The sequence below is a fragment of the Kitasatospora albolonga genome, assembly GCF_039535905.1.
GTDB classification, from domain to species: Bacteria; Actinomycetota; Actinomycetes; order Streptomycetales; family Streptomycetaceae; genus Kitasatospora; species Kitasatospora albolonga.
In genome coordinates this window covers 1-56,989 of record NZ_BAAAYB010000158.1, presented here as the reverse complement: position 1 = coordinate 56,989, position 56,989 = coordinate 1, and the positions used below count along the sequence as shown (strand labels likewise).

Genomic DNA, 56,989 nt, shown 5'->3' with positions numbered 1-56,989 from the left:
GAGCATCACGCCCTTGGGCAGGCCGGTGGTGCCGCTGGAGTACGGCAGCACGGCGATGTCGGTGGCCGGGTCGATCTCCGGGCGCGGTGCCGGGGCGGTGGAGGCGATCAGGTCGGCGAGCGAGCGGTGGCCCTCGGCCCGGTCGCAGACGAATATCTCGGTGACCGGCACGCCCTCGGCGGCGACGGCCTTGGCGGCCTCGACGGCGACCGGGAGGAAGGCCGAGATGGTGATGATCCAGCGGGCACCGCTGTCCTTCAGCTGGCCGGCCAGCTCGGTCGCGGTGGTCAGCGAGCTGACCGTGGTGACGGTGGCCCCGGCCCGGGTGGCTCCGTAGAAGGCGATCGGATAGGCGATGGTGTTGGGGCTGTAGAGGGCGATCACGTCGCCCTTGCGCACCCCGGCCTCGGCCAGCCCGGCCGCGAACCGGAGGCTGGCGCCGTCCAGTTGGGCGTAGCTGACGGACTCCCCGGTGATGCCGTCCACCAGGGCCGGCTGGTCCGGGTGCTCGGCCACGTTGCCGAGCACCGCGTCGTGGATCGGCAGGTCGAGTGCGTCGATCGCGGGGTAGTCACTGCGGAACACCATGCGGTCCTCCAAGCCGGGGGTGGGTGGTGCGGGCCCTCCAAGAGTGCCGCCACCGCGCCGTTCCCGACAGGGGACCGACCGGGCGGGTGCCCCGGCCGACGCCCCGTCAGGCCGGGTCGAAGGCCTGTGGGTAGACGAAGTCCCCGCGCAGGGAGGGCTGGTAGGAGGCCAGCGGGCGGACCTGGAAGAACCGGCCCCAGCTCGGGTCCGGCGCGTTGACGCCCAGGTCGGTACTGCGGCGGAAGCCGTAGCGCCCGTAGTACTCCGGGCTCCCGAGCAGGGCCACCAGCGGCTCCCCGAGCGCGTCCGCGCCCCCGATCACCGCGTGCACCAACGCCAGCCCCACGCCCTTCCGTTGGTGCCCCGGCAGCACGCTGATCGGGCCCAGCCCGACCACCGGCACCCCGTCCACGTGGGCCCGGCTGCACACCACGTGCCCGACCACCTCGCCGTCCGGCCCCTCGGCCACCATCGACAGCTCGGGAATCCAGGCCGGCCCGGCGCGCAGCTGGTCCAGCAGCTCGACCTCGAAGGGCTCGACGGTCTCCAGCTTGGCGAAGGCGGCGGCGGTCAGGGCCCGGACGGCGGCCACGTCGGCGGGGGTCTCTCGTCTGATCAGCACCGGCACAGTGTGGAGTCGACTCCGGTGCCCCGCAAGGGATTTACCCCTCCCCCGGCCCGCCGTCCCCGCAGCTCAGATACCCATGGGGGTATACTGGCCTCGAAACCCCCACCCCCGAGGAGTCCCCCGTGTGCCGACGCACCACCTGCCGCACCTGCGGCAAGGCCACCCACGCGGGCTGCGGCCTGCACGTCGAGCAGGTCCTGGCCGGCATCCCGAAGAGCGCCCGCTGCGACTGCGACCCGTCCACCCGCAAGGGCCTGTTGGCCCGCCTGCTCGGCCGCTGACCCGACGCGGAGCGACGCCCGTGCCGGCCGGGCCGTCCGCCCTCCGACCCCGCCGTCAGGCGGCGGGCTCCCGGGGCGGGAGCGGGGTTGTCCCAGTCCAGCAGGCGGAGCAGGGCCTCGTCGGGACGGGTCGCGGGGCGAGCGGAGTCCTGTGGCGGGGGGCCGTCCTGCGGACCGGAGCCGGCCGGCGGGCGGCTCGCGGTGAGGCGGGCACTGGTGGCGGTGTTGAGGTCGGTGCGCGGGCGGCGGTGGTACTCGTAGGCCGCCAGGGCGGCCTCGGCCGACGGGGCGTCACGCAGGGCCTTGGCCAGCACCACCGCGTCCTCCAGGGCCATCGACGCCCCCTGCCCGGTGGCCGGGGAGGCGGCGTGGGCGGCGTCGCCGATCAGCACCACCCGGCGGCTGCGCCAGCGGTTCCCCGCCGGCAGGTGCAGGGCGTTGGTGACCATCAGCTCCTCGCCCGTCCCCGCCACGATGTCCGCGCAGGGCGTCCGGTCCGGCCGCAGCAGCGGCTCCAGCCAGGCCCGCCACTGCGCCGGGGTGGTCCGCGCCCGCTCCTCCGCGCCCACCGGCGCGCCCGCCACCCGCGCGAACCAGAAGGTCCGCCCGGCCGGCGAGACCAGGTAGCCGAAGGCCGCCTCGCTGCCCCGCACCATGGTGATCAGGTCGGGTGCGGCCACCGGCGGCGGCGCGGCCGTGCTGTACCCGTAGAACACCCGCTGCCCGGCGTACTCGGGCCCGGCCCCCGTCCGGCTCCAGCCACCCGCGCACCGCCGAGTGCAGCCCGTCCGCGCCCACCAGCAGGTCACCGGCCTCCGAGGATCCGTCGGCGAAATGCGCCGTCACCCCCTCCTCCGTCTCGGTCACCGAGGCGAGCCGGGCTCCGTGCCGCAGCGGGATCCCCCGCCGCCGGACCTCCCGCTGGAGCACCGCCCCGAGCTCGGCCCGCCGCAGACAGCGGTACCGGGCCAGCGGCCGCTCCACCTCCCCGAGCGGGACGGAGGCCAGCTCCGCGCCCTGCGCGTCGAGCACGGTCATCGCGGTGACGTCGAAGCCGACCCCGGCCACCGCCCGCTCGGCGTCGAAGCCGGCCAGCGCCCGCATGCCGTTGCTGGCCAAGGTCATGAAGGCGCCGATGTCCTCACCCGTGTCCGGGTGCGCCTCGTGGACCACCGGCTCGTGCCCCGCCTTGTGCAGCGCCAGGGCCGCCGCCGTCCCGGCGATCCCGCCTCCGGCCACCACGATCCGCGCCATCCGCCGCCCCCTCTTGCCGTGTCCCGGTCACCCGCCCTCCCATCCTGGCAGAACGGCCGTGCAAGCGTGGTCGGTTGACGAACCGACACCACGCCGACGGCCCGGGCCCGTTGCCCGGGCCGTCGGCCCCACCCCCTCAGCCGTGCGAGAAGGTCACCTTCGGCAGCACCCTGTCCAGCCACCTCGGGGTGTGCCAGGCGGCCCGCCCGGTCAGGCGCAGCATCACCGGCAGCAGCACCAGCCGCACCAGCGCCGCGTCCAGCAGCACCGCCACGCCGAGCACGATGCCCATCTCCTTGGGCGGCAGCGGCCCGGAGATCGCGAAGGTGAAGAACACCGCGACCATCACCCCGGCCGCCGCGAAGACCACCCGCCCGGAGTGGGCCAGCGCGCCGACCATCGCCCGGCGCGGGTCACCGGTGCGCTCGTACTGCTCCTTCGCGGAGGCGAGCAGGAAGACGGTGTAGTCCATCGCGATGGCGAAGATCATGGCGAAGAAGAACACCGGCGCCCCACCCGTCCAGGAAGCCCTGCGAGGTGAAGCTCAACAGCCCTGCCCCGTGGCCGTCCTGGAACACCAGCCGGGCGACGCCGAACGCCGCGCCGGTGGAGAGCAGGCTGGCCAGCGTGCCGAGCGCCGCGATCAGCGGGGCCCGCAGGGCGACCAGCAGGAGCAGGAAGCCGAGCGCCATCACCACCCCGATCACCAGCGGCGTCTTCGCGGTGAGCAGCGCCTGGAGGTCGAGGTTCTCCACCGCCGCGCCACCGACCAGCGCCCCCTCCGGCAGCTGCGCGCGCAGCGCGTCCACGGTGCGCTCCAGCTCCGGGCTGGACGGGTCCACGGACGGGACGGCCTGGATCAGCGTCAGCCCCGAGCCGTCGGCCGCCGGCTGACCGGGCATCACCCCGGCGATGCCCGGGGCGGCGGCGAGCTGCCCGGCGACGGCCTCGGCCTGCCCGGCCGGGGCCACGATCTGCAGGGCACCTGGCGCGCCGGGGCCGAAGGCCTGCTGGACGGCGGTGTACCCGGCCCGGGCGTCGGCGTCCGCGGGCAGCACGGCGATCGAGGGCATCGCGGTGCGCAGGCCGAGCACCGGCGCGGCAAGGGCGAGCAGCGCCACCAGGGCCAGCGCGCCGTAGCGGACGGGGTGGCGCCACAGGCGCTCGCCCCAAGCCGCGAAGCGCGGGGAGCTGTGCCCGGCCCGCTTGGCCCACGGCAGGGCGACGGCGTCCACCCGGTGGCCCAGGCGGCCCAGCACGGCCGGCAGCAGGGTGAGGGTGGCGGCCAGCACGAACAGCACCGCCAGCATGATGCCGCCCGCCATCGACCTGAAGGCCGGGGAGGGCACCAGCATCACGGCGGAGAGGCTGACCAGCACGGTGGCTCCGGAGAGCAGCACCGCCTTGCCCGCCGTGTCCATCGTCTCGGCCACCGCCCGGCCGTCTCCCTGGCCGGCGGCGCGGGCCGCCCGGAACCGCACCACCAGGAAGAGCGCGTAGTCGATGCCGAGGGCGAGGGCGAACATCATCGCGAAGTTCATCGCCCAGATGGAGACCGGGAACAGATGACTGATCAGCACCAGCGAACCGGCCGAGGCGGCCAGCCCCGCCATGGTCAGCAGCAGCGGCAGCCCGGCCGCGACCAGCGATCCGAAGGCCAGCACCAGAATGGCCAGCGTGACCGGCCAGGACATCACCTCGGACTTCATCATCGCGTCGTGATTGGCCTTGTTGAAGTCGCTCCAGAGCACCGAGGCTCCGGTCGCGTGCACCTCCACCCCGCCGCCCGACAGGGCCGCGAGCGGACCCTTGAGATCGTCGGCGGCGCGCACCATGTCGTCCGGCGAGGCCGCCGCTCCGGCCAGCAGTACGGCCGTGCGGCCGTCCTGGCTCACCGTCGCCCCCTCCTGCGGGGGCACCACGACGGAGACCCGCGGATCGGCGGCCGCCAGCTCCCCGGCCCGGTCGATCACCTGCCGGACGGCCGGGTCGCCCACCGGGCGGTCGGCGGCGACCACGATCTGCAGTGCGGTGGAGGCGTTCCCGGCGAAGTGCCGCTCGGCGAGCTGACGGACCTTCACCGACTCGGACCCGTCCGCCTGCCAGCCCGCCCCGGACAGCGCCGTGGTCACCTGCGGGGCGAAGGCCCCCAGCGCGGCGACCACCACCAGCCAGCCGACCAGCACGGACTTGAAGTGCGCCACCGACCAGAGGCCGAGACGGCCCAGCAGGCCGGGGCTTGAGGGTGGTTCGGAGAGCGTGGGGGCGACCTTCGCGAGGATGCTCATGGGACTTCCTATACGGGTGGGGGTATACACGGAGGCGAAGAAAAAGCCCGCCGTCAAGCGGGACTGTCCGACAGACGAGCACCACGACCGAGGAACACCGGCCGGCCGCGCGAGCGCCGCGGACCCAGCCACGCGGCCCGGCACGCCCGCCGAGCGGGCGCGTCCGGCAGGCGAGCACCACGGCCGGGAAGCACCCGCCGGCCGCGCGAGCTACACGGGCCCAGCCACGCGGCACAGCACGCCGCCGAGCGGGCCCGCGCTTCCGTCGGCCGGGGTGGCTGGACCGATCGCCGCCGCCTGGTGCGGCCAGGCGAGTCGGCTCAGCCGGTCAGGGTGGCCAGGGTGGCCAGGGCTGCGCGGAGGCGCTCCGCCGCCTCGTCGGCGACGGGGGTCAGCTCCGGGTGGCCGGTGAAGGTGACGAGCAGCTGCGGGTCGGCGGCCTCGACCACCGTCCGGCCGGCCTCCGTCCGGACCAGCACGTTGCACGGCAGCAGCAGGCCGATCCGGCGGTCCACCGCCAGTGCGCGGTGCGCGAGCGGCGGGTTGCAGGCGCCGAGGATGAGGTAGTCCTCCATCTCCTCGCCGAGCTTGGCCCGCAGCGTGGCCTGCACGTCGATCTCGGTCAGCACGCCGAACCCCTGCCCCGCCAGCGCGTCGCGCACCCGCGCGACGGCCTCGGCGAACGGGACGTCCAGCGCGACGGTCAGCTCCTGCTCCATGTCTCCACTCCATCTCTCCGAATACCCCTGGGGGCATTGATCCATCTTCTCTCACCATACTCCAGGGGGTATCCCATCAGCCGTTCCCCCGCTTCCGCCGCGCCCACGGCCCGGTCAGCGCGGGCCTCTCCGGGCCGGCCCGGGTCCGTACGGGTGGAATCGCCGGGCCTCCCCCGGGGCCGGTCCGCCCGCATCCGGCTCCGGTGTGACCGTGGGCACGCAAGGTCCCCCATCCGGAAGAGAGGCCGTCCCGCCCATGCGACGCACCCCCGCCCGCAGGCTCGCCGCCGCCCTGCTCACCCTCTCCACCCTGCTCCCGGTCGCCCTCGCCGCTCCCCCGGCCGAGGCCCGGCACCGCCCCACCACGCTTCTCCCCGCGCCGCCCGCCGCCGCCACGGCCGCCCACCCGGCCGCGACCGTCTCCACCGAGGGGCTCGACCCGGCCCTGGTCGCCCGCCTGGACGAGGCCATCGAACGCGTCCGGCAGGAGACCGGCACCCCCGGGGTCATCGCGGGCCTCTGGCTGCCCGGCCGCGGGGAGTACCTCAAGACCTTCGGCGTGGCCGACAAGCAGACCGGCGAGCCGATGGATCCCGCGATGCACTTCCGGATCGGCAGCGAGACCAAGACCTTCACCATCACCGCCCTGCTCAAGCTGGTCGACTGGGGCCTGGTCGACCTGGACGCACCGATCTCCACCTACCTGGACGGCGTGCCCTGCGGGGACGAGATCACCATCCGTCAGATGGCCGAGATGCGCAGCGGCCTGTACTCGTACACCTTCGACCCGGACTTCCAGCACGACCTGCTGAGCAACCCCCAACGCTCCTTCACTCCGCAGGAGTTGCTCGGCTACGCGTTCAAGCACGACAACGTCTTCGCGCCCGGGACGCAGTTCCAGTACTCCAACACCAACACCGTCCTGCTCGGCCTGGTGGTGGAGAAGCTCGGCAACCTACCGCTGCAGGACTTCCTCCTGCGCAACGTCACCGGCCCGGCCGGCCTGGACGAGACCTTCCTCGCGCACGACACCGCCCTCCCCTCCCCCTATCCGCACGGCTACACCAACCAGACCCTCAGCGGCGAGGTCGAGGACTCCACGCACTGGAACCCGAGTTGGGCCTGGGCGGCGGGGGCGATGGTCTCCGACCTGTGCGACCTGCGGGACTGGGCCAAGGTGCTGGCCACCGGCGAGCTGCTCACCCCCGCCACCCAGCACGAGCGCGAGAAGTTCGTCCCCGTCCCCGGCCTGAGCGACGGCGGCTACGGCCTCGGCCTGTTCGCCACCCACGGGTGGATCGGCCACGACGGCTCCCTCCCCGGCTACGAGAGCGTCACCATGTACCTCCCCGAGGCCGACGCCACCATGGTCATCCTCCTCAACACCGACGTCCTCCACGACGGCCACGAGCCCAGCGGCCTCTTCGCCAAGGCCGTCACCGAGATCGCCACCCCCGACCACGTCTACACCCTCCCCAGCAGGCCCTGACCTCCTCACCACCCCCGCCCCTGCCCCCCGCTCAGTTCCGGTCCGGCCCCCCGGCCGCCCGGAAGGCGCGGCGGTAGGCGGCGGGGGTGGTGCGCAGGGCCTCGTGGAAGCGGCGGCGCAGGTTGACCGCCGAGGAGAGGCCCACGCGGTGGGCGATGGTCTCCACCGGGAGGTCGGTCTCCTCCAACAGCGCGCGGGTGGCGGCGAGTCGGCGGTCCAGCAGCCAGCGGCCGGGGCTGAGGCCGAGCTGTTCGGTGAATCGCCGGGTCAGCGTCCGGGGCGAGAGCTGCGCCCGCAGCGCCATCTCCGCCACGCTCACCGGCTGGTCCAGCCGCCCGGACAGCCACTCCAGCAGCGGTGCCAGCGAGTCCGCCACCGGCCGCTCGCCCTCGCCCGGCAGCTCGGCGTACTGCAGCTGGCACCCCTCCCGGTGCGGCGGCATCACCAACTTCCGTGCCACCCGCAGCGCGTGGGCCGCACCGTGGTCCGTCCGCACCAGGTGCAGGCACAGGTCCACCGCCGCCGCCGAGCCGGCGCTGGTGGCCACGTCCCCGTGGTCCACGTACAGCACCGCCGGATCGACCCGCACCCGCGGATGACGGACCGCCAACTCCCCGGCCCGCGCCCAGTGCGTGGCCGACCGGCGCCCGTCCAGCAGCCCGGCGGCGGCGAGCACGAAGGCCCCCGAGCAGAGCCCGACGATCCGCGCCCCGCGCCCGTGCGCCCGCCGCACCGCCGCGCACACCGCCTCCGGCACCTCTCCGGCGCCCCACCCCGGGACCAGCACCGTGTCGGCTCCCTCCAGCGCCTCCAACCCGGCGGTGACCAGCAGCTCGTACCCGGCCTCGCTCCGCACCGCCCCCGGCCGCTCCGCAGCGACCCCGAACGCGTACCGCTCCGCCCCGCCCTCCCGGAACACCTCGGCGGCGCACCCGAGCAGGAACGCCGACTGCGGCGCCGCCAGCAGTGCGACCACCCGGTGCGGCGCGGTGGACTTCCCCGGCCTGCTCGACCTACCTGACCTGCTCGACCTGCTCGGCGGCGTCATGGCGCGAAAGTACCCCATCATGTCGTTCCGGACACTGGGGCCGCCTCCCGGCCACCCCGATGATCGACACCGTGACCACTGCCCAGCTCTCCCGTCCCACCGCCCAACACCCCCTCTGGGACCGGCGGTTCACCCTCTACTTCACCGCCCGGGCCGTCTCCCTCCTCGGCGACGCGATGATGCCGGTTGCCACGGCGCTGGCGGTCGGGGCCCTGTACGGGGTGTCCGGCGTGGGAGCCGTCCTCGGGGCCTGGACGGGGACCTTCGTGCTCCTGGTCCTCTTCGGCGGGGTGCTCTCCGACCGCCTCGGGGCGCGGCGGTTGATGGTCGGCGCGGACCTCGTCCGGGTCGGCACCCAAGGCGCCCTGGCCGCAGCCTTCTTCGCCGGGCCGCCGCCCTTCTGGCTGCTGGTCGCCCTGGCCTCGGTCGCCGGCGCGGCGGTGGCGATGTTCCTCCCGGGCGTCAACGGCATGGTCCCGCTGGTCGCCCGCGACACCCAGCGCGCCAACGCCACCCTCAAGGTGGCCGACGCCCTCGCCCACCTCCTCGGCCCGGCCCTGGCCGGCCTGCTGATCGCCCTCACCGACGCCGGTGCGGTCTACGCCGTCGACGCCGCCACCTTCCTCCTCAGCGCCCTCTGCCTCGGCCTCCTCCGCCTCCCCGACTCGCCGTCCCTTCCCCGCACCTCCCTCCGCGTCGAACTGCACCAGGGCTGGCGGGAGTTCCGCGACCGCCCCTGGATGTGGTCGGTGATCCTGATCTGGCTCCTCTACGGCATCCTGCTCTTCGGCCCCCTGGTCCCGCTGAGCTCGGCCCTGATCGGCGCCCGGCTCGGCCCGGGCAGCTACGGACTGGCCGTCTCCTTCCTCGGCGTCGGCACCGTCCTCGGCGGCCTGCTCGCCCTGCGCCTGCGCCCCACCCGCCCCCTCGCCGCCGGCGCCGCCGTCCTCGCCCTCTACACCGCCCTCCCCCTCGGCACCGCCCTCACCACCTCCCTCCCGCTCCTGCTCACCGCCCACGTCCTCGGCGGCGCAGCCCTCGCCTTCTGGTCCGTCATGTGGGCCACCAGCGTCCAGACCCACACCCCGCCCGCCGTCCTCAACCGCGTCTCCGCCTACGAACTCGCCGGCTCCATCACCGGCATCACCCTGGGCCAACTCCTCGCCGGCCCCGCCACCCACCTCGCCTCCCCCTCCCACCTCCTGCTCCTCTCCGCCGCCACCTGCCTCACCGGCTGCGCCGCCCTCCTCGCCGTCCCGGCCGTCCGCGGCCTACGGCGCGCGCCGTAACCCGGATGCCCCCGGGGCCCGTCGCTGCTACCGTGCGCCGACACCGTCATGATCATCTAGATGAGGGAGACACGATGCGTCTCAGACGACTGGGCACACTGCTCACCGCCGCCGTGGTGGCGGCAGCGCCCCTGACGCTCACTCAGGCGGCCCGGGCGGCCCAGCCCGGGGCGGGAATCGTCCAGATCGTCGCCCACGAGGACGACGACCTGCTGTTCATGAACCCGGACCTGTCCAACAGCATCAAGGCCGGCATACCGATCACCACGGTCTACCTCAGCGCCGGCGAGGCCACCGCCGGCGTCGAGTACGCCAGGCAGCGTCAGAACGGCGCGCTGGCGGCGTACTCCCAGATGCTCGGCGTGACCTGCCCGGACGCCTGCTGGAACTTCGGCGAGGTGACGTTCGGCACGCACACTGTGGAGCGCTACGCGCTCGGCAACGTCAACCTGTACTTCCTCGGCCTCCACGACGGCGGGGCGGACGCCTACCAGGGGCTGGGGGCGCTGAACCGGATCTGGAACGGCGGCACCGAACCCACGCTCGCCATGGCCGACAACGGCAGGTGGCCCCAGTCCTACAGCAGTGCCGGGCTGGACGACGTCCTGACGCGGATCCTGGCCTCCGCCAACCCCACCCTGGTCCGGATCCAGGACCCCGCACCGGACCCGCTGCTGGCCGGAGAGCTCGGCTTCAAGCCCGAGTTCCACGGCGACAACCCCGACCACACCGCCGCGGCCCGGTTCGCCGACAAGGCCGTCGGCCGGTACGGCGGGACCGCCCCGCAGCGCGTGGTGGTGGAGCACTACCGCGACTACAACATCCAGGACACGCCCGCGAACCTCTCCAGTGCCGCGGCCCTGGAGAAGGTCACGACCTTCGAGGGCGCCTACGCGCCCAACGACCCACTGCTGCCCAGGGACCCGTCCACCGGTGAGTTCCCGTCGGCCTGCAACCCGGCCGGGGCGAGCAACGCGTACTACCAGTGTTGGGAGTCCCGCCAGCAGTACCGGACGCCCCGCTCCACCCAGTCGGTGATCTCCGACCGGAACGGCTGGCTGCACGCCTTCGCGGTGGAGAGCGGCAAGCTCTTCGAATGGCAGGAGAACTCCTCCGGTGCCTGGACCGGGCCGACGGTCCACGCCCAGGCACCCGGGCCGCTCGCCGCGGGCGTGTCGGTGGGCCGCGACCAGGACGGTCGGATCGAGGTCCTCGGCCAGCGGTCCGACACCGGCGCGATCGTCTCCAACTACCAGACGGCGGCCGGCGGCTGGGCGTGGGGATCGCTCGGCAGCCCCAACCTGCCCACCGACGCCCTGCAGGTCAGCGCTCCGGTCGCGGCGTCCAACGAGGACGGCCGGCTCCAGGTGTTCGTCCGCAACGCGGGCGGCGGGATCAGCTCGACCTGGCAGACCACCCCCAATGGTGGGTGGAGCGGCTGGGCCGACATGGGCGGCAGCGGCATCCAGGAGGCCCCCGCCGTCTTCACCACCAAGGACCGCCGGATCGAACTCTTCGGCTGGGCGCCCCGTAACGCCAGCGCCTCGGTGCTGCACTGGTACCAGCCCGCGACCAACCAGCCCTTCGTCCGGGGCGGCGACCTCCCGGTCGCACCCACCAGCGCCCCGACGGTCGCGATGGACCAGGACGGCAGGCTGGAACTCCTCTACCGCCAGCTCGACGCCGTTGACCCGCTGGTCGACCTCTCGGCCAAGTCCTACACCATGACCCTCTGGCAGACCTCCCCCGGCGGCGGCTGGGCCGCCGCGGCGGGCGCGCTCGGCGGCGGCCCCGACGACGGTGGCGTCGGCGCACCCGCCGCGGTCACCCGCGGCGACGGGCGGATCGTGGCGTTCGTCCGCAACCTCGGCGGAGGGATCAGCGTGAGCGTCCAGAACGCCCCGAACGGAGCGTTCGGCAGCTGGGCCGACCTGCGCGGCCCCGGCGCCGCCGGCCAGATCGTCGGCGTCCCCGCCGCGGGCGTCGACCGCAACGGCCTGGCCGACCTCGTCGCCCTCGGCCTCGACGGCCGGATGTACCACAACCGCCAGAACACCAACGGCTCCTTCTCCCACACCAACTGGCAGCCCATCGGCTGACTCAGCCCCGACCACCGGGCGGACGGCGGCCCGGCTCCCGTCACGGGCGCCGAGCCGTCCCGCCCGCGCCGACCACCACCGCGATCGCGCCACGATCTTTCCCACTGCTTTCCGGGGAAATTGACGATCCATCAGGCCCGGGTATTGTCATACTTCGCGGATGACCGAACAGCTGGCCGAGCGCGCCCGCCACTGGCTCGCCGAGTGCGGCATCACCGAGACCCCCGCCGGCTGGACCGAGGCCGAGGCCCCGGGCCGCCTGCTCACCGCCAACGAAGTCGCGCACGGCTGGACCGCCGAGGTCTTCGCCGACGACTCCCTCGACGCGGACGGGCAACTGGAGCTCGCCTTCGGCCTGTTGGACCTCCTCGACGACTACTGGGTGACCTGCGAGATCCGCTTCGCGGACCGCGGCCCCGACGGACCGCTGCCCCCCACCACCCTGTGGGCCGGCTACCGCCGCCGACTGGAGGCCGAGCGGGACGCCGAGGCCGTCACCTACTCGCTCTGGGTCGACTGGTTCGAGGACCGCACGACCGCCGGGACGGCCTTCGCCGAGGTGCTCGGCCTCGATCTCGACCGGATCGTGGCGACGGGCGGCCCGGCACCCCTCCTCCGCCGGGCCGGCCGCGTCCTGGCCTGCTCGGGCCCCGTCCCCTGGCCGGTGAAGCGGCGGGCCTATGCCACCGCCCTCCGCCTCCCGGCCCTCCACGAGCCGCTCTTCCAAGGCCTGCTGACCAGCTACCACGATCTCTACGGCGACCTGGAACCGACCGCCGCCCTCGCCCTCCTCACCCGCCTCGACCTCCCGCCGGACACCCCTCACCTCCACGAACTCCGCACCGTCCTCACCGCCGGCCACCGCCACCACTCCACCGACCCACAGGCCTGGGACGCCGCGACCCGCGCCCCGGCGCCCCGGTCGGCGGCCCGATGACCGGGAACCCCGGTAACCTGCCCGCCATGGACGACACCTCCGTGGCGCGGTTCTACGACCGGCTCGCAGCGGACTACCACCTGATCTACCGCGACTGGGAGAGCTCGGTGGCGGCCCAGGGCGCGGCGCTGGACGCGGTGATCCGCTCGACCCTCGGCCCCTCGCCCGCCACGGTGCTGGACTGCGCGTGCGGCATCGGCACCCAGGCCCTCGGCCTCGCCCTGCGCGGCCACCGGGTCACCGGCACCGACCTGAGCCCGGCGGCCGCCGACCGCGCCGGGCACGAGGCCGACCGGCGGGGGCTGGCCGTCCCGACCTCCGCCGCCGACATGCGCTCGCTCCCGTTCGAGGACGCCGCCTTCGACGTCGTCGTCTGCGCCGACAACGCCCTGCCGCACCTGCTGACGGCGGAGGACGTCCGCGCGGCCCTCGCCGAGATGCGCCGGGTGCTGCGCGACGGCGGGCTGCTCCTGATCAGCACCCGGGACTACGACCGGATCCGGCAGTCCCGCCCCACCTCGACCGCCCCCCAGGTCAACGGCGAGGGGAACGAACGGACCGTCACCTTCCAGCTCTGGCACTGGCACGAGGACGGCGAGCGCTACGACCTGGAGCACTTCCAACTCCTCCCCAAGGGCGAGGACTTCGACGTCCAGGTGCGACGCACCACGTACTGGGCACTCCCCCAGGACCACCTGTCCGACCTGGCTGTCGAATCGGGCTTCACCTCGCCCACCTGGCTCCCGCCCGAGGAGAGCTCCTTCTTCCAACCCCTCCTCACCGCCCGGGTCCCGCCCGCCTGAACCGATCGGCCGCCCGCCGCGCATCCGGCGCAGCACCGTGGCGTGGTGGACGAGACGTCAGCCCCGGTGGCAGGTATGACAGTCAGCGTGCCGACGCGCCAGGACGTGGAGGAATCGGCAATGATGCGTCGGCAGGCACGGTCTTCCAGGCAGGTCACGGTCGTAGAGAACTCCATGATCTTGGAAGCCGTGCCTGCCTGACCCGGGCGAGCATCAGCGACGGGGGCCGACGGCACGTAGCATCAGCCTGTGACGAGGACACCGAGGCCAGGAGCCCATTGCTCTGTGTGCGGGCTCGATCAGGGCTTCGGTGCCTGGGGTTCCGACGGACTGACGCCGTCATTCGCAATCTGCAACTGCTGCTTCATCGAATTCGGCTACGAGGACGCCTCGAATGCGGGGGTCATGACCGCGCGAGCTGCATGGATCGAAGCTGGCTGCCCTTGGCGCGGATCGGTGAGCGAACGCCCGGCGGCGTGGGATCCCCAGGTGCAACTGGTCGACAGCTTGAAGCTGCCGTAAGGCTGGGTCTCGGGCTGGACATCCGCATCCGTGAATACCTCTCACCCGCCTGAGGCCATATGCTCACGAATCGGATATCCCGCGACTTCGCCGAAGCCCTGGGTCGCGGGCGTCCATTGGATATGGACGCCCGCGATGCGGACTTCAAGATGAGAGATTTCCCTTGAACCTCAGGGAGAGGAGCACGTCATAGAATCTGCGGTCGGCCCAGGTCGAGCAGGTCGGGATCCTGCATTGTGAGCCGGGCCTCGAACTCCTCCCAGCCGTACGTCCGAACGAATTCCACCTCGGCCGCACCGATCGGAATCATCCATACGATCGCAACTCCTCGTCCGTCTTCCAAGTGAACGGAGGAGAAATCTGGGTCGAAGTAAACTGGCATTGCGGCGTAGAGTGCGACCATCTCACTTCCGGGAGCCATTGGCCCGGGAAGGTCGACAATATCGCCGCGGCGAAGTAGATCCCCGCTCGAAATCAGCTGGGAAGCGACGCCTTCCAGTGATCCGGGGAATGGTCCATAGTCACCCTGGGGGGCGTACTGGCAGCCGATGATCTCGATGTGGTAGTCGCGATCATCTTCCGGATCCTTCAGGTCCCTCAGCGGGAAGTTGCTGAGTCCCACAGTGGAGAACGAGGTGACTCCGGAAATATTTCCGCCATAGAATGAGCAGACTGTCAACTTGCCGCTTGCATCGCCCAGGTTGACCGACCATCCGCCCCCCATCGGGCCGAGGCGACTTTCCAGATGGTTGACAATTCCACTCATTCCACTTCTCCGTCTCCCCCGTTGCCCGCGCCTCGATTGCAAGTGATGCATTCGATTTGCAGGCCGGATTGATTATTTTCAATGACGTATTTGCGGCCGGGCATTCCGTTCGAACTCCCGCCTTGACCAGGAGGTCGGAAAACGTCCTACGCCGGCACCCGATTGATTCTCGTTCGGATTTCTGAAGACCTCCCCCCTTACAACCTCGTGCATGATTACTCAGGTTGAACTCACCTTGTCGGTCGATGCGAATCGGAACAGTTGGGGAGAGTGCGGGTGCCGAGGGCCATGGTTGGTGGATCCTTCCCCGACTTGGGCCATACCGTCTCTCACGACGCCCGGAAGAGTTCGTCCAGGTGATGGGTGAGGATCGCGAGTGCGGCGTCGCCCGTGCGCTGGCCGCCCAGCACGCTTGAGCCCAGTCCGTTGACCATGGCCAGTAGTCCGGCGGCGGCGATCTCGGCATCCTTGCCGGGGTCGATTTGCCCTGCCTGCTGGGCCGCGCGGAGCTGCTTGGCGAGAAAGCCCTCCAGCTGTTCCGGTTGCCGAGCGCCGTGCGCTTCCAGGACCTCGGGGTCGTTGAGCACCAGGGTGTAGTAGGCGGCGTAGGTCCTGGTGATCCGCCGGCTTTCCGGGTCGGTCGGCAGGATGCACGACAGGAGCGCGGTCACGATGCCGCGCGGTGTGGGCGGGGTTCCGGCCGCGACGATCCACTTCTCCATGCGGGCCTGAAGTTGGGTGCCGAGTCTGGCCAGCGCGTCGAGCAGCAGCCCTTGCTTGGTCTCGAAGTAGTACTGCACCAACCGCAGGGAGACGCCGGCCTCGGCCGCGACGGCCCGCATGCTGGCCGACTGCAGGCCCTGTGTGTCAGCGATCCTCAACAACGCCTCGGCGATCTGCCGTCGGCGCTCCTCGTGATCGACCACGATCCCACCTCCCTGGTACACCCGTATCATGCCGTGATACACATGTACCATGCGAATTGGCGAGTTCAGGAACGACCGAGCCAGAGACCGGTTCCGTGCCGCATACGAGCGGACTCTGGCCGAGCTGTGGCCGGGGCCGCGAACGGCGCTCGACCTTCCGACCACGTTCGGGACCACTCGCGTCTACCGGACCGGACCGCCGAGCGGTGAGCCGATCGTGCTGCTACCCGGATCGGGTGGGAACGCGCTGATGTGGCACCGGTACATCGACACGCTGGCCCGGCACCGTCCGGTCATCGCCGTCGACACGGTCGGCGAGCCAGGTGCGAGCGTGCAGACCACCCCGATCCGCGACGGCCAGGACGGCGCCGCCTGGCTGGACGAAGTCCTGGCATCGTTGGAGGTGACGGACGCTCGGCTCGTCGGCTGCTCCTACGGCGGCTGGCTGGCGATCAACCACCAGATCCACCACCCCGGACGGGCCGCGTCCCTCGTCTTGGTTGACCCCGCGGGCTTCGCCGATTTCGGGCCGCGGTTCTACGCCTGGCTGATCGCCGGCGGGCTCGCCGCAGTCGCGCCCCGCCCGCTCCGCCCCCGGCTGGCCCGACTGGTCGGCAACAGCGCGATCCTGGAGACCGAGCTGATGGGCCTGATGCGCGCGTCGATGGGATTCCGCCGCGCACTCCCGGTGCCACCGGTCCTCTCCGACGACGAACTGCGCCGCCTGCGCGCTCCTTCGTTGTTCCTGCTCGGGGCGCGCAGCGCCATGCATGACTCACGCAAGGTTGCCGACCGCCTCAGCAGGCTCGCACCCTCGGCCAGGGTGGAGATCGTGCCTGACGCCGGCCACGCGCTGCCGACCGACAAGCCGGAGCTGGTGGCCGAGCGCATCCTCCATGCCATCGGGCAGTAGCACCACCGGGTAGCCCCGACCGCTGCCGTTAAGGAGGTTGCCTCAGGGATGACGTCGGCAGCCAGGGTGGGACGATGGTCAGCCCGCTCGCGGCAAGGCAGCCGTCGACGAGTTGTGGCCGGTACTGGATCTTCCGTGAGCCACGCCGGACCGTCCGCACGAGGTGGTCGGGGTCGGCAAAAGCGACGTTGGACAGAAAGCCGCGTCTCAGCAGTGACCGCCGCGGCCGGTCGCACGACTCGGCCTCACGCCGGGCCTGCCACACAGGTCCCAACTCGGCCACCAGATCGGCGATCACCACCTGCGACAGGCCGTGATCCGACGCTCCGAAACGATCAACGAACGTGCCGCAGTCCCCACCACGCATGACCCGACGAGCCGACCGCCCGCAGGCCACGGCCAACCATGCACGAAGTCGACAGGGCCCCTCCTACGGAGTCTTCTCCACTCCGCAGAGGACTCCATAGGAGGGGTCAACCGATCCCGCTACGCGCACTTGCGGATGGTCACCCGGCCGCCGTTCTTGGTCATCTCGCTGGAGTGCGGCGCGAGACAGAGCCCCGTCCACTGGTTGGTGAAGGTGTAGGTACCGCTGATCTTGGTCGGGTTGACCGACCAGAGCTGGTTGCCCGAGTCCCAGCGGGTCTCGCAGCCCCACCACATGAGCTGGGTGTTCTGGCCGGGCGGGGTGCCGTTGTTGTAGGGGACTGTGAGGCAGTAGCCGTTGTTGTTGCGAATGGTGAAGTAGCCGTTGCTCGCCTTGACGGCATTCCACTTCTGCGCGGCCCCGCCGTCGCAGGTACGCTGCACCACGAGCCCGCCGTTGGGGACGGTGGGGCCGATGGCCAGGCACTTGCCGCTCAGCAGGTTCTTGTACGGACCCTTGCCGCCGGCCGACCACATGTCGTAGGTCCTGGTGGTCGGGGGCTCCTGCCCGCAGATGTCCCTCAGCTCCGTGTCGGTCATCTTGCGGCTCTGGTACAACCAGGCGAAGGACCGGCTGGTGTCCGGCACCCGGACGACCGCGTTCTTGACGAGCTCGTTCTTGTTGCCGTCGTAGCGGGCATCGATGTCGACGACCGCCTCGATCAGCGGCTCCCTGACCTCGATCCAGCCGACGCTGCCCAGGGGGACCGCAGCGGTGTGCGTGTGGGTGTCGCTGGTGCTCCAGGTCCAGCTCCAACCGAGCTTGGGCCCGACGGAGGCCTCCCAGTCACCGAACTTCTTCTTCCCACCGATGTCGAGGCCGAAGGAGAAGCTGGTGGAGGAGCTCTTGGTTCCGGCGACGCTCACGTTGCCGCTACTGGTGCAGCCGTAGGCGATGGGGCTCTTGCCACTGCCGAGCTTGTCGGGCATGGTGGCCTCGCCCCATACCTGCTTGCTGCTCTTGAAGGTGAGGTAGCACTCGGGGTCCCAGTAGATGATGTTCCCGGCCTGCGTGGGCCTCGGGTCGGCGCAGTCCTCGACTACCTGCGCGGGCGACTTGGCTGCCGCGAACGCCGTCGAGGTCAGCGGGAAGTAGCTCATTATCAAGGCGAGCACCACGATCGCCTTCTTCACGTTCTTCACGAGGCGTGAGCTTAGGGATCATGAATGGCCGCTGAGAAAACGCCGTATGTACCTTACTGATCATTTCAGAATGAGGTGCGGAGCTTCCTCAGGCAGATGATGCCGCAGGCGAGTTGAAGCAGGCTCAGGTGGAGATCGGCGTGTATCTCGTAGCGGATCCGCAGGCGCTTGAACTGGTGCAGCCAGGCGAAAGTTCGCTCGACCACCCAACGGGTCTTGCCAAGTCCGGAGCCGTGGGCGATGCCGCGCCGGGCGATCCTGGGGGTGATGCCGCGGCGCCGCAGGATGCGGCGGTACTTGTCATAGTCGTAGCCGCGGTCGGCGAAGAGCCTGCGCGGCCGGTGGCGGGGCCGTCCGCGCAGGCCCCGGATGCGCGGGATCGCGTCCAAGAGCGGCAGCAGCTGGGTGACGTCGTGGCGGTTGCCGCCGGTGAGCGTGATGGCGAGCGGGGTGCCGTGCCGATCGACGATCAGATGATGCTTGCTGCCCGGCCGGCCCCGGTCGACCGGCGAAGGTCCGGTGTGAGCCCCCCTTTGAGGGCCCTGACATGCGAGCCGTCGATTGCCGCGTCGTCCATCTCCAGCAGGCCCGCCAACCGCAGTTCGGCGAGCAGTACCTCGTGCAGACGAGGCCACACGCCGGCCCGGGTCCAGTCGCGAAGTCGCCGCCAGGCCGTCACACCACTGCACCCGGTCCGCTCCGCGGGCACGTCCCGCCAGCTCACGCCCTTGCACAGCACGTACACGATGCCGCGAAGCGCGGCACGGTCATCCGCCGGCAGCCGCCCGGGGTAGCGGTGACGGCGCGGCGGACGCGGTGGCAGCAGCGGAGCCACCCGCTCCCAGAGGTCATCAGGCACAAGATCATCCGACACGGGCAGCACTCTGCCGCCCGGCCACCTCAACTGCCAAGCCCTCAAGTCGAACTCATTTTGAAATGATCAGTTAGGGCTGTCCCGTAACTACGGCGTGGTCTTCACGCCTCGGACATGGATGACTCGGTCGGGTTCACCCAGGCTGAGGCGGTTGATCCGACCACGTCCGCGGTCGATGCCCTCGGCCGCGAATCGCTTCTGCAGCCCAGGAGGGGCGAGCGGCGTCTCGAAGCCTTCACTGAGGCCTCGCCCGTTGTCGGCGTACTCGTAGCGGACTGCGTAGACCCTCCCCCCGTGCAACCACTCACAGCGGACCAGGGGCCGCGCAAGAACGGCCTCGAACCAGGTGGCTGTACGGGTCGCCGTGTCCGTGGGGTCGCCGGCAGCGGTGAAGGTGAACTCGGTTGGCGCGTCGGGGAGGGTGAAGGCCTGGTTGTGGAGCGTGTCCGCGCGGACGGCGGTGCCGTCGAAGTGGGCTCCGATGGTCAGTACACCCTGGTTGCGTTCTGGATCGTCGATGTCCAGGTAGGCCAGCAGCTCGCGGTACGGGGTGTACGGGGCTGGCAGCAGGACTGTGCTGAGCGGGTCCACCGGCCAGGCGCTCGCGCGGGTGGCGAGGACGGCCGCGAACTCCTGCTGAGCAGGTGTCAGCTCGTCCGTCTCGTGTTCGAACCAGGGAACTTGTTCCACGGCCGCACTCTACTGGGCGCGGTGTCCGCGCAGGCTGGTGAGAAGGAGGTTGTGGAGTCGGGCGATGCCGAGCACGGCGTGGTGGACGCCGCTGCCCCTGATGACAGAGCGAAGCGGCTCGATGACCCAGCGGCAGATTGGCGGCGCCCTCACCGTGCCCGATCAAGGCACCACGGGTCAAGCAACGTCAACCTTCCACCCAGGCAAGGAGGTTCCACCATGACGATGCCACCGCCACCCCCGGAACGCCCGCCGGGCCCGATGCCACCGGGCCGTCCGAGCACGCCCGGGCGTCCCACCAGGTACTTCACCACCAGAGAGGAGACCCACGCATGAGCGGCAAGCACTGAGACGGCAAGGGCGGCGAAAGCGGTGACAAGCAGCAGTCTCCCAGGGAGTCCGACGGCCAGTGGACCAAGCCCGTCCCACCCGCACCGAGCAAGTAGGCGGATCACCAACCCATGGACAAGTACGCACAGTTGCTTGCCGAGATGACCGCGGCGGGCACTCTGGGCACGGAGTGGCGGAGCGCCTTCGAGCGCGCCCCGCGCTCTGCCTTCCTTCCGAACGCGGTCTGGACTCCGGATCCCGACGAACCGACCGGCTACCGCCGTACGACCCTTGCCGCCGATCCGGAGGGCTGGTGGGCCCTGGCCAACGCCGACGACGTCGTGGTCACCCAGGTGGACGACGGGACCGCCATCGGGCCGGGCGTCGCCACGTCCTCGGCCTCCGTGCCCACCCTCGTCGCCGTGATGCTACGTCACCTGGACGTGGTCGACGGACACACCGTGCTCGACGTCGGGACTGGCACCGGCTGGACGAGTGCCCTGCTCTGCGCCCGGCTCGGCGACCACAACGTCACCACCATCGAGGTGGATCCGAACCTGGCCGCCGAAGCCGCCCACCGGCTGAGGGCAGCGGGCTTCGCGCCGACCTGTGCCGTCGGCGACGGCCTCGCCGGGTGGCCCCTCGACGCGCCGTACGACCGGATCCATTCCACCGCCGCCGTCCAGCGCATCCCGCTCCCCTGGCTCCGGCAGACCCGCCCCGGCGGCGTCATCGTCACACCCTGGGGCACCCCGTACGCCAACGCCGGCCTGCTCCGCCTCACCGTCGGCGCCCCTGACGCCGCCTCACACGGCCGTTTCGTCGACGCCGTCAGCTTCATGTGGATGCGGGCCCACCGTCCCGACGTGCCGACGGCCGCACCCGCCGCGCCCACCGCGCCCACCCATCTCAGCCCCTCCGCCATCGACCCCGACCTCGCCTTGGAGACCGTCCACGCCGCTTTCGCCATCGGCCTTCGCGTGCCCGGAGTCCGCTACCAGCACCGCTGGGACCCTGCCGACCCGAGCACGACGTACCGCATCCAACTCACCGACGCCGCAGGTTCTCTGGCCACCGCCCGCCACCACCGATGGCAGGCGCCCGACGCCGTCCGTCAGTCCGGCCCGCGCCGTCTCTGGGACGAGGTCACGGCAGCCCGCAGTTGGTGGCTCGAGGATGGACGGCCCGACCTCACCCGTTTCGGGGTGACCGTCGACCCGGACGGCACCCAGACCGTCTGGCTGGACGACCCCGACCACCCGGTGACCTGACCCGCGACCGTTCCGTAATCCGGTGGACCCTCAGCGGCGGGCGGGTCACAATCCCGGGGAACCACAACAGAGGGAGCGTGTTTGCACGTGTTCGCGTGTGCCGGGTGCGGCACCGAACTGACGGCGCCGGTGTCCCGGGTCGCCCTGCCCGTCCACACCCACCACGGCGCGTGGGAGGAGCTCCATCCTCCGCTGATGGAACCGGCGACGTACGCCGTCGACCCCTCGCCCACGGGGCCGCCCTGGCGGCTGTGGCAGGACGTCGGAGCCGAAGTGGCGGCCCGTCAGGGAGTGTTCGCCCCGGTGTACTCCGTTTCGTTCGGCGCGCGCGGCAGGATCGTGATCGCGCCCGGTGACTCGAGGTCGGTGGCCCTGATCCCGGAGAGGTGCGAGGGCTACTGCCGGGGAATCGACGGGCGGGACGGCCCGAACCTGGCCTGCGAGGGGTGCGGACGGGCGGTGGCGACCCGGATCGACGACTGCGGTTCGTGGCAGACCGTCTGGCTGGAACCGGACGCGGTCGTCCGCCGCCCCTCGGGGCTCCCGGCCGGCCCGCAGCCCTCCTGGGCGGACCTGGCCCGCGCCGAGCACCGCGTCCCGCCCGTCGATCCCGACGGTTGGTGGAGCCGGCGCTGGGAGGCCGCGATCGGCGTCGCCCTCGCGCACCTGGTGGCGGCCACCGACGGCCGGCCCGTGACCCTGCCCGTCGGCCCGGTCGCCGAGCTGCTCGGCCCCGCCGTGGCCCGATGCCTTCCGGCCGGGCCGGACCCTCTCTCGGTGGGGTTGGCCGGGCCCGGTCTCCCGGAGCCCCGGACCCGCCGGGACGTCCTGCTCGTCCCCCGTCACCCCGGCAGCGGCGAGCCGTGGCGCCCGACTGACCGTCAGGCGGCGGTGGTACCACTGGACAGCGGAATCTGGGCGTACCTCACCGGTCCGGAGGAGACCTCGCCGGTCCCCGTCACGGGAGTGCTCCCGCCGGGCGTCCTGCGCGACGACTACCCACTCGCGCCGCGCCCCTGGCACCCGCTGCGGCCGGACCCCAGGGCCTTCAGCCACACCCTGGTCCGCCTGCCCGCGATCCGCAGCCCCCGGCTGCACCGGTACCGCGACGAGTGACGGCCCGGCCATGGACCGTCGGCCGCGCGGGGCGGACAGGAGTTCACGGCCCCGTTCCGGCGTGAGCAGGTCGGCCGGGACGGAGCGCCAACTCGCCCTCCTCACCGGGGTAGTGGATGCGCCCGGGCGGGCATAGCCGAGGTACTGGTGTCCGCAGCGTGGGCGATCCTTGGGGGAGTCATGACGGGTGACCGTCCCGGTGCGGCCGGCCCGGCCCGCCGCACCTTGCGCCAGAAGATCGCCGCCTGGTTCACGGCCCTGTACCACCACCATCCGGGACTGGTGGTCATCGGCGGCCCGATGCTGCTGCTGACGGCGTTGATCCTGCTGTTCGGTCTGGTCACCGACAACACCCCCAAGCCGTGCCCACCCGGCAAGGTGTGCGACTTCGTCCGCTGAGCTCGAGCTCGGGGTCCCACCGCGCGTCGGGCTCGGTCGTGGGCTCGGTCGTGGGCTCAGTGGTGGGCTCAGTGGTGGGCGAGGACGCAGAACTCGTGCCCCTCGGGGTCGGTGAGGCAGGTCCACGGGACGGCGCCCTGGCCGAGGTCCAGGGCGGAGGCGCCGAGGGCCGCCACCCGGGCGACCTCCTGGGCCTTGTCGTCACCGGGGCCCGGCAGCAGGTCGAGGTGGAGCCGGCCGGGTCCGACCGGCGGGCCGTGGACCCGGCGGAACTCCAGGACGGGGCCGGTTCCTTCGGGCGCGCGGAGAGTCGCGCGGTCGTCGTCCAGCGCGTGCACGGTCCACTCGGTGGCCTCGCCCCAGAAGTGCGCTGCGGCCCGCGGGTCGGTGCTGTCGAGCACCACGGCGGCGATCGGCCCGGTGTCCCGGTCCGCCGTCCGGGGCTCCCGCACGCAGAACTCGTTGCCCTCGACGTCGGCCAGTACGGTCCACGGAACCTCGCCCTGGCCGATGTCGGCACGCGTCGCCCCGAGGGCGAGCAACCGCTCGACCACGGCGGCGTGGTGGGCAGGCGAGGTGGTGGCCAGGTCGAGGTGGGTCCGGTTCTTCGTCGGGGGCTTGGCGTCGGGGACGGGGACGACACAGATGCCGAGGCCGACCGGCTCCGGCCAGACGGACCCGCCCGCAGGGCCGGTGTAGGTGGTGACGCCCGGGCTGTGGACGGGCCAGCCGAGGGCGGCGGCCCAGAAGCGGCCGACCGCCGCGCTGTCGACGGCCTTGACGTTCACGTGGACGGGTCGCAGTGCCATGGAGGCGATCCTAGTGAGGCCGGACAAAACAAGCAGGCATGCTTGATTTGTTCCTGAGGGCCTGTCAGGCTGCTCCGCGTCGGGCAGGGCCAGGCGGCAGGAGGGGGCTCGGGGTGCTGCGGATCGGGAACGCGTCGGGGTTCTACGGGGACCGCTTCGCGGCGGTGCGGGAGATGCTGACCGGCGGGCCGTTGGACGTGCTGACCGGGGACTACCTGGCCGAGCTGACGATGCTGATCCTGGCGCGCGACCGGCTGAAGGACCCGGGCCTCGGCTACGCCCGCACCTTCCTGCGCCAGTTGGAGGAGTGCCTCGGCGAGGCAACCGACCGGAACGTGCGGATCGTGGTGAACGCGGGCGGCCTCAACCCCGCCCGACTCGCCGAGGCGGTGCACGAGTTGGCGGCGAAGCAGGGCATTCCGCTGGCGGTCGGCGTGGTGGAGGGGGACGACGTCCTCGGCCGACCGGGCCTCCCGGCCGGCCTGCTGGCGGCCAACGCCTACCTGGGCGGTCGCGGCATCGCCGAGTGCCTGAAGGCCGGCGCCCAGCTGGTGGTGACGGGCCGCGTCACCGACGCCGCACTGGTGAGCGGCCCCGCCCAGGCCCACTTCGGTTGGGGTGAGGGCGACTTGGACGCGCTGGCCGGCGCGGTCGTGGCCGGGCACGTGCTGGAGTGCGGAGCCCAGGCCACCGGCGGCAACTACGCCTTCTTCGGCGAGCACGAGGTCACCCACCCCGGCTTCCCGATCGCCGAGCTGCACGCCGACGGCTCCAGCGTGATCACCAAGCACCCCGGCACCGGCGGCGCGGTCACCACCGAGACCGTCACCGCCCAGCTGCTGTACGAGACTTCGGGTGCCCGCTACGCCGGTCCGGACGTCACCGCCCGCCTCGACACCGTACGCCTCACCCAGGAGGGACCGGACCGCGTGCGGATCCACGGGGTCAGGGGCGAGGCTCCGCCCCCGACCCTCAAGGTCGGACTCAACCGGCTCGGCGGCTGGCGCAACGAGGTGGTTTTCGTCCTCACCGGCCTGGACATCGAGGCGAAGGCCGAGCTGGTCAGGCGCCAACTCGCGCGCAGCACGGCCGAGCTCGACGCCCGGTGGACGCTCGCCCGGACCGACCACCCCGACGCCGCGACCGAGGAGACCGCCTCCGCGCTGCTACGGCTGACCGTCCGCAGCCGGGACCAGCACGCCGTCGGCCGGGCCCTCACCTCCGCCGCCGTCGAGCTCGGTCTCTCCGGCTACCCCGGCTTCCACGTCACCGCGCCTCCCGGCCCGGCCACTCCGTACGGCGTCTTCGAGAGCGCCCACCTGGAGGCGGCCACCGTCCCGCACACCGCCGTCCTCCCCGACGGCTCCCGGCGCACCATCGAACCACCCTCCACCACCCAGGAGTTGGAGCCCGCCGAGGCACCACCCCTCCCGCCCCCGCCGCCGCGCGGCACGCCCACCCGGCGCGCCCCGCTCGGCCGCGCCTTCGGCGCCCGCAGCGGCGACAAGGGCGGCGACGCCAACCTCGGGGTGTGGGCCCGCACCGAGGCGGGATGGCGCTGGCTGGCACACGAGCTCACCGTCGACCGGCTGCGCGAACTCCTCCCGGAGACCGCCCCCCTGACCGTCCGGCGGCACCTGCTCCCGCACCTGCGCGCCGTCAACTTCGAACTGGTCGGCCTGCTCGGCGAGGGGGTCGCCTCCCAGCACCGCTTCGACCCGCAGGCCAAGGCCCTGGGCGAGTGGCTGCGCGCCCGCCACGTCGACCTCCCGGAGGAGCTGCTGTGACCACGCTGCCCACCCGCCTCGACCCGTCCTCCCCCGAGTTCGCCGAGCACCGCGCCGCGATGCTGGCCAAGCTGGCCGAGCTGGACACCGAGCACGCCAAGGCGCTGGCCGGTGGCGGCCCCAAGTACCTGGAGCGGCACCGGAGTCGGGGCAAGCTCCCGGCCAGGGAGCGGATCGAGCTGCTGCTGGACCCGGGCTCGCCCTTCCTGGAACTGTCGCCGCTCGCCGCCTGGGGCAGCGACTACCCGGTGGGGGCGGCGCTGGTCACCGGGATCGGGGTGGTCGAGGGCACCGAGTGCGTGATCACCGCCAACGACCCGACCGTGCGCGGCGGGGCCAGCAATCCGTGGACCCTGCGCAAGGCGCTGCGGGCCAACGAGATCGCCCTCGCCAACCGCCTTCCGCTGGTCAACCTGGTGGAGTCCGGCGGGGCCGACCTGCCCAGCCAGAAGGAGATCTTCATCCCGGGCGGGGCGCTCTTCCGCGACCTCACCCGCCTCTCCGCCGCCGGGATCCCCACCGTGGCGGTGGTGTTCGGCAACTCCACCGCCGGCGGCGCGTACGTGCCCGGCATGTCCGACCACACCGTGCTGGTCCGCGAGCGGGCCAAGGTCTTCCTCGGCGGGCCGCCGCTGGTGAAGATGGCCACCGGCGAGGAGTCGGACGACGAGTCCCTGGGCGGCGCCGGGATGCACGCCCGCACCTCCGGGCTGGCCGACCACCTGGCCGAGGACGAGCACGACGCGCTGCGCACCGCCCGGCGGATCGTCCGGCGGCTCAACTGGCAGAAGGCGGGCGCCTCGCCCGAGCTCACGGCCGCGCCGCCGAAGTACGACGAGGAGGAGCTGCTCGGGCTGGTCCCGGCCGACCTCAAGGTGCCGTTCGACCCGCGCGAGGTGATCGCCCGGATCGTGGACGGCTCGGACTTCGACGAGTTCAAGCCGCTGTACGGGCCGAGCCTGGTGACCGGCTGGGCCGAGCTGCACGGCTACCCGGTCGGCATCCTCGCCAACGCCCAGGGCGTGCTGTTCAGCCCGGAGTCCCAGAAGGCGGCCCAGTTCATCCAGTTGGCCAACCAGCGGGACATCCCGCTGCTCTTCCTGCACAACACCACCGGCTACATGGTCGGCCAGGCCTACGAGCAGGGCGGCATCATCAAGCACGGCGCGATGATGATCAACGCGGTCTCCAACAGCAAGGTCCCGCACCTGTCCGTGCTGATCGGGGCCTCCTACGGGGCCGGGCACTACGGCATGTGCGGGCGGGCGTACGAGCCGCGGTTCCTGTTCGCCTGGCCGAGCGCCAAGTCGGCGGTCATGGGCCCGCAGCAGCTGGCCGGGGTGCTGTCGATCGTGGCCCGGCAGTCGGCGGCGGCCAAGGGGCAGCCGTACGACGAGGACGCCGACGCGGCGATCCGGGCCATGGTGGAGCAGCAGATCGAGGCGGAGTCGCTGCCGGTCTTCCTCTCCGGGCGGCTCTACGACGACGGGGTGATCGACCCCAGGGACACCCGCACCGTACTCGGAATCTGCCTCTCCGCGATCCACAGCGCCCCGGTGGAGGGCGCGCGCGGCTACGGCGTCTTCCGGATGTAGGCAGCTACCGGACACCAGAACAGAGGGACTGACGGATGATCACATCGGTACTGGTCGCCAACCGCGGCGAGATCGCCCGCCGGGTCTTCCGCACCTGCCGGGCGCTCGGCATCGCCACCGTCGCCGTGCACTCGGACCCCGACGCGGACGCCCCGCACGTGCGGGAGGCCGACGCGGCCGTGCGGCTGCCCGGCGCCACGGCGGCGGAGACCTACCTGCGCGGCGAGCTGCTGGTGAAGGCCGCGCTGACGGCCGGGGCGGACGCCGTCCACCCCGGGTACGGATTCCTGTCCGAGAGCGCCGAGTTCGCCCGCGCCGTGCTGGACGCGGGGCTGGTCTGGATCGGGCCACCGCCGGAGTCGATCGCCGCGATGGGCTCCAAGACGGCGGCCAAGCGGCTGATGGCCGCGGCCGGGGTGCCGGTGCTCGCCGCCCCGGCCGAGCCGACCGAGGCGGACCTTCCGCTGCTGGTCAAGGCGGCGGCGGGCGGCGGCGGGCGCGGCATGCGGGTGGTGCGCCGGCTGGCGGACCTGCCGGGCGAGTTGGCGGCCGCGCGGGCGGAGGCGGGGCGGGCCTTCGGGGACGAGGAGGTGTTCTGCGAACCGTACCTGCCCGACGGTCGGCACGTGGAGGTGCAGCTGCTCGCCGACGGGCACGGCACCGTGTGGGCGGTCGGCGACCGCGACTGCTCGCTCCAGCGCCGCCACCAGAAGGTGATCGAGGAGGCCCCGGCGCCGGGCCTGTCCGACGCGCTGCGCTCCGAGCTGCACCGCGCGGCGGTCGCGGCCGCCCGGGCGATCGGCTACCGGGGCGCCGGGACGGCCGAGTTCCTGCTCGGACCGGACGGCCGCTGCTGGTTCCTGGAGATGAACACCCGCCTCCAGGTGGAACACCCGGTCACCGAATGCGTCACCGGTCTCGACCTGGTGGCCTGGCAGTTGCGGATCGCCGAGGGCGCCGCCCTGCCGCCGGAGCCGCCGGCCACCCGTGGCCACGCGATCGAGGCCCGGCTCTACGCGGAGGACGCCGAGCAGGACTGGCGGCCGCGCACCGGACGGCTGCACCGGCTCGAAGTGCCGGGCGTCAGCGTGGAGTTCGAGGTGTCACCGGCCGAGAGCGGGCTCCGCCTGGACTCCGGGGTGGACGGCGGGGCCGGCGGCGGTACCGAGATCGGCCCGCACTACGACCCGATGCTGGCCAAGCTCATCGCCTGGGCACCGACCCGGGACGAGGCGGCCCGGCTGCTCGCCGCCGCGCTGGACCGGGCCCGGATCCACGGGCCGGGCAGCAACCGCGCGCTGCTCACCGCCGCGCTTCGCCACCCCGCCTTCCTCGCGGGCGAGTTGCACACCGGCTTCCTGGCCGCCCACGACCTGACGGGCCACCGGCCCGACCAGGCCCTGGCCGCCCTGGTGGCCGCCCTGGCCGGCGCCGGTGCCGGCCCGTTCCCGCCCGGCTGGCGCAACCTCAGCTCGCAGCCGCAGCAGCGCCGGTACCACTCGGAGGACGGCACCGAGCACCTGGTCCGCTTCCGGCTGGACCGCTCCGGCCTGCACGCCGAGGGCTTCGCCGACCTCGAACTCCTGTCCCGCGCACCGGAGTCGGTGAGCCTGCGGATCGCCGGGGTCACGCGGAGCTGGCAGCTGGCCCGGTACGGGGACCAGCTGTACCTGGACGGGCCGACCGGCGCCGTCGCGCTCACCGAACTCCCCCTGCTGCCCGAGCCGGTGGCCACCCACGCCCCCGGCGCCCTGCTCGCCCCGATGCCCGGCACCGTCACCCGCACCGGCGCCGAGCCCGGTGAACGCGTCACCGCCGGGCAGCCGCTGCTCTGGCTGGAGGCGATGAAGATGGAGCACCGGATCAGCGCGCCCGCCGACGGCGTGCTGGCCGAACTCCGCGTCGCCGTCGGCCAGCAGGTCGAGCCCGGCACCCTGCTCGCCGTGGTCGAGAGCTGACCCACCCACCCGACTGTCCCCGCACGGAAGGACCACCCTCATGTCCGCGTCCGCACCGCTGCCCAGCACCGTCGAACCCGAGGAACACCAGGCCCTGCGCCGGGCGGTGGGCGACCTCGCCCGCAGCTTCGGCCCCGAGTACTTCCGCCGCAAGGCGCGGGCCGGCGAGCCGGTCGAGGAGCTCTGGGCGGCGGCGGGCAAGGCCGGCTACCTGGGCGTCAACCTGCCCGTCGAGTACGGCGGCGGGGGCGGCGGTATCGCCGAACTCGCCATCGTCCTTGAGGAGTTGGGTGCCGCCGGCGCCCCCTTGCTGATGATGATCGTCTCCCCGGCGATCTGCGGCACCGTGATAGCCCGCTACGGCACTCCGGAGCAGCGGGACCGCTGGCTGCCCGGCCTGGCCGACGGCACCCGGCTGATGGCCTTCGGGATCACCGAACCGGACGCCGGCTCCAACTCCCACCGGATCACCACCACCGCCCGCCGGGACGGCGGCGACTGGCTGCTGACCGGCCGCAAGGTCTTCATCTCCGGTGTGGACCAGGCGGACGCCGTGCTCTTCGTCGCCCGCACCGAGGACGCCCGGACGGGGCGGCTGAAGCCCGCGCTGTTCATCGTTCCGCGCGACACCCCAGGCTTCGAGTACCGGGCGATCCCGATGGAACTCGTCACCGCCGAGCGGCAGTTCCAGGTTTTCCTGGACGACGTCCGGCTGCCGGCCGACGCCCTGGTCGGCGCCGAGGACGCCGGACTCGACCAGCTCTTCGCCGGCCTCAACCCGGAGCGGGTGATGACCGCCGCCTTTGCCCTCGGCCTGGCCCGCCAGGCCCTGGACATCGCCACCGACTACGCCCGCACCCGCACCGTCTGGGACGCCCCGATCGGCGCCCACCAGGCCGTCGCCCACCCGCTGGCCCAGTGCGCGATCGAGATCGAACTGGCCCGCCTGATGACCTCCCGGGCCGCCCAGCTCTACGACCTCGGCCACCACCAGGCAGCCGGCGAGGCCGCCAACATGGCCAAGTACGCCGCCGCCGAAGCCGCCTGCCACACCGTCGACCAGGCCGTCCACACCCTCGGCGGCAACGGCCTCACCCAGGAGTACGGCCTCGCCTCCCTCCTCACCGCCACCCGCGTCGCCCGGATCGCCCCGGTCAGCCGCGAGATGATCCTCAACTACGTCTCCCAGCACACCCTGGGCCTCCCGCGCTCCTACTGATCCGCCGCCAGGGGTGCCCTCGGCCCGGCCGGAGGCACCCCTCAGCGGTCGTAGCGGTGCACCGTGGGCCACCCCGGGCAGGCCCTGCAGACGAACACGTAGAGCCCGCCGAGACCACCCAGCTCCATGCCGTGCCCGTCGTCCTCCGCATCCCCCTGTTCCCAGCCCGACCCCGGCCGGGTGCGCTCCTCCACCGGCAGCCAGCGCCCGCAGGACTCGCTCGACGAGACGGTCAGCAGGTGGTCGGTGGGCCGTCCGCAGCCGCAGACCGGCCAGTTGGGGCGCTGGTTCCAGCCCGGGTAGCCGCCGACCTTGCTCTGGCGGGTGGTGTAGGCGTCCCAGTAGTCGATGCCGTGGTCCACCAGCAGCCGGTCGCTCCAGGCCGCCACCCGGTCCAGCAGATCGTCGGGGAGGTCGTACCCGGGGTACTCGACGGCCTCGGTCGGGTGCACGACGCACGGCAGCGGGACGTACTCCTCGTCGTACTCGTGGGGCTCGGGTGCCGTCTCCAGCAACGGACCCGATGCCACCTCGGCCGCCACGCGCCAGTACAGCACCGGCACCGGGCACCACTGGTCCTGCTCGGAGTGGAGCAGCGGGCACCAGAGCACCTGGAGCAGATCGGCCCCGGCCGGGTACTCCAGCGCCGGGACGTCCCGGGCGTGCAGCTGGAGCACCGGCACCAGGGCGACCGGCTCGGGGCCGACCACGGCGCAGCCGCGCTCCGGGTTCTGGTGGTCCGGGGCGGCGCAGTGCGGCCACGGTTCGTCGGCCGGCCAGAGCAGGGGGCCGCCGAGCGAGCTGTCCGCGCGGTCGGGCCGGCCGGTGCCGGAGCGGGGGTAGAGCAGGGTGGTGGTGCGGGCGAGCGGGAGCAGCTCGGGAAGGTGTTCGGCCGGGTCCAGCGGCGGGGGCGGGACGGTGAAGCGCATCGGGGTCCTCTCGGGAATCGCGCGCAGCGTAGCGTCCTCGCAGGACACGGGGTCGAACAGGGGTCAGAGGGGGCGGATCATCACCAGGCGGGGCCAGCGGTCCAGGCCGTGGGCGGCCTCCTCGGCGCGGATGGCGCGCTGACCAGGGGTCAGGTCGGCGTCGGGGACGGGGTGGAAGCCGCAGCGGGTGTAGTAGGGGGCGTTCCAGGGGACCTCGGTGAAGGTGGTGAGGGTGAGGGCGGGGAGGCCCTCGGTGGTGGCGCGGGCGGCGGCGTGCTCGATCAGGGCGCGGCCGAGGCCGCGGCGGGCGTGCGAGGGGTGGACGGAGACCTGTTCCACGTGCAGGTTGCCGTCCACGTGCTCGGCGAGCAGGTAGGCGACCGGCCGGTCGTCCTCGGGGTCGGTGGCGACCCAGGCCAGGCCGGCGGCCCGGTACCGTTCCAGCCGGTCGAGCGGGAACGGTTCGTCGGAGGCCACCTCGTCCATCCCGACGTCGGCGAAGAGACGGCCCGCGGCCACCTCGATCTCCTGGAGCAGGGGCAGTTCCTCGGGGCGGGCGTCTCTGATCGGCATGACCGCATTCTGGCTGGTGGGGCACCGTCAGGGCGAAGGCATTTGCCCGCCGCCGGGCCCTGCCCCGAAGATCGGACCGTGTCCGACACCACGCCCGACCTCGACGACTACGCCGCCCTGTGGACCACCGACCGCGACCACTGGCAGTTGGAGCGCGCCGGGAGCGGCTACCTCCCGCTCAGCAAGGGCGCGAACCCGTACTACCTGGTGACCTGTCACGAGGAGCTGGCGGAGCGGATCGTGGCCCGGATGCTGGCCGCCGGCGTCGAGGTGGTGGACCCGTGACCGGCCCGTTCAGCGCGTGGCGGGGTCGTCCCGCTCGCGCAGTTCGTGGATGACGTTGACGAAGGCGCGGATCCGGGCGTTCTCGGCGGCGGTCAGCCAGAGCAGGCCGTAGTCGATGGTCGGTGCGTCGCTGAAGGGGACGAAGACCACGCCCGGTCGGGTGTAGTAGGCCGCGCCGCGGGCCGCCACCACCGAGACGCCGCTGCCGACGCTGATGTGCGCCAGCACCTCCTGCCAGTAGGTGATGGGTGCGCCGTGCGGGATCGGCCGCCCGGACGGGGTGCGTGTCGGGTAGTGGTGCTCCAGCCAGTGGTCCGGGATGTTCCCGGCCATCGGGAGCAGCACGGTGTCCGCGAGGTCCTCCAGGGAGATGCTCGCGCGCCCCGCGAAGGGGTGGGAGGCCGGGACCATCAGCGCCCGGGGCTCGGAGAAGACCAGCGGACCGACGGTGATGTCCGGCTCGCGGACCGGGAGTTCGGTGAGCTGGAGGTCGAGTTCGCCCGCGCGCAGCGGCCCGTACGGGTCCCCGAGCTGGGCCTCCCGGATCCGCACCTCGCAGTCCGGGTACCGGGAGCGGAACACCTCGGCGGCCCGGACCACCAGGTCGCCGCACCAGAGCGCGGAGTACCCGACGCCGAGCGTCCCGGTGATCCCGCGCGCCGCGACGATCGCCTGTGCCAGCCCGGCCCCGATCTGCTCGTAGGCCGGCCGCAGGTCGTCGCGCAGCCGCACGCCGAGCGCGGTGAGCCGGACGTCCCGGCTGGTCCGCTCGAACAGCGGGGCCCCGACCTGCCGTTCGAGCTTCTTGATGGTCTGGCTGATGCGTCCGGTGCTGACGCGCAGCCGCTCGGCGGTCCGGCCGAAGTGCAACTCCTCCGCCAGCGTCAGGAACGCCTCCAGCTCCATTCTCTCCAGCACTGCTCCCCCTCCGTCCGACGATCCGTCAGGGAACGCTAGCCGCTGGGCCTCCGGCCCCGTTGAGCGGGGCTAAACGGTCATGGCGGGGATCGTCGTTGATCGTCCCGGCCGCGACCCGACAGGCTGGGGACCGCCCCGCGGCGCCGCCGACTCCTCCGGCGCCGCACACCCCCACCCACCCTTCCGGGAGCGCGCCCATGCGACTGACCGTGACCACCTTCGTCTCCCTCGACGGCGTCCTGCAGAGCCCCGGCGGGCCCCAGGAGGACCCCTCCGACGGGTTCGGGCTCGGCGGCTGGCTGGTGCCGTACGTCGACGAGGGCTTCGGCGGGATCGCCGGCCCCTGGTTCGACGACGCCGACGCCTTCCTGCTCGGCCGCCGGACCCACCAGCTGATGGCGGCGCACTGGCCGCTGGTCACCGACCCGGCCGACACCGCCGCGACCAAGCTCAACTCCCTGCCCAAGTACGTCCCGTCCACCACCGGGCAGGTCGCCGACTGGGCCGGGACCCAGGTCCTCACCGGTGATCTGGCGGCCGAGGTGACGGCCCTCAAGCAGCTGCCGGGCCGGGCCCTCCAGGTGCACGGCAGCGGGCGGCTGGTCCGGTCGCTGCTGGCCCACGACCTGGTGGACGAACTGCGGCTGCTCACCTTCCCCGTGGTGCTCGGCCGCGGCAAGCGCCTCTTCGAGCCCGGCACCGTCCCGGCCGCCTGGCGCCTCACCGACGTCCGCTCCACCCCCGCCGGGGTGATCGGCCACACCTACGCCTTCGCGGGCCGCCCCGCCGCCGGTGACATCGGCATCGACGCGGACGGCCGCGAAGAACTCCTCTCCGTCTCCTCCTGAAAGGCCCCACCGCACCGTGCGCACTCTCACCGCAGGCTTCTTCGTCTCCCTGGACGGCGTCGTGGAAGCCCCCTACACCTGGCACTTCCCCTACCTGAGCGACCAGGTCACCGAGGCCGTCATGGGGATGACGGCCAAGGCCGACGCCATGCTCTTCGGCCGCCACACCTACCAGGAGTTCGCCTCCCACTGGACCGCCCAGCCGGACGACGACCCACTGGCCTCGCACCTCAACTCCATCGCCAAGTACGTCGCTTCGACCACCCTGGAGAAGGCCGACTGGCAGAACACCACCTTGCTGGGCCCCGAGGGCCTGGCCGGGCGGATCACCGAGCTGAAGCAGCGGACCGGCGGCGACATCGCGGTCTCGGGCAGTGCCACCCTGGTGCGCTGGCTGCTCGCCAACGAACTGCTGGACGAACTCACCCTGCTGGTCCACCCGGTGGTGCTCGGCACCGGGGCCCGCCTCTTCGAGGGCACCCTGCCGCGCCGGGCCCTGACCCTGGCCCGCTCGGCCACCCTCGACAACGGCACCCTCCACCTCACCTACCGCACCACCTGAGCCGCGGGTCAGGCCCTCACCGGCTCCAGGCGCAGCGTCCGGCTCCGCCACGGCACCGGCTCGGCCGGGCCGAACCAGAGCCGGACGTCCTCGCCGGTGCGCACGGGCAGGCGGGGGAAGTCGTTCTCCGCGTGCTCGGTGCGGTGCAGGGCGTGGCCCGGCCCCAAGTGCCGTTCGGCGTAGGCGTCGAAGGCGGTCGCGTCGGTGGGGTGGCAGACGGTCGCGAGCACCTCACCGGCGCCCGGCGCGGGTGCGAAGCCGGGGCCGCGCAGCAGCAGCACGTCGTCGCTGTCGAGCATCGTGGCGTTGGCCTCCTCACGGTGCTCCTGCCAGACCGGGCCGGTGTAGAAGGCCTCCAGCGCGCGCCGACGGTGCGCCATGTCGGGGAACGCGCGCATCCAGACGAAGCGGTCCGGGTCGTCCAGGTCGCGGAAGCGCCCGCCGACGGCGATGCCCACCGCCTGCTGACCGGTCACGAACTCGCGCTCGAACAGCTCGATCAGCGCCTCCCGGGCGCCGGGGCGCAGGGTGTACTGCCGGAGTTCGACGATGCTCACGCCTCGGCCCGCCCGGTGCGGGTGAAGTCCATGGTCCAGTTGGGCTCCCAGGTGCGACCGTCGTCGGTGGAGAACTCCTGCTCCCAGCGGGCCTCGTCCGTGCCGAGCCGGTGCCAGGCGAAGTGGACGCGGATCGGACGGCCGTCGTAGGCGTCCTCGCCGTGGAAGTCGCCGCGGGCACCGGTGAAACCGCCGACCACCGGCGGGTCCAACCGGCCCGTGCGGCTGTCGGACCAGAAGATCGACCACCGTCCGGCCTCCCGGTCGAACAGCCGCAGGGTCACGCCCTGCCGGCCGAGGGTGGGGAAGGTGATCTCCTCGATGTTGCCGGCGCCGTCGAACAGCGGCCGGACCACCGCGTGTCCGGGGAACTCCTCCCAGGTGCCGGAGGCCGGGTCGAGGGGTGCGGTGAGACGGCGGTTGGCCACGTCCCAGGAGCCGTGCAGGAAGTCGAAGTCGTCCATGCGCCGCAGGTTAGGGCCGGTCCGCTGACATCCTCTGTCAGTGGAGGGGCGGAGACTGTGCGGCATGCGTGCGAGCCGCCTGGTGACCCTCCTGCTCCTGCTCCAGAACCGGGGCCGGATGACGGCCCGTCAGCTGGCCGAGGAGCTGGAGGTCTCCGTCCGCACGGTCTACCGGGACGTCGAGGCGCTCGGCGCCGCCGGCATCCCACTGTACGGTGCGGCCGGGCACGCGGGCGGCTACCGACTGGTCGACGGTTACCGCACCAGGCTCACCGGACTGACCGCGGACGAGGCGCAGGCCGCGTTCCTCACCGCGCTCCCCGGCGCCGCCGCCGAACTCGGCCTCGGCGAGGCGCTCGCCACCGCCGAGCTCAAGCTGCGCGCCGCCCTCCCGGCCGAGCTGCACGCGTACGCCGAGCGGGTCAGGGAGCGCTTCCTGCTCGACGCCCCCGGCTGGTACCGCGACGCCGACGACACGCCCCACCTGGTCGCGGTCGCCGCCGCGGTGTGGGCACGGCGGGCGGTGCTGCTGCGGTACCGGCGCTGGCGGGCTCCGGAGGAGATCGAGCGGCGGGTTGAGCCGTACGGGCTGGTCCTCAAGGCCGGCCGCTGGTACCTGGTGGCCGGCGGGCCCTCCGGGATCCGCACCTACCGGGTCGACCAGGTCCTCGACCTGCGGCCGCTGGAGGAGTTCACCGTCCCGGACGGGTTCGACCTGGCCGGGTACTGGCGCGGCTACCTGGCCGACTTCCGGGCGCGGCTGCACACCGGGGAGGCCCTGGTGCGGCTCACCCAGCAGGGCGCCCGCCGGCTCGGCGTGCCGTCCTCGGGCGACGGCTGGACGGAGGCCCGGGTGCCCATCGAGTCGATCGACCGCGCCCACGGGGAGTTCCTCCGGCTGGGCACCGACGTCGAGGTCCTGGCACCGGCCGAGCTCCGGGACCGCATCGCCGGGACGGTGCGCACCCTGACCACCCGTTACGGGGGCTGACCAGGCAGGGAGTGGACGGGCGGGCGCGGGATTAATGCGGTGCGCGGGGCGCGGTCAGCCCCTACGGTGTGCGCCATGACCGCCAGCGCCGCCTCCGCCCACCCGTATCCGCCGCTCAACCTGCGGGTGACCACGCCCCGCCTCGAACTCCGGGGAGCCACCGACGAGTTGCTGGAGCAGCTGCTCCCGGTGGTCCGCGCCGGCGTCGCCGACGAGCCGCCGTACCCCTTCGACGACCCGATGTCCCTCTACCTGGACGGACCGGACCGCGAGTGGGCCTGGATGCGGGGCATCTGGAACGGCCGCGCCCAGGTCAACGAGAACTTCTGGCGGCTGTACTTCGTGGTCGTCGTCGACGGCGAGGCCGTCGGCATGCAGGACGTGTTCGGAACCGACTTCGCCACCTTCGGCACGGTCGGCACCTTCTCCTGGCTGGGCCCGCAGGCCCGGGGCAGGGGCCTCGGCAAGGAGATGCGCCAGGCCGTCCTGCACCTCGCCTTCGAAGGCCTCGGCGCCCAGGAGGCCACCAGCGAGGCCTTCTTCGACAACCTCGCCTCCAACCACGTCTCCGAGGCCCTCGGCTACACGCCCAACGGCACCGGCTGGGCCACCCGCCTCCTCGAACCGGCCGCCCTCCACCGCTGGCGCCTCACCCGCGACCGGTGGACCGCCCACCGCCGCCCCGACATCACCCTCGCGGGCGTCGAAGCCTGCCTCCCCGTCCTCGGCATCACCTCCTGACTTCCGTTTCCGGAACGGGAGTTCTCCTTCAGGAGGTTCAGCGATCTCCGTCTGGACCGCCACCGACCCGCTGGGTCACGATGAGCGGCATGACGGGGAACGGCTCGACACCACCGCCCGACGATCCACCGGGTGCCCCGCCGCCGGCCGGCCCGAACTGGGCCGCCGTCGGCGCACTCGCGGCTGCGGCGGCGGCCGTGGTGGCCCTGGTGGCCTACCTACTGCCACCCGCCCCGTCACCGCTGGCTCCTCCGGTCCCGGTCGTCGGCAGTCCCACCCCGGCACCGGACCGACCCTCGCCCTCGCAGCCGGATCCGCCCTCCCCGACCGAGTCGCCGTCGCCGACCGAGCCGTCGTCGTCGAGCCCGACACCGTCGCCGCCCGGCCAGCGCCCGACGCCGAGTCCGTCCCGGACTGCCACCACGCCGCCACCACCCACGCGCACACCCCCGCACACACCCGCGCCGATCACCCCGGTACCGGAGCCGCCGCTGCCGACGCTCCGGGCCGGTGGCTGCGACGAGGGAGAGGCCGCCCTGGCCCGGTTCCGGAAGAACGCCGGGACGACGCGCAACAGCCAGGCCGCCGCCGCCCTCCAGGCCCGGGACGATCTGATGGCGGCTCAATTCAGCGCCGACCGGAGCGACATCTCCTCGGCCCTGCGACAGCTGGCCTCCGACTTCTCGGCGCTGCGCTCCCGGCTGATCGGCGAGATCATGGACGACCCCAACGAAGTGCACGCCTGGATAGACTCGGACACCAAGGACTTCAGAGCATTCTGCAGTTGACGCTCCGACCGACACCGGAGCCGGAGCCGGTCGGGAGGTCGAGCACATGCCGGACGAGCTGGACGAGCTGTGCGCGCGGGTGCTGGCGGAGCACGGCTGTGCCTCGGTCTCGGTGGCCGTGGCCGAAGGCGACGAGGTGGTCCTCGCCCGGGCGTACGGCTTCGCGGACGTGGCCTCGCGCCGCCCCGCCACCCCGGGCACGGTGTACGGACTGGCGTCCGTCACCAAGGCGTTCACCGCCACGGCCGTCTGCCTGGCCGCCGACGAGGGCCTGCTCGACCTCGACGCCCCGGCCTCCGGGGCGTACGGACCGACCGGGCCCACCCCGCGTCAACTCCTGCTCCACCGTGGTGGTTTCCCCGCGTTCTACACCTTCCACTACGGCGCGGGACCGCTCCCGATCGAGATCGAGCGCTACCGCGCCCCGCTCCGCGAACCCGGCACCGAGTTCGAGTACTCCAACACCGGCTACCAGGAGCTCGGCCGGCTCCTCGAATCCGCGACCGGCCGGCCCCTCGGCGACCACCTGCGCGAGCGGGTCGCCGCGCCCCTGGGCCTGAGCGACTTCGCCTTCGGCGCCGCGTACACCGGCCCAGCCCCCGTCGCCACCCGCTACTCCGCCGGCGGCCGCGCGTACCCCACCTGCCGCACCGGCCATCCCGCCGCGACGGCCGGCTGGGCCACCGCCGCCGACGTCGCCCTCTTCGCCCGCACCGCCTCACGCCTGCTCAAGCCCTCGACCCTCGCGGCGATGAACGAGGCCCCCGCCATCAACGAGCACACCGGCTACGGCTACGGCCGCCTCGTCTCGCACGGCCCCGGCCCGGTGGTGCACAGCCACGGCGGGGGCATGGGCGGCATCGCCGCGATGATGATCGACGTTCCCGAACGCGAACTCTCGCTCGCCGTCCTGACCAACTCCACCGACAAGGCGGCCCGCGACGCCGTCGTCCGCCACCTCGCCGGGGCCCTGCTCCCCGGTTTCCGTCCCACTCAGCTCGACACCGCCGCCGAGACCCCCCGTACCGTCACGCTCCCCCAGGGCACCTGGTCCGGCGAGATCACCACCCCCGAGGGCGGGCTCCCCCTCCGCCTCCGCCTCCTGAGCCCGACCCGGCTGGAAGTCCAGCTGGCCGACGCCCCGCCGGTGACCACCGCGGCCGCCGCCTCCGACCGCTGGGACCTGCGCGCCACCGCGGCCCTCCAACTCCCCACCCGGGACGCCCGCCTGAACAGCCCCCACCTCGGCCTTGAACTCCGCCTCCGCGAGGACACCCTCACCGGCCGGGCAATCGCCTACAAGCCCGGCGACCAGGAGGGCTTCCTCGGCTCCTACCTCCCCCACCCGTGCACCCTGCGCTGACCCGTCCCGCCCGGGCTACGGGCTACGGGCTACGGGCCCGCCGGCCGTCGCACCCAGCGCAGCACCAGGACGCTCGCCAGTGCGGCCAACGCACACCAGGTGGAGACGAAGGCGGTCCGCCACAGCACCGCGCAGAGGACAGCGGCCGCCCCGACCCACCAGCCCAGCCGCCGGAGCTCCGGCACCGGGTTGAGCAGCAGCGGGCCCAGGGTGGCCACGAGGTAGGCCGCGAGGAGCAGCGGGGCGAACCGGATGCCGACCGCGTACTCCAGGGTGTGGCCGTCCACCGTCGCCGTGACGGGGCCCGCCAGCACCGCCACCGTCAACGGGACGGCGGTGGCCAGGCCGAGCACCACGAAGCCGAGCAGCCGGCGAGGGCGGCCGGCGGCGCGCCAGGCGCCGACCGGGACCAGCACGGCGAGCAGCGGCATGGCGATCAGCGCCCATCCGACCCGGGCGAGCCCGGCGGCACCGCTGCCGACCCGGCCCTCCTCACCGAACCACACCACCGCCTCCAGGAGTTGGTGCAGACCGAGGACCAGCGGCAGCGCCGCCAGGGGCAGTTGCCGGCGGTGCCGCACCCGGCTCAGACACACCACCCCGAGACCGGAGACGGCCGCGCCGATCAGCAGGTCCGCCTGCGCGCTCCAGCACATCGCCGCGTCCCCGCCTACCCGGACACACTCGGTCCGGCCGGTCGGTCCCGGGAAGGGTCCGGGGCGGGGCTGGTCGGGGGCACGGTGCTGCTCCGTTCGGTCGCCGAGGAAAGCGGTCTGCGCGCCCGACTATCCGTCAGCACGGCCGCCCGCGGGCCCGACGACGTCGCCCGACGCCGCCGAATCACCCGGCCGGACCACGCACCTCGCCCCGCTCCCACCGGACGCGGCGCAGCCCGAGCTCGTCCAGCAGGTACGCCGCGTCGCTCCCCCGGGCCCCACCCGCCTCCGCGATCGCTTCCACCTCGCCCAGCAGGCGCTCGCGCTCACCGGCGGGCAGCTGCCCCAGCCAGTGCACGATGCGCGGGAACTCCATGTCCAGGTTGGCGAAGTCGAGCGAGACCAGGAGCGCGCGACGCACGTTCTCGTACGTCGCCGGCACCGCGCCCTCGCGGGCGTCGTGCCCGCTCCCCCTGCTCATCACGGAACGCACTCTACGTCGCGGGGACGGACCCTCACCGGGCGAGGGGCGTGCCGGAGCACGGGAGAAACCCGTTGCCCCGGAGCGGAACGACCAGCTAGGTTCGCCCGGCCGCCCGCACCGGTGCAGGTCGGCACCGTTCACGAGGAGGTGTGGAGCACATGCGCAGGAGTGCCCAGGAGTCGAGCCCACGTACTGACCCTTGCCACCTCCTCACGACGGAGACACCTTGTCCCTCCGCATCACCCCGCTGACCGACCCCGCTCCCGGACCGCACGGCCGGCGTCTCGCCTGGCTGGCCTCGGACGCCGGCTCCGTCCCGGTCGGGACGGCCTTCCTGCGCCTGCTCGACGGCGGACAGGCGCACCTGGCCGAGCTCGACCTCCGCGTTCACCCCGCGGAGCGCCGCAAGGGCATCGGCTCCCGGCTCCTCGACGGCGCCGTGGCCACCGCCCGGGACGAGGGCCGACGCCGCGTCGTCGCACGGGCGGAAGCCGGATCGCCCGGCGACCACTTCCTGGCGGCGCGCGGATTCTGCACGGTCCTCACCTTCCGCTACACCCGCCTCGCGCTGGCCGAGGTGGACCCCGCCGTCCTGGCCGGGATCGTCGAACGTCCGCATCCCGGCTACCGGCTGACGTCATGGCGGGGAACCGTCCCCGACGACCTCGCCGAGACCTTCGCCGCGTCCCGCCGCGCCATGGACGACATGCCCATGGACGAGGCCGACCACTCCCCCGTGACCTGGGACGTGGACCGCGTGCGGGCCGCCGCGAAGGCCGTCGAACAGCGCGGCGACCACCTGCACACCGTCGTCGCCGTCGACACCTCCGACGGCTCGATCGCCGGGTTCACCGAACTCGTCGTCCCCGGCAACGGCTCGGGCGACGCCCAGCACTACGGCACCGGCGTGCTGCCCGAGCACCGCGGACACGGGCTCGCCCGGTGGATGAAGGCCGAGTCGATCCGCAAGGCCCGCGAGGACCACCCCGACCTCGGTGGCCTCCTGACGGACACCGCCGACGGCAACGCGCCCATGCGACGGATCAACGACGCTCTCGGCTACGTACCCACGCACACGGAGCACCAGCGCCAGCTCGACCTCTGACGGGGGCCGGACGGGCCGGACGGGGCGTCACCCCGTCCGGCCCGTCCGCTCACTTGGGCTTGCCGTCCGCCAACACCAGGCCGCGGAAGCGGCGTAGCGAGCGGGCCGCCAGCGGGTCGGTGAGCGGGCGCAGGACGGCCGAGGCCGGACCGGCGGCGGGGAGGCGGAAGGCGCCGAGGAAGGCGAAGCGGGTGCTGGTGGCGGACTCGGGGTGGGCGGCCATGCCGCCGAGCAGGAAGCGACTGCGCATCAGGCACCAGCCGGGCGTCAGTTCGAGGTCGAAGCGCGCGCGCAGGCGGGTGTGGCCGGTGACCAGGAGGGCGGCGCGGGCGGCGCGGGCGGCGCCCTGAGGGGGCGTCAGGCGGGCCGTGCGGATGTCCGGGAGCCACTGCGGCATGGTGCGCTCCAGGTCGGCCGCGACCGACCAGACCGTCTCGAACGGAGCGTCGATCACCGTCTCGCGGACCGCAGCGCCCGGAGTGGTGGCCGCGACCACCCGCAGGCGCCGGACCGGGTCGAAGTCGGCCACCGGCCAGGGGGTTCCGTTCACTGCTGCCACGCCCTTCGGAAGCTGATCCGGGCCCGGGAGAGCCGGGACTTGACGGTGCCGGCCGCCACGCCCAGCAGGTCGGCGGTGGAGCGCTCGTCCAGGCCCTCCAGGTCGCGGAGCACCAGGACGGCGCGGTGCTCGGGCGTCAGCCGGGCGAGCACGTCCTCGATGTCGGTGGCGAGCTGCGGGTCGCCGGGGCGCGGGAGTTCGGAGAGGTCGGCGGGAACGCAGCGCGCCGTCCGCCGCACGTGCCGCACCGCCTCGCGGACGGCGATCGCCCGGACCCAGCCGAACAGGGCCGCGGGCTCCTTGAGTTGGCGCAGCTTGCGGAAGACGGCGATCAGCGCCTCCTGGGTCGCGTCCGGTCCGTCGTCGAGGGCGATCGGGCCGCACAGGCGCCGCACGTACGGCGCGACCAGCTCCAGCAGCTCGCTCACCGCCAGCTGATCGCCGCGCTGCGCGGCGCGGACCAGTTCGGCGAGACCTGCTGCCTCGCCCGGGGTTTCGGGACCATCCACATCCGACTCAGAGGCGGCCTGCGGCACGGACGTTCCACCCCTCCCGTGTGACCCTCGCCACAGGAACCTCCGTCTCCCCCGCGCGCTCCCTCCGGGTCGACGAACCGTCACCGCCCCGAAGGAGCACCCTCGATGGACACCCGCCGCAGCACCCGCACCCGCACCGCTGCCCGTACCGTGGCCGCCGTCCTCGCCGCCGACGCCGCGATCCACCTCTACTGGACCACCGGCCTCACGTGGCCCGCCCCCGACCGCGCCACCCTCTCCCACCTCGTCCTCAACGCCGACGTCCCCTTCACCCCGCGCGTCCTGCTCCCCCTCGCCACCGTCCTCCTCTGCGCCGCCACCCTCCTCCTCACCCGCACCGGCCACCTCCCCGCCCTCGCCCGCCGCCTCCCCGCCCCGCTCCTCCACCTGGCCCCGTACGCCGTCGCCACCGGCCTCCTCCTCCGCGCCCTGGCCGGCCTCGTCTGGATCACCGGCCTCGGCAGCTCGCCCGCCGACCCCTTCTACTGGCTCAACCTCGCCCTCTACACCCCCCTCTGCCTCCTCTGCGCCGCCGCCACCTGGACGGTCGCCCGCAGCCGAACCTGACGACCGGGCCGCATACTGCGACCGAGGACGGACCGAGCGCACAGGAGTGATCCCCCGTGACCGAGCACACCGCCACCCCGGACCGGACCGTGGGCGTCGACCTGGCGACCGCAGCAGCCCGCACCGCCACCGCCGTCGTCCGGTGGGAGGAGGACCGGGCGGTGGCGGAGGTGCCGCGCGTCGGATGCGAGGACGAGGAGCTCCTGGCGCTGCTCTCGGGGCTCGGACCGCACGACCGTGCCGGGATCGACGTCCCCTTCGGGTGGCCCGTCGCGTTCGTGGAGGCGGTCGGCGCGCATGCGCGGGGGCGAACGGTGGCCCGGGCGGGGCGGGCGTGACGAGCACTACCGGGCCATGCGTGCCCGTGCCTGTGACCGGCACGCGGCCGAGGCGCTGAAGGCCCACCACGGCCGCGGTCCGCTCTGCGTCTCCTTCGACAGGCTCGGTGCGGTGGCGGCCCGTTGGGCGTTCCTGTCGGACCCAGCTGGCTTCGCGCGGCCAGGCCGTCGCGCGGGACGGCAGCGGCGCCGTGGTCGAGGTCTACCCGGCCGGGGCCCGTGCCGTCTGGAAGATCGGCGGCGAGAGGTCGGTGCGAGGCCTCACCGGCGCGGCCGCCCCGTGGCTGGTCTTCGCGCCTGGCGCCGAGGAGCGCTACGCCGCGAGCGAGCACGCCTTCGACGCGTTGATCGCCGCCCTCGTGGCCCGGTCCGCCGCGCTCGGCCGGACGCTGCCGCCGAGGACCGAAGAGCAGCTGCGCCTCGCCCCCGTCGAGGGCTGGCTCCACCTGCCGGGCCCCCTGGATGACCTCGCCCCACCCGCCCGGCCTGGGCTTTCCGGCAGCCTGGCGTAGGGTTCCGGTACGGAATCCGCTCCTCCGAAGGGACCCTCAGCATGGCGACCGCGCCCACCAACGGACCCACCGTCAGCTCCGGGGCGGCGGGCATCGGGCGGTTCGGGTGGGGGACGGCGGCGGTCGGGCGGCCCGGGTACATCAACCTGGGGCGGGAGGCCGACCTGCCGGCCGGGCGGAGCGTGGAGGCGCTGCGGGAGCGGACGCACGGGCTGCTGGACGCGGCCTTCGCGGCGGGCGTGCGGTACCTGGACACGGCGCGGTCGTACGGACTGGCGGAGCAGTTCCTCGGGGAGTGGCTGGCGGCGCGGCCGGAGGCGGCGGCCGAGGTCACGGTGGGGAGCAAGTGGGGGTACACCTACACCGCGGACTGGCGGACCTCCGGGGTGCCGGTGCACGAGGTGAAGGAGCACTCGCCCGAGGTGTTCGACCGTCAGGTCGCCGAGAGCCGGGCGGTGCTGGGCAGGCACCTCGACGTCTACCTGATCCACTCCGTCACCCCGGACAGCCCCGCGCTCAGCGACACCGCCCTGCACGAGAAGCTGGCGGCGCTGGCCGCCGAGGGCGTCCGGATCGGCCTCTCCACCAGCGGCCCCGCCCAGGCGGCGACCGTCCGGGCAGCGGCCGAGGTGACGGTGGCGGGGCAGCCGCTGTTCTCCGCCGTGCAGTCCACCTGGAACGTGCTGGAGCCCTCCGCCGGCCCCGCCCTCCAGGAGGCCCACGCCGCCGGCTGGCTGGTCGTGGTCAAGGAGGGCATGGCCAACGGCCGCCTCGCCGGCCGCAACGCCACCGGCCCCGACACCGCCGCACTGCGCGCCCTCGCCGAACGGACCGGCCACCCCACCGACGCCCTCGCCCTCGCGGCCGTCGCCGCCCAGCCCTGGGCCGACCTCGTGCTCTCCGGCGCGGCCACCACCGACCAGCTCGCCTCCAACCTCACCGCCGCCGAGCTCCCCCTCTCCCCCGACCAGCTCGCCACCCTCGCCCCGCTCGCCGAACCCGCCGAGCAGTACTGGCGCACCCGCGCCGCCCTCCCCTGGTCCTGATCCGCGGCCACCCCTCTGCTACGGTCGGACGGCCGGCCGCGGGACTCCGGTGCGACTTCCGGAAACTACCTCTGAAGCAGTGATTCGCAGTTCGCGCCCCCATTCCCCGGCCGGCCCCTGACCCGGAGCACCAGCGACGAGGACGAGCCACCGTGGAGACGTACGGCGACCTGGTAGCCGCCGATGACGTGCTGCTCTTCGTCAATGCCGCGATCACCGCGACCGGCCGGCGCGAGTTCCACTCCGACCAGGCCGAGCAGCAGCTCTCGCTGGCCTTCCTGCACGAGTACATGCTCGTCAACTACCGCGGCCCGTACGCCGCTTCGCTGGCGCTCGACATCAACGACCACAACGCCGCGCTGATCGTGCGCCACCTGCTGGAGACCGCGAAGGAGGCTACCGAGGAGCAGCGCCGTACCGAGGGGCGGCTGATCGCGCGGCGGCTGGCGCTGCTGCCGCCGCAGCGGGTCTACCGGCTGATCGGCGAGCTGCGGCGGGCCAAGGTGAACAACCGCCGTACCCGGGCGATCCTGCGCGACTGGCTGGCCGCCCGGCCGGACCAGACGCTGGACGCGGTGAAGTACCGGGGCGGGCTGAAGCTGGCGCTGCGTCATCTGCACCTGCGCCCGGCCGAGGCGGAGACCGGGGACTTCCTCTTCAGCAAGGCGGCCAAGGGCGCCGGGAAGTACCGGGCACCACTGCTGAGCGCCTGGACCCGCGCGCACTACGAGCAGCCCGCGCTCTACGAGTTGCCGTACACCGTGGCGGAGGGCTTCGCCGCCAAGCACGGCATCCCGCGCGAGGTCTTCCTGCGGAAGATCGAGCCCCGGATGACCGCGCTGGAGCGGCTGCGCCTCCAGGAGTCGGCACGCACCGCGGGCGCGTCGGAGGTGAACGCCGCCGACCTGTCCCGGATGTCACTGAACCGCCTGGCGGTGTACGCGCTGGGCCTGTCCGCCGCCGACCGGATCGCCCGCCGGGGCGAGCTGACCGGCGCCCTGCGCGCCGCCGCGCGCCGCACCGCCGGTGCGCAGGCCGGGAGTTGGGGGAAGGTCGCGGCGGTACTGGACGACAGCTTCTCCTCCTACGGCTCCGGGCAGCAGCGCCGCCGTCCGCTGGCCGCCGCGCTGGCCTGCCACTTCCTGCTGGAGGCGCTGGCTGGCGAGGGCGGCTACACCGCCTTCTGGACCTCCGGCCGCACCGACGCGCTGCTGCTCCACCCGCTCGGGCCGACGCCGCTCGGACGACGGATCGTGGACGCCCTGGACACCGCCCCCGACCGGCTGCTGATCGTCTCGGACGGGTGGGACAACTCCCCGCCGGGGATGGCCGCCGAGGTGCTGCGGGTCTGGCGCACCCGGCTGGACCCCGACCACCGCACCAGCGTCGTCCACCTCAACCCGGTGTTCGACGCCGAGAGCTTCGACGTGCGCCGGCTGGCGCCGACCGTCCCCACCGCCGGGCTGCGCGACGCGGCGGACCTGACCACGCTGGCGGAGTTCGCCCGGTTCGCCGAAGGCCGTACCGGCATCGGCGAGTTGACCGCCCACCTGGCACTGCGCACCGAGCAGTTCCTCGACCCCGGGCAGGCCCGATGAAGACCGAGCCGTTCACCCTCGACCTGGCGGGCCTGACCACCCGACCGGCGCAGGTCTGGGGCGGGGTCCGGCTGGTCCCGCTGGTGCGCGAGGTGCCGATCACCGACCTGCGGCTGCGCCAGGAACTGTACGGCGAGGAGGACGGCTGCGGCTGCGGCTGCGGCCGTGGCACGGTGGAGTGCGACAAGGGCCTGTACACCTCCTACCTGCCGCACGGCTTCGTCGCCGACTGGACCCGGGACGGCACCCCGGCCGCCGCCTACGGCACCCAACTCGGGGGCTCCGCACCGGAGTCGGTCCCGCTGGAGCGCCGGCCGGGACGGCTCGCCAAGCGGGCCGACCGGACCCGGCTGCGCTTCCTGCCGCTGCACCTCGCGCTGGAGGGGTACCTCGCCCTGCACTTCGGCGGCCCCACCTTCGCCTGGCAGCAGTGGTCGGAGCGGGCGCTGCGGCACGGCCTGTCGCCGCGTGAGGAGGCGAGCTACAGCGGGGCGCACGTCAGCGGACTCGCCGACGCCCTGCGGGCGTTCGAGCTGCACCCCGGCCAGTGCGGCGTGCTGCTGTACGTGGCGGACGCGCTCGCCGCCGCCTTCGTGGTCCCGCATCCGGAGGACTACCGGGCCCTGCACCGCAGCCTGCTGCTGGACCTCTACGGCGAGCTGGTCTACCACTACGCGCTGCTCTCCGCCCCGGTCCCGGACTTCCGGGCCGACCTCGGCCGCTCCTCCGTCCGCTCCCTCGCCGAGCTGCGTGCGGCGGTGGACCGACAGGAGCGTACCTGGGCCGGGTTCCACGACGCCACCATGGCGGACGGGCTGCTCGGTGCGGCCTACCGGAGCCGGACGGTGCGCCGGATGGACCGCTTCACCCTCTCCCGCTTCCTGCCCGAGTTCCGCCCCCGGCAGGAGAACCACATCGGCGAGGCGATCACCGACGAGCAGGGCCGGATCGCCTACCTCAAGACCTTCCGCCTCTCCGAGAGCCAGACCCGGCGCGGCCATCTGCTGGACACCCTGGCCGCCCACGACTGGCACCTGCCGCAGACCGCCGGCAGCCTCGGCCTGACCGAGCACCAGCTCGGCCTGCGCCTGGAGTCGGCCGGCTTCGGGGCCCTGCTCCAGCAGCACGTCCTCGACCGGTACCGCAGCCAGGCCCGCGCCGAGAGCCGCTGAATCCACTGGCGCGCCGCGCCCCGGAGGAGCTACGCTCCCCCACGATGATCACTCACTCCCTCTCCGGATGGGGGGGTCTCGTCCACGTTCGGTGAGTGCTGATGGCCACTCACCCCGTGCGCGAGGACTCCTACCTCTCCCGCTGGCTGCGCGTGCGCGAGTACGCCGTGCCGCCCGTCATGATCGAGCGCTCCACCGCCCGCCGCACCGTCGGCGACTGGGCGGGCGCCTGTGCCGCCTCCCGTGTGGACGTGGACTTCGATCTGCCCACCGTGAACCGTGCGCTCGGCCACGAGTTCACCGGTCAACTCCGTTCGGACCTGCGCCACTTGGCGCCCGACCTGCTCCGCTGGCACCTGCCGCGGACCGCCCCCGACGGCCTGCTGCGCGGCGGGCTGACGATCTCCCTGGCCCGCTACCGTCTGCCCGGACGTCCGGGCCCGGTCCACCTGGTCGCCCGTACCCCGCCCAGCTGGGCGGACGGCGGCCAGCGCTTCGCGCTCGCCCTCTGGACGTCCGACGGCGACGTCACCGCCTCCGACCGGCGCCACCACCACCCGCACCGGTGCCCCGATCCGCGCTTCCGGCTCGACCTGCACCGGCACCTCTGGGACGCGCGCCGGGCCGGCGAGCTCCGGGAGCGGGCCGGATCGGTGCAACAGGCCCGTGTACCAAGTGAGTTGGAACCGTCCTACGCCGTGGACCGCTGGTGTGCCGAGGCGGCACTGCTCCGGGAGGCCGAGGGCCGGCCGGAGCTGGCGGTGGTGGTCCGGCTCGACACGAGACGCCGTCTGCTGCTGGAGCCGGGAGCCCGGCTCACCTCGGCCGGCCTCGACGAACTCCCGGACGGTGTCGCGATGTTGACGGTTCGGGAAGCGGCCGGTCTGTCCGTGCTGCCCGACGCCGCCACCTGGACCGCGCCCGATCTGGAACTGCTGCGCAGCGGGGCGATCCGCCCGGAGCGGCTGCACCCCCTGGTCGCAGCGGCCTTGGCGCCGGGCCACCCCGCCCCGCCGCGTGTCCGCCCGGACGGGTCCTCGGCACCGGCCCTGGTGGACTGTCAGGGAGCCCGGCACCGGATCGCCCTGGTGGACGGCACCCTCAGCCCGCTCGACCACGACCCCGCCGAGCTCCACCGGGAGCAGCTGCTCAGCGCGCTCGGCGGCACCCCGATGCCGTGCCTGCGCACCATCGAGCAGGCCCACCGCCACCCGGAGGAGCTGACGGGCGTCCGCGAACGCCTCGCCCACGGCGACAGCGCCGGTGCGCTGGCCGTGGTCGAATCGCTGCTCGGCCCCGCCGCCCTGCTCCCCGAGGGCCCGCTCCGCTCGGCGTTGGAGGCGGCGGCCGAACGGCGCGTCACCCACGGCCTCTACCGGGCAGGCCTGTTGGGCCTGGTCCGGGTGGCACCCGCGCGGCCCCGGCCGCCGAGGCCCCGGACCAGGTTCGTGTCAGCGGTGCCCCGGACCAGGCCCCGGCTCGCGACGTACCGCCGCTGAACCCTGCCGATCTCCGCTTCCGGCCTCCCGGCACCGGCCGGCCGTCGCCACCCCCTGCCCTCATCTCCTTCTCTCCCCAAGGTGATCCGCCATGAACGAGCACGCCCCGATGCCCCAACTCGACGTCGCCGAGCAGCTGTTGGCCCTGCTCGGGACCACCACCACCGAACCGCGCACCGATCCCCAACTGGAGGCCCTGACCCTTGCCGTCGCCGCCGACCTGCCCGTCCTGCTCTGGGGCGAACCGGGCATCGGCAAGACCGCCGCGCTGACCCAGCTCGCCGAGACCCTCGACCTGCCGCTGACCACCGTGATCGCCAGCGTCCACGAGCCCTCCGACTTCTCCGGCCTACCGGTGCTCGGTGACGACCCCGCCGTCCAGGGCGTGCCGATGGCCCCGCCGGACTGGGCGGTCCGGCTGGTCCGGGAGGGCCGCGGGCTGCTGTTCCTGGACGAGCTCTCCACCGCCCCGCCGGCCGTCCAGGCCGCGCTGCTCCGACTGGTGCTCGAACGCCGGGTCGGTGCCCTCCGACTCCCGCCGGGGGTACGGATCGTGGCCGCCGCCAACCCCCGCGGTTCGGCGGCCGACGGCTGGGAGCTGAGTGCGCCGCTGGCCAACCGCTTCGTCCACCTCCAGTGGACGCACGACCACGAGGTGGTGGTGCGCGGCTTCGGCGGCACCTGGCCGCGCGCCGTGCTGCCGGTGCTCGACCCGGACGGGCTGCCGGAGGCGGTCGCCTTCGCCCGTCGGGCGGTCTGCACCCTGCTGACCGCCCGGCCGGAGCTGGTGCACCGGCTGCCCGAGGGCGAGAGCCGCCGGGGCGGGGCCTGGCCCTCGCCGCGCAGCTGGGAGATGACGCTCCGTCTGATGGCCTTCGCCACCGCCGCCGGGGCCACCCGCGAGGTGCTCTCCATGCTGGTGCGCGGCACCGTCGGGGACGGGCCGGGGCTGGAGCTGCTCGCGAGCACCGAGCGGATGGACCTGCCCGACCCCGAGCTGCTGCTCGCCGACCCGGCGGCGGCCGAGCTGCCCCGACGGGGCGACCTCCGGCAGGCCGTGCTGGACGGTGTGGTGGCGGCGGTGCGCAACCGGCCGACCCAGCCGCGCTGGGACGCGGCCTGGCAGCTGCTGGCGCTGGCCCTGGAGACCGGCGCGCCCGATCTGGTGGTGGTCCCGGCGAACACCCTGGCCGCGCTCCGCCGGGACGGCTGGACCGTCCCGGACACCGTCGAGCGGCTGGCCGGGACGGTCCGGCTCGCCCGCCGCGCGGACCAGCTGGCGCCCGAGGCCGCGGCGGGGGTGGGCCGGTGAGCACCGCCCCCACCCCCGCGCCCGCGCGCGGGTCGGCACCGCCCAAGCCCGCACCGCCGAAGCCGAGGCCCCCGCAGCCACGGCCGACGACCGCCACCGCTCCCGCTGCCGTCCCGCAGACCCTGGACCGGGAGAAGCTGTTCACCGCCCGCCTGCACGCCGCCCGGGTCCGCCCCTACCTGGCCACCGCGCTGTTCGCCCTGCACGTGGTGGAGTCGCAGCGGGTGCCGACCATGGCCGTGGACTCGCACTGGCGGTGCTACGTCTCCCCCTCCTTCGTGGCGAAGACCTCCCTGGCCGACCTGGCCGCGGTCTGGGTGCACGAGGTCTCCCACCTCCTGCGCGACCACCACGGGCGCAGCGACCGCCACGCCCGGCGGCACGGCCTGACCGGCCCGGCCGAGCGGCTGCGGATGAACATCGCGGCCGATCTGGAGATCAACGACGACGCGTTCGGCGACGGCCTGGTCAGACCCGCGGGCGCCCTGACGCCCCGTCGGTTTGAAGCTGCCGGAGGGGCAGCTGATGGAGGAGTACCTGCACTTCGTGGGGCTCGGGAAGCTCACCGAGCCGTGGGCCTGGCTGGACTGCGGCAGCGGTGCCGACGGGCTGGAGCGGGAGTGGGACCTCGGGCCGGACGGGGCGCACGGCCTCGCCGGGCACGAGCGCGACGCGGTGCGCTTCCGGGTGGCGGAGGGCATCAGGGCCGCGCAGGGGGACGTGCCGCAGGGCTGGCGGCGGTGGGCCGAGGAGGCGTTCCACCCGCCGCAGCCGTGGCGGCAGTTGCTCGGTTCGGCCCTGCGGGCCGCCGTCTCCGGCTCCGGTGCCGGCGAGGACTACACCTACGGGCGGCCGGCCCGGCGCTCGGCCGGCCTGCCCGGGGTGGTGCTGCCCAGCCTGCGCCGCCGCCCGCCCCGGGTCGCGGTCGTCATCGACACCTCGGGGTCGGTCAGCGACGCCGAGCTGGGCACGGCGCTGCTGGAGGTCGCGGCCATCGCCCGCGTGGTCGGCAACCGCCGGGACCAGGTCAGCGTGGTGGCCTGCGACGCGGCCGCCGGGGCCGCGCAGCGCAGTCGCTCTGCGGCGTCGAGGGCCTCTCCCTGATCCGGCGGCGGGGGCACCGACCTGCGGGCCGGCTTCGACCGCGCCCTGCGGCTGAGCCCGCGCCCGGACGTCGTGGTGATCCTGACCGACGGTCAGACCGACTGGCCGGCCGCGGCCCCGCCGGCGCGCACGGTCGTCGGCCTCTTCCCCCGCGACGCGCGCCCCGACGAGGACGACCCGGACTACGTCCCGCCGACCCCGCCGGCCTGGGCCCGGACCGTCCGCCTGGGCGTTTGACCGGGCCCGTCGGTGGATCGGGCCTGTCGGCCGACGGTCCGGTCAGGGGTCACTCGCCGATGCGCTCGACGATCAGCTCGCACAGCTCGTGGGTGCGCAGCGCGTCGCGGGCGGAGAGCGTCTGACCGGCCCGGACGGCGTCGAGGAGGTGGTCACCACCTGCTCGATGCCGCGCTGGCGGGCGACCGGGACCCAGTCGCCGCGGCGGGCGCACGGTGGGCTGGCCCCGGTGGTCGATCACCTCGGCGAGGTTGTGGACCTCGCGCTTGGAGTCGGCGCCGGAGACCTCGAGGACCTCCTCGGTGGAGCCGGAGAGCCGGTTCATGATGCCGAGCGCGGTGAAGCCCTCGCCGGCCAGGGTGAGCACCACGTGCTCGACCAGGCCCTCGCGGACCCGGGCCCGGACGTCCACGTGCTGGATCTCGCCGGGCACCAGGAAGCGCAGGGTGTCGACCACGTGGATGAAGTCGTCGTAGACCAGCGTGCGGGCGGCCTCCGGGAGGCCCTCGCGGTTCTTCTGCAGCACGATCAGGTCACGCGGGCGCTCCTTGGCGAGCAGGTAGCCGGGCGCGTGGCGGCGGTTGAAGCCCACCATCAGCGAGCGGCCCCTCGCGCTCGGCCAGGTCCACCAACTTCCGTGCGCCGTCCAGGTGGTAGTCGAGCGGCTTGTCCACGTAGACGTCGATCCCGGCCTCCAGGAGGGTGCTCACGATCGGCACGTGCTGGTCGGTGCTGGCGTGCACGAAGGCGGCCCGCACCCCGCTGTCGATCAGCTCGCCGAGATCGGTGAAGCGCGGGGCGATCCGGTGGGTGTCGCCGATCCGGTCGAGCTTGGCCCGGTCCCGGGTCATCAGCTTCAGGTCGAGGCCCGGCAGGGCGGCGAGCACCGGGAGGTACGCCTTCTGCGCGATGTCCCCGAGCCCGATCACCCCGACCGGGATCGCGGTGACGGACTGACCGGCGGCGGGCTGGCTCATCGGCGGGCGCTCCTGTACGTCTGACGTCGGCTCACGGCCGCCGCCCCGGTGGGACCCGGCCACACCCGGCAGCATATTCCAGAGCCGTGACCGGGCCCCGAAGCGGCCCGGCCCGATGCCCCGGCTACCCCGGCTGCCCCGGCTGCCCCACCGCCCCGCCGTCCTCGCCGCCCCGCCGTCCGAGGACCGCCCGACGGACCGTCAGTCCGTCCCGAGCCCCGCCGCCGCGGTGGTCAGCGCGGCCAGCACCGGCTGCACCAGCGGGTGGCGCTCCGCGCCGGTCCGCACCGCCGCGAACACCTTGCGGGTGGCCAGCGCGCTGTCCACCGGCCGGACCTCGACCGCCTCCAGGTCCACCCCGCGCAGGCGCGGAGCGCGGCACCAGGGCCACCCCGGCCCCGGCCAGCGAGAGCGCGACCACGGCGCGGAAGTTCGTCGAGGAGTGCACCAGGCGTTTCTGTAAACCCCTGTCTTCCCTCATTCCAGCATTACCACTTCTTTCCCTTTTTTTCCTGGTTTTCTTATTTTCTCTTCCCCACAACTTTTTCTTTTACGAGCTCGCCACAGGGACAGGGACGAGTAGAGACCTCGGCCAGCGGGCCGTGGCCGCAGCGGGAGCACCGCCACATCCGAAGGGCTCGGCAGAACAGCGGAAACTCGGTCAGAACGCAGGTACGTAGGCGCGCGGCGCCGCCCCGGTACTCTCTTACGCAGAGTTGGAGCGCGAAGAGCAGAGCGGGGAAGGAGGAGATTCGAGGGAGAAGAAAACAAAACAATAAAAAACATCAAAAAAAAAAAACCCAAAACAACAAACCAAAAAAAAAAAACTAGACCAGTTTGATGATGGTTGGAACCGAAAGAAAGTCACATTCCGATAACCTGCATGATAACATACATGATGGAGACTAAACATTGTAAACCGAAGATACCAGAGAACACAGACTCTACAAGCACAGTGAACACAAAGTGATTCAAAACAAAAAAAAAACGACTGGGGGGAGGGGCTTCTGTCTAGAGTCCTGCTGTGCCAGTTCGAGATGGCGGGACGTAGCTGGGACCCATAAGTCTGGTTGCGCGAGCGCTCGAGGAAGTTGGAGTGTGTCATGAAGCGCAGCTGGTTCGAGCGGAGATAGAGCGGCGTGATAAGAAGTTGTGGCGGAAGGTGAGCGGAGCAGAGTAAGACGGGGGGGGCGACGACCTTGTGCGAATGGAGGTACGAGGCTCGCGGGCAAGGATCTGCCCACGAGGACATACGGGACGACAGACATCCGGACAGGGGATGGCTAGTGGCGTCTAGCCGATCCCCGGCGGTCGATCGACTCAGCCCACTGGGAAGAGGCACCAGTTACCCAGGACTAAAGACCAACTAGAGTAGACATGTCCGTGTGCATACCGAAAGTACGACACCGTTCTCAAGTAACGCACGTTTCTTGGCGGGAGCGGAGCTGGAGAGCGAAGGGCGCCGCTGGGTCGATCGGATCGTCGAGGGGATTTGCCGAGCCGCTGCTATGAAGGGGACGAGGAGCTCCTGCCAGTAGGTGCCCCGAGAGATTGGACGAGACTTAGAGACAAGAGGCCCACCATTAAAGAGGCATAGGGGATATCACTATGAGATGTGTCCCTAACGTTCCGAGCGTGTGGGCGCTCCCAACCTGATGAGATCTATATGGAGCTGAGTGGAGGTGGACCCGCCTATGCCCGCGTTAGAGAAAGTTGATGACCCAATCGAAGGGTGAGGCGACCTTAGTGACTGGGGGAGTGAGGAGGGCCAGGGACGTAAGGGGTGTGGAATGGGCGAGCGGGGTCGTGGCGCCAGTTTGAGACCAATAGACAGAGGGGGGAGCGCCGAGGGAACGGGCGGAGGGAGGAGGTCCAGCCAAAATTGGTTTTCAAAGGAGTGTCCAAACGTCTTCCCCGTGCATAGAGCGACGTTCCAGGGCAGCAGTGGTAGAGGCGTGGGAACGGTGGAGTTTGGTTGGAGTGGCGGGGTGTACAGCCTACGGGCTCTGTGCTCCAATATTTGATGGATGGCGCGATGTCGGCCCGGCCGTCCAGCACCATGGGCAGGCTGGCGTCGCCCTCCGCGTCCAGCACCCGCAGCCGCACGCCCGGTGCGGCCGTGGCCAGGTCGGCGATGGCGGGGGCGAGCACCAGGGCGATGCCGGTGGCGAAGGCGGCGACCGTGACCTCGCCGGCCGCGCCCTGCTGGTAGGCGGCCAGGTCGGCCTCGGCACGCTCCAGTTGGGCGAGCACCAGGTCGGCGTGGAGCAGCAGGATCTCCCCGGCGGCGGTGAGCCGCACTCCGCGGCCCTCCCGGGCCAGCAGGTGGTGTCCGGTCTCCTGCTCCAGCGCGGCGAGCTGCTGGGAGACGGCGGAGGGGGTCAGGTAGAGCGCGGCCGCGGCGGCCGTCACCGTCCGGTGGTCGGCCACGGCCCGGAGGGTCCGCAACCGTCTTGCGTCGATCACACCGCCATTCTGCCAGCGCCGAGCGCACGCTCCCGCCGGTCCGCGCGGCGCCCGTCCCTCCCGGCCGTCGCGTGCGCACCACCCGCCCCGCCACCACGTGATCTTCGTTACCAACCGCGGGCGGTTCCGTGACCACCTGACGGGTACTCAGTTGTCGCGATACTCCGCGCGAGGAGCCGGAGGGGAGGCGCGCGCGACCGATGCGACGGACCTGGCGTTAAATGGAGTCAACGACACATCCGGACCCAGACTGACCGGTGGCACCTACTAGGGACGGACTCCACGGGATTCAACGGACGGGGGGAAAAGTGAGGGAAGGACGCTTCTGCGCGGACGGACGGACACCGGACCATCGCCAACCCGGACGCGGGCTTCCTTTCCGGAGGCGGACGCGAATTCGTCGTTTTCAACGGCTGTGTCCTCGGTTCCACGGACAATCACCCCCACTGCGCTCCCCATTCCGCCACACATTCGCGAACACATTCCCCGGGACGTCGGGTGCTCCAATGACCTTTCCTCGTGGTGGAAACTGGCGGTGGACAACCGGGTCTGACCTTCTTCGTCCGTTTGGACGGACCCCGGACTGCCGGCACGGAAGCAGTTGATACGGAGAGGACCCACGGAACAATACTCTTACCCCCACCGCTACCCTAGCCCGTGACCAGTCCGCTCGCACGCGTCGGGCGGACGGACGGCGGAAGTCTTGTTCGCAAAGGGCGAACCATTTTTCATCCTCGACTCTTGCGTGCGGCCCTCGCCTCTGCCTTGAATCCCGGTAGGCCGCCCACGGTTACCCCCAATCGCGACGCGCGAACCCAGATTCCGGCGCCCTCTCCGCTGCTTTTTTGTCGCCGAGCGTCACACACCGCGCGGCCCGGGATGTCGACTAACGTGAGTTAGCAACCCAGTTTCCGGGCCTGGCGCGACACCCCCCGGTCTAGCCTACCCTCACCGCGGATTCTCACTTACTTTTTCCCGGCCCCGGATGGACGGCCGCGCCATCGGTTTGTCGGAACCCGTCGGACTCTAGCCACTGTCGGTTCCACACCCTCCCTATAGCCGCCTGGACCGGCAACGATGAATATACAGCCAAGAAATGCCCTCCGTCGCTCCGGACACCCGCGGCCGGGCGGACGTCACCGGCGCGCACGGCGGCGGCCGGACCCCCGGACGGCGCCACGCGGCGTGGTGTTGTGGGGGGTCGGGGGGGACCCGGACGGACGGACGCCCCGGGACGGAAGCGGACCCGGAACACGCGCGGGAGGCCGGCCCGAGGCAGCCCGCCGGACATCAGCACGGTTACGCCCGTCGGCCGGGCGGACCGGCGGCGCAGGGACACAACCGAGCCTTCACGTCTCACCAACACGGACAAGGACGCGCCGGGCACTTACCCGCTGGATACGGCCGCTCCCTCCCACCTCGTTCCCCCACCTCCCCCACACTCCGCCTTCCTCGCTTCTCTTCCTCTCTCTCATTCGACCTCTCCGTTCTCTCCACCCTACCTCACAACAGCACACCAACCGTCCGATCACTCTATCCCAGCCGCCTCTTCATGCACATGCGTTCTCGACCTCTCTCTACCGTCATCTCCCTAGCGCACTCTGCACCTCACTCTCCCTTCTCCTTTCCCCCTTT

The 56,989-nt window shown here is 72.7% G+C and carries 52 protein-coding genes and 5 pseudogenes (1 of these 57 cut by a window edge); 30 read left to right on the top strand and 27 right to left on the bottom strand.

The window, feature by feature from the left end:
* The 7 genes and pseudogenes from ABD946_RS41225 to ABD946_RS41195 all read right to left on the bottom strand — a co-directional run.
* On the bottom strand, positions 1–588 hold the 5' end (the start) of the coding sequence (locus tag ABD946_RS41225; RefSeq protein WP_345290855.1) for an AMP-binding protein. 993 nt of this gene lie to the left of the window's left edge; the window shows 588 of its 1,581 coding nt (coding positions 1–588); its start codon is at positions 586–588; the stop codon falls past the left edge of the window.
* 106 nt (positions 589–694) lie between these two features.
* Complete coding sequence (locus tag ABD946_RS41220; protein WP_345290854.1) at positions 695–1,210, bottom strand: GNAT family N-acetyltransferase; 516 nt, start codon at positions 1,208–1,210, stop codon at positions 695–697.
* A gap of 40 nt (positions 1,211–1,250) precedes the next feature.
* Positions 1,251–2,306 (bottom strand): FAD-dependent oxidoreductase, encoded by a 1,056-nt coding sequence (locus ABD946_RS41215; RefSeq protein ID WP_345290853.1) that lies wholly within the window; start codon positions 2,304–2,306, stop codon positions 1,251–1,253.
* Positions 2,307–2,319: 13 nt separating this feature from the next.
* Positions 2,320–2,751: pseudogene (locus ABD946_RS41210) on the bottom strand (FAD-dependent oxidoreductase); the annotation flags it as partial.
* Between the two features lie 136 nt (positions 2,752–2,887).
* Complete coding sequence (locus tag ABD946_RS41205) at positions 2,888–3,241, bottom strand: MMPL family transporter (RefSeq protein ID WP_345290852.1); 354 nt, start codon at positions 3,239–3,241, stop codon at positions 2,888–2,890.
* Positions 3,165–5,039, bottom strand: coding sequence for an MMPL family transporter (locus ABD946_RS41200; protein ID WP_345290851.1), 1,875 nt, complete (start codon positions 5,037–5,039; stop codon positions 3,165–3,167). Before ABD946_RS41200 ends, ABD946_RS41205 begins: the two co-directional genes overlap by 77 nt.
* Before the next feature lie 320 nt (positions 5,040–5,359).
* Complete coding sequence (locus ABD946_RS41195) at positions 5,360–5,758, bottom strand: DUF302 domain-containing protein (RefSeq protein WP_345290850.1); 399 nt, start codon at positions 5,756–5,758, stop codon at positions 5,360–5,362.
* A gap of 256 nt (positions 5,759–6,014) precedes the next feature.
* Between ABD946_RS41195 and ABD946_RS41190 the strand changes: the two genes are divergently transcribed.
* Positions 6,015–7,247: a serine hydrolase domain-containing protein gene (locus tag ABD946_RS41190; protein ID WP_345290849.1), complete on the top strand. Its 1,233-nt coding sequence runs from the start codon at positions 6,015–6,017 to the stop codon at positions 7,245–7,247.
* 31 nt (positions 7,248–7,278) lie between these two features.
* Here the strand turns inward: ABD946_RS41190 and ABD946_RS41185 are convergent, their stop codons facing one another.
* On the bottom strand, positions 7,279–8,223 hold the full coding sequence (locus tag ABD946_RS41185; protein ID WP_345290848.1) for a helix-turn-helix domain-containing protein: 945 nt from the start codon (positions 8,221–8,223) through the stop codon (positions 7,279–7,281).
* A gap of 143 nt (positions 8,224–8,366) precedes the next feature.
* On the opposite strand from ABD946_RS41185, the gene ABD946_RS41180 reads away from it, so the two are divergent.
* The 4 genes from ABD946_RS41180 to ABD946_RS41165 all read left to right on the top strand — a co-directional run bounded on the left by ABD946_RS41180 (position 8,367) and on the right by ABD946_RS41165 (position 13,423).
* The gene (locus ABD946_RS41180) at positions 8,367–9,584 is read left to right on the top strand and encodes an MFS transporter (RefSeq protein WP_345290847.1); all 1,218 of its coding nucleotides are present in this window, start codon (positions 8,367–8,369) and stop codon (positions 9,582–9,584) included.
* Between the two features lie 74 nt (positions 9,585–9,658).
* Positions 9,659–11,683, top strand: a complete 2,025-nt coding sequence (locus tag ABD946_RS41175; protein ID WP_345290846.1) for a DUF8189 domain-containing protein — start codon at positions 9,659–9,661, stop codon at positions 11,681–11,683.
* 160 nt (positions 11,684–11,843) lie between these two features.
* Positions 11,844–12,620 (top strand): hypothetical protein, encoded by a 777-nt coding sequence (locus ABD946_RS41170; protein ID WP_345290845.1) that lies wholly within the window; start codon positions 11,844–11,846, stop codon positions 12,618–12,620.
* 26 nt (positions 12,621–12,646) lie between these two features.
* Positions 12,647–13,423 carry a class I SAM-dependent methyltransferase gene (locus ABD946_RS41165; protein WP_345290844.1) on the top strand — a complete coding sequence of 259 codons (777 nt, stop codon included), beginning with the start codon at positions 12,647–12,649 and terminating at the stop codon, positions 13,421–13,423.
* A 709-nt stretch (positions 13,424–14,132) separates the two neighbouring features.
* On the opposite strand, the gene ABD946_RS41160 is transcribed toward ABD946_RS41165, so the two are convergent.
* Entirely contained in the window at positions 14,133–14,711 is a 579-nt protein-coding gene (locus tag ABD946_RS41160; protein WP_345290843.1) for a suppressor of fused domain protein, read from the bottom strand.
* A gap of 329 nt (positions 14,712–15,040) precedes the next feature.
* Positions 15,041–15,640: a TetR/AcrR family transcriptional regulator gene (locus ABD946_RS41155; protein WP_345290858.1), complete on the bottom strand. Its 600-nt coding sequence runs from the start codon at positions 15,638–15,640 to the stop codon at positions 15,041–15,043.
* 46 nt (positions 15,641–15,686) lie between these two features.
* Here ABD946_RS41155 and ABD946_RS41150 point away from each other — a divergent pair, with 46 nt between their 5' ends.
* Entirely contained in the window at positions 15,687–16,550 is an 864-nt protein-coding gene (locus ABD946_RS41150; RefSeq protein ID WP_345290842.1) for an alpha/beta fold hydrolase, read from the top strand.
* Positions 16,551–16,578: 28 nt separating this feature from the next.
* Here ABD946_RS41150 and ABD946_RS41145 read toward each other — a convergent pair.
* The 4 genes and pseudogenes from ABD946_RS41145 to ABD946_RS41130 all read right to left on the bottom strand — a co-directional run.
* Positions 16,579–16,767: pseudogene (locus tag ABD946_RS41145) on the bottom strand (hypothetical protein); the annotation flags it as partial.
* Positions 16,768–17,036: 269 nt separating this feature from the next.
* Complete coding sequence (locus ABD946_RS41140) at positions 17,037–18,119, bottom strand: RICIN domain-containing protein (RefSeq protein ID WP_345290841.1); 1,083 nt, start codon at positions 18,117–18,119, stop codon at positions 17,037–17,039.
* Positions 18,120–18,184: 65 nt separating this feature from the next.
* Positions 18,185–18,993, bottom strand: a protein-coding gene (locus tag ABD946_RS41135; protein ID WP_345290840.1) for an IS5 family transposase whose coding sequence is annotated in 2 segments (ribosomal slippage) — positions 18,185–18,654 and positions 18,654–18,993 — 810 coding nt in all. Because the reading frame shifts where the segments join, the coding sequence is not laid out codon by codon here.
* Between the two features lie 87 nt (positions 18,994–19,080).
* Positions 19,081–19,683, bottom strand: a complete 603-nt coding sequence (locus tag ABD946_RS41130) for a hypothetical protein (RefSeq protein WP_345290839.1) — start codon at positions 19,681–19,683, stop codon at positions 19,081–19,083.
* Positions 19,684–20,144: 461 nt separating this feature from the next.
* Between ABD946_RS41130 and ABD946_RS41125 the strand changes: the two genes are divergently transcribed.
* The 3 genes from ABD946_RS41125 to ABD946_RS41115 all read left to right on the top strand — a co-directional run bounded on the left by ABD946_RS41125 (position 20,145) and on the right by ABD946_RS41115 (position 22,799).
* A complete protein-coding gene (locus ABD946_RS41125) occupies positions 20,145–21,284 on the top strand; it encodes a methyltransferase domain-containing protein (RefSeq protein WP_345290838.1) in 1,140 nt (379 codons plus the stop codon).
* Positions 21,285–21,365: 81 nt separating this feature from the next.
* On the top strand, positions 21,366–22,400 hold the full coding sequence (locus ABD946_RS41120; protein WP_345290837.1) for a hypothetical protein: 1,035 nt from the start codon (positions 21,366–21,368) through the stop codon (positions 22,398–22,400).
* Between the two features lie 180 nt (positions 22,401–22,580).
* Positions 22,581–22,799, top strand: a complete 219-nt coding sequence (locus tag ABD946_RS41115) for a hypothetical protein (protein WP_345290836.1) — start codon at positions 22,581–22,583, stop codon at positions 22,797–22,799.
* A 68-nt stretch (positions 22,800–22,867) separates the two neighbouring features.
* On the opposite strand, the gene ABD946_RS41110 is transcribed toward ABD946_RS41115, so the two are convergent.
* Positions 22,868–23,608, bottom strand: coding sequence for a VOC family protein (locus tag ABD946_RS41110; RefSeq protein ID WP_345290835.1), 741 nt, complete (start codon positions 23,606–23,608; stop codon positions 22,868–22,870).
* A gap of 113 nt (positions 23,609–23,721) precedes the next feature.
* Between ABD946_RS41110 and ABD946_RS41105 the strand changes: the two genes are divergently transcribed.
* Genes ABD946_RS41105 through ABD946_RS41090 form a run of 4 tightly spaced genes read left to right on the top strand, consistent with a single transcriptional unit; the run spans position 23,722 to position 30,167 of the window.
* Positions 23,722–25,395, top strand: a complete 1,674-nt coding sequence (locus ABD946_RS41105; protein WP_345290834.1) for an acyclic terpene utilization AtuA family protein — start codon at positions 23,722–23,724, stop codon at positions 25,393–25,395.
* A complete protein-coding gene (locus ABD946_RS41100; protein WP_345290833.1) occupies positions 25,392–26,990 on the top strand; it encodes an acyl-CoA carboxylase subunit beta in 1,599 nt (532 codons plus the stop codon). Before ABD946_RS41105 ends, ABD946_RS41100 begins: the two co-directional genes overlap by 4 nt.
* Positions 26,991–27,025: 35 nt before the next feature.
* Complete coding sequence (locus ABD946_RS41095) at positions 27,026–28,948, top strand: acetyl/propionyl/methylcrotonyl-CoA carboxylase subunit alpha (protein ID WP_345290832.1); 1,923 nt, start codon at positions 27,026–27,028, stop codon at positions 28,946–28,948.
* A 40-nt stretch (positions 28,949–28,988) separates the two neighbouring features.
* A complete protein-coding gene (locus tag ABD946_RS41090) occupies positions 28,989–30,167 on the top strand; it encodes an acyl-CoA dehydrogenase family protein (protein ID WP_345290831.1) in 1,179 nt (392 codons plus the stop codon).
* Between the two features lie 41 nt (positions 30,168–30,208).
* On the opposite strand, the gene ABD946_RS41085 is transcribed toward ABD946_RS41090, so the two are convergent.
* Entirely contained in the window at positions 30,209–31,096 is an 888-nt protein-coding gene (locus tag ABD946_RS41085; protein WP_345290830.1) for a hypothetical protein, read from the bottom strand.
* Between the two features lie 63 nt (positions 31,097–31,159).
* Positions 31,160–31,669 carry a GNAT family N-acetyltransferase gene (locus ABD946_RS41080; RefSeq protein ID WP_345290829.1) on the bottom strand — a complete coding sequence of 170 codons (510 nt, stop codon included), beginning with the start codon at positions 31,667–31,669 and terminating at the stop codon, positions 31,160–31,162.
* A gap of 78 nt (positions 31,670–31,747) precedes the next feature.
* Between ABD946_RS41080 and ABD946_RS41075 the strand changes: the two genes are divergently transcribed.
* A complete protein-coding gene (locus ABD946_RS41075) occupies positions 31,748–31,954 on the top strand; it encodes a hypothetical protein (RefSeq protein WP_345290828.1) in 207 nt (68 codons plus the stop codon).
* 9 nt (positions 31,955–31,963) lie between these two features.
* Here the strand turns inward: ABD946_RS41075 and ABD946_RS41070 are convergent, their stop codons facing one another.
* A complete protein-coding gene (locus ABD946_RS41070; RefSeq protein ID WP_345290827.1) occupies positions 31,964–32,872 on the bottom strand; it encodes a LysR family transcriptional regulator in 909 nt (302 codons plus the stop codon).
* Between the two features lie 197 nt (positions 32,873–33,069).
* Between ABD946_RS41070 and ABD946_RS41065 the strand changes: the two genes are divergently transcribed.
* Together ABD946_RS41065 and ABD946_RS41060 are read left to right on the top strand one after the other, a co-directional pair.
* Positions 33,070–33,720, top strand: a complete 651-nt coding sequence (locus ABD946_RS41065) for a dihydrofolate reductase family protein (RefSeq protein WP_345290826.1) — start codon at positions 33,070–33,072, stop codon at positions 33,718–33,720.
* 16 nt (positions 33,721–33,736) lie between these two features.
* Positions 33,737–34,282: a dihydrofolate reductase family protein gene (locus ABD946_RS41060; protein WP_345290825.1), complete on the top strand. Its 546-nt coding sequence runs from the start codon at positions 33,737–33,739 to the stop codon at positions 34,280–34,282.
* 8 nt (positions 34,283–34,290) lie between these two features.
* Here the strand turns inward: ABD946_RS41060 and ABD946_RS41055 are convergent, their stop codons facing one another.
* Both ABD946_RS41055 and ABD946_RS41050 read right to left on the bottom strand, forming a co-directional pair.
* Positions 34,291–34,839, bottom strand: coding sequence for an NIPSNAP family protein (locus tag ABD946_RS41055; RefSeq protein WP_345290824.1), 549 nt, complete (start codon positions 34,837–34,839; stop codon positions 34,291–34,293).
* Positions 34,836–35,303, bottom strand: coding sequence for a hypothetical protein (locus tag ABD946_RS41050; RefSeq protein ID WP_345290823.1), 468 nt, complete (start codon positions 35,301–35,303; stop codon positions 34,836–34,838). The genes ABD946_RS41055 and ABD946_RS41050 overlap by 4 nt, the downstream gene beginning before the upstream one ends.
* Positions 35,304–35,367: 64 nt before the next feature.
* Between ABD946_RS41050 and ABD946_RS41045 the strand changes: the two genes are divergently transcribed.
* The 4 genes from ABD946_RS41045 to ABD946_RS41030 all read left to right on the top strand — a co-directional run bounded on the left by ABD946_RS41045 (position 35,368) and on the right by ABD946_RS41030 (position 39,186).
* The gene (locus ABD946_RS41045) at positions 35,368–36,294 is read left to right on the top strand and encodes a helix-turn-helix transcriptional regulator (RefSeq protein ID WP_345290822.1); all 927 of its coding nucleotides are present in this window, start codon (positions 35,368–35,370) and stop codon (positions 36,292–36,294) included.
* 75 nt (positions 36,295–36,369) lie between these two features.
* Positions 36,370–37,035, top strand: a complete 666-nt coding sequence (locus ABD946_RS41040; protein ID WP_345290821.1) for a GNAT family N-acetyltransferase — start codon at positions 36,370–36,372, stop codon at positions 37,033–37,035.
* A gap of 89 nt (positions 37,036–37,124) precedes the next feature.
* Positions 37,125–37,823, top strand: coding sequence for a hypothetical protein (locus ABD946_RS41035; protein ID WP_345290820.1), 699 nt, complete (start codon positions 37,125–37,127; stop codon positions 37,821–37,823).
* Between the two features lie 46 nt (positions 37,824–37,869).
* A complete protein-coding gene (locus ABD946_RS41030; protein ID WP_345290819.1) occupies positions 37,870–39,186 on the top strand; it encodes a serine hydrolase domain-containing protein in 1,317 nt (438 codons plus the stop codon).
* A 29-nt stretch (positions 39,187–39,215) separates the two neighbouring features.
* On the opposite strand, the gene ABD946_RS41025 is transcribed toward ABD946_RS41030, so the two are convergent.
* Positions 39,216–39,842 (bottom strand): DUF6629 family protein, encoded by a 627-nt coding sequence (locus tag ABD946_RS41025; RefSeq protein ID WP_345290818.1) that lies wholly within the window; start codon positions 39,840–39,842, stop codon positions 39,216–39,218.
* A gap of 184 nt (positions 39,843–40,026) precedes the next feature.
* Positions 40,027–40,323: a hypothetical protein gene (locus ABD946_RS41020; protein WP_345290817.1), complete on the bottom strand. Its 297-nt coding sequence runs from the start codon at positions 40,321–40,323 to the stop codon at positions 40,027–40,029.
* Positions 40,324–40,552: 229 nt separating this feature from the next.
* Between ABD946_RS41020 and ABD946_RS41015 the strand changes: the two genes are divergently transcribed.
* The gene (locus ABD946_RS41015; RefSeq protein WP_345290816.1) at positions 40,553–41,431 is read left to right on the top strand and encodes a GNAT family N-acetyltransferase; all 879 of its coding nucleotides are present in this window, start codon (positions 40,553–40,555) and stop codon (positions 41,429–41,431) included.
* A gap of 49 nt (positions 41,432–41,480) precedes the next feature.
* Here the strand turns inward: ABD946_RS41015 and ABD946_RS41010 are convergent, their stop codons facing one another.
* Together ABD946_RS41010 and ABD946_RS41005 are read right to left on the bottom strand one after the other, a co-directional pair.
* Positions 41,481–41,981, bottom strand: coding sequence for an SRPBCC family protein (locus ABD946_RS41010; protein WP_345290815.1), 501 nt, complete (start codon positions 41,979–41,981; stop codon positions 41,481–41,483).
* Complete coding sequence (locus ABD946_RS41005) at positions 41,978–42,499, bottom strand: RNA polymerase sigma factor (protein ID WP_345290814.1); 522 nt, start codon at positions 42,497–42,499, stop codon at positions 41,978–41,980. Before ABD946_RS41005 ends, ABD946_RS41010 begins: the two co-directional genes overlap by 4 nt.
* 132 nt (positions 42,500–42,631) lie before the next feature.
* Here ABD946_RS41005 and ABD946_RS41000 point away from each other — a divergent pair, with 132 nt between their 5' ends.
* From ABD946_RS41000 to ABD946_RS40960, 9 genes and pseudogenes are all read left to right on the top strand, one after another.
* Entirely contained in the window at positions 42,632–43,093 is a 462-nt protein-coding gene (locus ABD946_RS41000) for a DUF3995 domain-containing protein (protein ID WP_345290813.1), read from the top strand.
* A gap of 56 nt (positions 43,094–43,149) precedes the next feature.
* The gene (locus tag ABD946_RS40995; RefSeq protein WP_345290812.1) at positions 43,150–43,431 is read left to right on the top strand and encodes a hypothetical protein; all 282 of its coding nucleotides are present in this window, start codon (positions 43,150–43,152) and stop codon (positions 43,429–43,431) included.
* Positions 43,432–43,622: 191 nt separating this feature from the next.
* Positions 43,623–43,943 carry a DUF429 domain-containing protein gene (locus ABD946_RS40990; protein ID WP_345290811.1) on the top strand — a complete coding sequence of 107 codons (321 nt, stop codon included), beginning with the start codon at positions 43,623–43,625 and terminating at the stop codon, positions 43,941–43,943.
* A 41-nt stretch (positions 43,944–43,984) separates the two neighbouring features.
* Positions 43,985–44,989, top strand: a complete 1,005-nt coding sequence (locus ABD946_RS40985) for an aldo/keto reductase (RefSeq protein WP_345290810.1) — start codon at positions 43,985–43,987, stop codon at positions 44,987–44,989.
* 152 nt (positions 44,990–45,141) lie between these two features.
* A complete protein-coding gene (locus ABD946_RS40980) occupies positions 45,142–46,587 on the top strand; it encodes a hypothetical protein (RefSeq protein WP_345290809.1) in 1,446 nt (481 codons plus the stop codon).
* Complete coding sequence (locus tag ABD946_RS40975) at positions 46,584–47,759, top strand: ARPP-2 domain-containing protein (protein WP_345290808.1); 1,176 nt, start codon at positions 46,584–46,586, stop codon at positions 47,757–47,759. The genes ABD946_RS40980 and ABD946_RS40975 overlap by 4 nt, the downstream gene beginning before the upstream one ends.
* A gap of 101 nt (positions 47,760–47,860) precedes the next feature.
* The gene (locus ABD946_RS40970; RefSeq protein WP_345290807.1) at positions 47,861–49,258 is read left to right on the top strand and encodes a hypothetical protein; all 1,398 of its coding nucleotides are present in this window, start codon (positions 47,861–47,863) and stop codon (positions 49,256–49,258) included.
* A gap of 91 nt (positions 49,259–49,349) precedes the next feature.
* Complete coding sequence (locus ABD946_RS40965) at positions 49,350–50,570, top strand: AAA family ATPase (protein ID WP_345290806.1); 1,221 nt, start codon at positions 49,350–49,352, stop codon at positions 50,568–50,570.
* 122 nt (positions 50,571–50,692) lie between these two features.
* Positions 50,693–51,911 (top strand): annotated as a pseudogene (locus ABD946_RS40960) (vWA domain-containing protein).
* Between the two features lie 49 nt (positions 51,912–51,960).
* Here ABD946_RS40960 and ABD946_RS40955 read toward each other — a convergent pair.
* The 3 genes and pseudogenes from ABD946_RS40955 to ABD946_RS40945 all read right to left on the bottom strand — a co-directional run bounded on the left by ABD946_RS40955 (position 51,961) and on the right by ABD946_RS40945 (position 55,354).
* A pseudogene (locus ABD946_RS40955) lies at positions 51,961–52,852 on the bottom strand (Gfo/Idh/MocA family protein).
* A gap of 237 nt (positions 52,853–53,089) precedes the next feature.
* A pseudogene (locus tag ABD946_RS40950) lies at positions 53,090–53,363 on the bottom strand (LysR substrate-binding domain-containing protein); the annotation flags it as partial.
* Between the two features lie 1,268 nt (positions 53,364–54,631).
* The gene (locus ABD946_RS40945) at positions 54,632–55,354 is read right to left on the bottom strand and encodes a LysR family transcriptional regulator (RefSeq protein ID WP_345290805.1); all 723 of its coding nucleotides are present in this window, start codon (positions 55,352–55,354) and stop codon (positions 54,632–54,634) included.
* Between the last annotated feature and the right edge of the window lie 1,635 nt (positions 55,355–56,989).

Coding starts and splice junctions, on each gene's coding strand:
- ABD946_RS41170 (WP_345290845.1), top strand. CDS start 11,844: ATGACCGAACAGCTGGCCGAGCGCGCCCGCCACTGGCTCGCCGAGTGC.
- ABD946_RS41050 (WP_345290823.1), bottom strand. CDS start 35,303: ATGGACGACTTCGACTTCCTGCACGGCTCCTGGGACGTGGCCAACCGC.
- ABD946_RS41085 (WP_345290830.1), bottom strand. CDS start 31,096: ATGCGCTTCACCGTCCCGCCCCCGCCGCTGGACCCGGCCGAACACCTT.
- ABD946_RS41195 (WP_345290850.1), bottom strand. CDS start 5,758: ATGGAGCAGGAGCTGACCGTCGCGCTGGACGTCCCGTTCGCCGAGGCC.
- ABD946_RS40965 (WP_345290806.1), top strand. CDS start 49,350: ATGAACGAGCACGCCCCGATGCCCCAACTCGACGTCGCCGAGCAGCTG.
- ABD946_RS41190 (WP_345290849.1), top strand. CDS start 6,015: ATGCGACGCACCCCCGCCCGCAGGCTCGCCGCCGCCCTGCTCACCCTC.
- ABD946_RS41045 (WP_345290822.1), top strand. CDS start 35,368: ATGCGTGCGAGCCGCCTGGTGACCCTCCTGCTCCTGCTCCAGAACCGG.
- ABD946_RS41205 (WP_345290852.1), bottom strand. CDS start 3,241: ATGATCTTCGCCATCGCGATGGACTACACCGTCTTCCTGCTCGCCTCC.
- ABD946_RS41175 (WP_345290846.1), top strand. CDS start 9,659: ATGCGTCTCAGACGACTGGGCACACTGCTCACCGCCGCCGTGGTGGCG.
- ABD946_RS40985 (WP_345290810.1), top strand. CDS start 43,985: ATGGCGACCGCGCCCACCAACGGACCCACCGTCAGCTCCGGGGCGGCG.
- ABD946_RS41035 (WP_345290820.1), top strand. CDS start 37,125: ATGACGGGGAACGGCTCGACACCACCGCCCGACGATCCACCGGGTGCC.
- ABD946_RS41095 (WP_345290832.1), top strand. CDS start 27,026: ATGATCACATCGGTACTGGTCGCCAACCGCGGCGAGATCGCCCGCCGG.
- ABD946_RS41000 (WP_345290813.1), top strand. CDS start 42,632: ATGGACACCCGCCGCAGCACCCGCACCCGCACCGCTGCCCGTACCGTG.
- ABD946_RS41020 (WP_345290817.1), bottom strand. CDS start 40,323: ATGAGCAGGGGGAGCGGGCACGACGCCCGCGAGGGCGCGGTGCCGGCG.
- ABD946_RS41030 (WP_345290819.1), top strand. CDS start 37,870: ATGCCGGACGAGCTGGACGAGCTGTGCGCGCGGGTGCTGGCGGAGCAC.
- ABD946_RS41065 (WP_345290826.1), top strand. CDS start 33,070: ATGCGACTGACCGTGACCACCTTCGTCTCCCTCGACGGCGTCCTGCAG.
- ABD946_RS41110 (WP_345290835.1), bottom strand. CDS start 23,608: ATGGCACTGCGACCCGTCCACGTGAACGTCAAGGCCGTCGACAGCGCG.
- ABD946_RS41090 (WP_345290831.1), top strand. CDS start 28,989: ATGTCCGCGTCCGCACCGCTGCCCAGCACCGTCGAACCCGAGGAACAC.
- ABD946_RS41040 (WP_345290821.1), top strand. CDS start 36,370: ATGACCGCCAGCGCCGCCTCCGCCCACCCGTATCCGCCGCTCAACCTG.
- ABD946_RS41160 (WP_345290843.1), bottom strand. CDS start 14,711: ATGAGTGGAATTGTCAACCATCTGGAAAGTCGCCTCGGCCCGATGGGG.
- ABD946_RS41165 (WP_345290844.1), top strand. CDS start 12,647: ATGGACGACACCTCCGTGGCGCGGTTCTACGACCGGCTCGCAGCGGAC.
- ABD946_RS41150 (WP_345290842.1), top strand. CDS start 15,687: ATGCGAATTGGCGAGTTCAGGAACGACCGAGCCAGAGACCGGTTCCGT.
- ABD946_RS41025 (WP_345290818.1), bottom strand. CDS start 39,842: ATGTGCTGGAGCGCGCAGGCGGACCTGCTGATCGGCGCGGCCGTCTCC.
- ABD946_RS41200 (WP_345290851.1), bottom strand. CDS start 5,039: ATGAGCATCCTCGCGAAGGTCGCCCCCACGCTCTCCGAACCACCCTCA.
- ABD946_RS40970 (WP_345290807.1), top strand. CDS start 47,861: ATGGCCACTCACCCCGTGCGCGAGGACTCCTACCTCTCCCGCTGGCTG.
- ABD946_RS41115 (WP_345290836.1), top strand. CDS start 22,581: ATGACGGGTGACCGTCCCGGTGCGGCCGGCCCGGCCCGCCGCACCTTG.
- ABD946_RS41080 (WP_345290829.1), bottom strand. CDS start 31,669: ATGCCGATCAGAGACGCCCGCCCCGAGGAACTGCCCCTGCTCCAGGAG.
- ABD946_RS41125 (WP_345290838.1), top strand. CDS start 20,145: ATGGACAAGTACGCACAGTTGCTTGCCGAGATGACCGCGGCGGGCACT.
- ABD946_RS40975 (WP_345290808.1), top strand. CDS start 46,584: ATGAAGACCGAGCCGTTCACCCTCGACCTGGCGGGCCTGACCACCCGA.